The sequence below is a fragment of the Marinobacter iranensis genome (assembly GCF_029207565.1).
GTDB lineage: Bacteria > Pseudomonadota > Gammaproteobacteria > Pseudomonadales > Oleiphilaceae > Marinobacter > Marinobacter iranensis.
This window is the reverse complement of record NZ_JANCMW010000001.1, coordinates 167,232-224,902: the sequence shown is the minus strand read 5'-3', so window position 1 is coordinate 224,902 and position 57,671 is coordinate 167,232. Positions and strand designations below refer to the sequence as shown.

48 protein-coding genes (1 of these 48 only partly in view) are annotated in these 57,671 nt (G+C 58.7%); 24 read left to right on the top strand and 24 right to left on the bottom strand.

The annotated features are described in order from the left end of the window. Positions 1 to 366, top strand: partial view of a methyl-accepting chemotaxis protein gene (locus tag NLU14_RS01125; protein ID WP_275704316.1) — the final stretch only. 1,272 nt of this gene lie to the left of the window's left edge; the window shows 366 of its 1,638 coding nt (coding positions 1,273-1,638); its start codon lies beyond the left edge, outside the window; the stop codon is at positions 364 to 366. A gap of 60 nt (positions 367 to 426) precedes the next feature. On the opposite strand, the gene NLU14_RS01120 is transcribed toward NLU14_RS01125, so the two are convergent. Then, the gene (locus tag NLU14_RS01120) at positions 427 to 1,008 is read right to left on the bottom strand and encodes a YceI family protein (protein WP_275704315.1); all 582 of its coding nucleotides are present in this window, start codon (positions 1,006 to 1,008) and stop codon (positions 427 to 429) included. Positions 1,009 to 1,061: 53 nt separating this feature from the next. Continuing rightward, positions 1,062 to 1,622 carry a cytochrome b gene (locus tag NLU14_RS01115; protein ID WP_275704314.1) on the bottom strand — a complete coding sequence of 187 codons (561 nt, stop codon included), beginning with the start codon at positions 1,620 to 1,622 and terminating at the stop codon, positions 1,062 to 1,064. 555 nt (positions 1,623 to 2,177) lie between these two features. Here NLU14_RS01115 and NLU14_RS01110 point away from each other — a divergent pair. Next, a complete protein-coding gene (locus NLU14_RS01110) occupies positions 2,178 to 3,473 on the top strand; it encodes an EAL domain-containing protein (protein ID WP_275704313.1) in 1,296 nt (431 codons plus the stop codon). Here NLU14_RS01110 and NLU14_RS01105 read toward each other — a convergent pair. From NLU14_RS01105 to NLU14_RS01070, 8 genes are all read right to left on the bottom strand, one after another. Beyond that, positions 3,460 to 5,235, bottom strand: a complete 1,776-nt coding sequence (locus NLU14_RS01105; RefSeq protein WP_275704312.1) for an SLC13 family permease — start codon at positions 5,233 to 5,235, stop codon at positions 3,460 to 3,462. The genes NLU14_RS01110 and NLU14_RS01105 overlap by 14 nt on opposite strands. A 100-nt stretch (positions 5,236 to 5,335) precedes the next feature. Then, entirely contained in the window at positions 5,336 to 7,231 is a 1,896-nt protein-coding gene (gene parE / locus NLU14_RS01100; RefSeq protein WP_275704311.1) for a DNA topoisomerase IV subunit B, read from the bottom strand. Positions 7,232 to 7,345: 114 nt separating this feature from the next. Further along, the gene (locus tag NLU14_RS01095; protein ID WP_275704310.1) at positions 7,346 to 7,837 is read right to left on the bottom strand and encodes a protease complex subunit PrcB family protein; all 492 of its coding nucleotides are present in this window, start codon (positions 7,835 to 7,837) and stop codon (positions 7,346 to 7,348) included. Then, a complete protein-coding gene (locus NLU14_RS01090) occupies positions 7,834 to 10,485 on the bottom strand; it encodes a S8 family serine peptidase (protein ID WP_275704309.1) in 2,652 nt (883 codons plus the stop codon). Before NLU14_RS01090 ends, NLU14_RS01095 begins: the two co-directional genes overlap by 4 nt. A gap of 172 nt (positions 10,486 to 10,657) precedes the next feature. Beyond that, positions 10,658 to 12,709 (bottom strand): TRAP transporter large permease subunit, encoded by a 2,052-nt coding sequence (locus NLU14_RS01085; RefSeq protein WP_275704308.1) that lies wholly within the window; start codon positions 12,707 to 12,709, stop codon positions 10,658 to 10,660. A gap of 16 nt (positions 12,710 to 12,725) precedes the next feature. Beyond that, a complete protein-coding gene (locus tag NLU14_RS01080) occupies positions 12,726 to 13,736 on the bottom strand; it encodes a putative solute-binding protein (protein WP_275704307.1) in 1,011 nt (336 codons plus the stop codon). A 58-nt stretch (positions 13,737 to 13,794) separates the two neighbouring features. After that, positions 13,795 to 14,856: a hypothetical protein gene (locus NLU14_RS01075; RefSeq protein WP_275704306.1), complete on the bottom strand. Its 1,062-nt coding sequence runs from the start codon at positions 14,854 to 14,856 to the stop codon at positions 13,795 to 13,797. Between the two features lie 252 nt (positions 14,857 to 15,108). Further along, positions 15,109 to 15,732, bottom strand: coding sequence for a TetR/AcrR family transcriptional regulator (locus NLU14_RS01070; protein ID WP_275704305.1), 624 nt, complete (start codon positions 15,730 to 15,732; stop codon positions 15,109 to 15,111). 171 nt (positions 15,733 to 15,903) lie between these two features. Between NLU14_RS01070 and NLU14_RS01065 the strand changes: the two genes are divergently transcribed. From NLU14_RS01065 to NLU14_RS01030, 8 genes are all read left to right on the top strand, one after another. Further along, positions 15,904 to 17,709, top strand: a complete 1,806-nt coding sequence (locus tag NLU14_RS01065) for an acyclic terpene utilization AtuA family protein (protein WP_275704304.1) — start codon at positions 15,904 to 15,906, stop codon at positions 17,707 to 17,709. 153 nt (positions 17,710 to 17,862) lie between these two features. Next, complete coding sequence (locus NLU14_RS01060) at positions 17,863 to 18,729, top strand: SDR family oxidoreductase (protein ID WP_275704303.1); 867 nt, start codon at positions 17,863 to 17,865, stop codon at positions 18,727 to 18,729. A 10-nt stretch (positions 18,730 to 18,739) separates the two neighbouring features. Continuing rightward, positions 18,740 to 20,356 carry an acyl-CoA carboxylase subunit beta gene (locus NLU14_RS01055; RefSeq protein WP_275704302.1) on the top strand — a complete coding sequence of 539 codons (1,617 nt, stop codon included), beginning with the start codon at positions 18,740 to 18,742 and terminating at the stop codon, positions 20,354 to 20,356. A 539-nt stretch (positions 20,357 to 20,895) separates the two neighbouring features. Next, positions 20,896 to 22,056, top strand: a complete 1,161-nt coding sequence (atuD, locus tag NLU14_RS01050) for a citronellyl-CoA dehydrogenase (protein ID WP_275704301.1) — start codon at positions 20,896 to 20,898, stop codon at positions 22,054 to 22,056. A 173-nt stretch (positions 22,057 to 22,229) separates the two neighbouring features. Further along, positions 22,230 to 23,048 (top strand): enoyl-CoA hydratase/isomerase family protein, encoded by an 819-nt coding sequence (locus NLU14_RS01045; protein WP_275704300.1) that lies wholly within the window; start codon positions 22,230 to 22,232, stop codon positions 23,046 to 23,048. A gap of 322 nt (positions 23,049 to 23,370) precedes the next feature. Beyond that, entirely contained in the window at positions 23,371 to 25,365 is a 1,995-nt protein-coding gene (locus NLU14_RS01040) for an acetyl/propionyl/methylcrotonyl-CoA carboxylase subunit alpha (RefSeq protein ID WP_275704299.1), read from the top strand. After that, positions 25,362 to 26,189, top strand: a complete 828-nt coding sequence (locus NLU14_RS01035; protein ID WP_275704298.1) for an SDR family oxidoreductase — start codon at positions 25,362 to 25,364, stop codon at positions 26,187 to 26,189. Before NLU14_RS01040 ends, NLU14_RS01035 begins: the two co-directional genes overlap by 4 nt. A gap of 74 nt (positions 26,190 to 26,263) precedes the next feature. Then, positions 26,264 to 28,093 (top strand): long-chain-acyl-CoA synthetase, encoded by a 1,830-nt coding sequence (locus NLU14_RS01030; RefSeq protein ID WP_275704297.1) that lies wholly within the window; start codon positions 26,264 to 26,266, stop codon positions 28,091 to 28,093. A 496-nt stretch (positions 28,094 to 28,589) separates the two neighbouring features. Here the strand turns inward: NLU14_RS01030 and NLU14_RS01025 are convergent, their stop codons facing one another. Next, entirely contained in the window at positions 28,590 to 29,570 is a 981-nt protein-coding gene (locus NLU14_RS01025) for an NADPH:quinone oxidoreductase family protein (RefSeq protein WP_275704296.1), read from the bottom strand. 316 nt (positions 29,571 to 29,886) lie between these two features. Here NLU14_RS01025 and NLU14_RS01020 point away from each other — a divergent pair, with 316 nt between their 5' ends. The 5 genes from NLU14_RS01020 to NLU14_RS01000 all read left to right on the top strand — a co-directional run bounded on the left by NLU14_RS01020 (position 29,887) and on the right by NLU14_RS01000 (position 34,586). Further along, complete coding sequence (locus tag NLU14_RS01020) at positions 29,887 to 30,504, top strand: trimeric intracellular cation channel family protein (RefSeq protein WP_275704295.1); 618 nt, start codon at positions 29,887 to 29,889, stop codon at positions 30,502 to 30,504. Between the two features lie 130 nt (positions 30,505 to 30,634). Further along, entirely contained in the window at positions 30,635 to 31,933 is a 1,299-nt protein-coding gene (locus NLU14_RS01015; RefSeq protein ID WP_275704294.1) for an NCS2 family permease, read from the top strand. Positions 31,934 to 31,960: 27 nt separating this feature from the next. Further along, positions 31,961 to 32,503: an adenine phosphoribosyltransferase gene (locus NLU14_RS01010; RefSeq protein ID WP_275704293.1), complete on the top strand. Its 543-nt coding sequence runs from the start codon at positions 31,961 to 31,963 to the stop codon at positions 32,501 to 32,503. A 41-nt stretch (positions 32,504 to 32,544) separates the two neighbouring features. Then, positions 32,545 to 33,207: a fumarylacetoacetate hydrolase family protein gene (locus NLU14_RS01005; protein WP_275704292.1), complete on the top strand. Its 663-nt coding sequence runs from the start codon at positions 32,545 to 32,547 to the stop codon at positions 33,205 to 33,207. Positions 33,208 to 33,269: 62 nt separating this feature from the next. After that, the gene (locus NLU14_RS01000) at positions 33,270 to 34,586 is read left to right on the top strand and encodes an ABC1 kinase family protein (RefSeq protein WP_275704291.1); all 1,317 of its coding nucleotides are present in this window, start codon (positions 33,270 to 33,272) and stop codon (positions 34,584 to 34,586) included. Between the two features lie 34 nt (positions 34,587 to 34,620). On the opposite strand, the gene mscL is transcribed toward NLU14_RS01000, so the two are convergent. From mscL to NLU14_RS00980, 4 genes are all read right to left on the bottom strand, one after another. Beyond that, positions 34,621 to 35,028, bottom strand: a complete 408-nt coding sequence (mscL, locus tag NLU14_RS00995; protein WP_275704290.1) for a large-conductance mechanosensitive channel protein MscL — start codon at positions 35,026 to 35,028, stop codon at positions 34,621 to 34,623. 141 nt (positions 35,029 to 35,169) lie between these two features. Beyond that, complete coding sequence (locus NLU14_RS00990; protein ID WP_275704289.1) at positions 35,170 to 35,850, bottom strand: SIR2 family NAD-dependent protein deacylase; 681 nt, start codon at positions 35,848 to 35,850, stop codon at positions 35,170 to 35,172. 41 nt (positions 35,851 to 35,891) lie between these two features. After that, entirely contained in the window at positions 35,892 to 36,398 is a 507-nt protein-coding gene (locus NLU14_RS00985; protein WP_275704288.1) for a DUF2244 domain-containing protein, read from the bottom strand. 41 nt (positions 36,399 to 36,439) lie between these two features. Next, positions 36,440 to 37,843: an FAD-binding oxidoreductase gene (locus NLU14_RS00980; protein ID WP_275704287.1), complete on the bottom strand. Its 1,404-nt coding sequence runs from the start codon at positions 37,841 to 37,843 to the stop codon at positions 36,440 to 36,442. A gap of 180 nt (positions 37,844 to 38,023) precedes the next feature. Here NLU14_RS00980 and serA point away from each other — a divergent pair, with 180 nt between their 5' ends. After that, a complete protein-coding gene (serA, locus tag NLU14_RS00975) occupies positions 38,024 to 39,253 on the top strand; it encodes a phosphoglycerate dehydrogenase (protein ID WP_275704286.1) in 1,230 nt (409 codons plus the stop codon). Between the two features lie 56 nt (positions 39,254 to 39,309). On the opposite strand, the gene NLU14_RS00970 is transcribed toward serA, so the two are convergent. Both NLU14_RS00970 and NLU14_RS00965 read right to left on the bottom strand, forming a co-directional pair. Continuing rightward, the gene (locus tag NLU14_RS00970; RefSeq protein ID WP_275704285.1) at positions 39,310 to 39,966 is read right to left on the bottom strand and encodes a YiaD family glycine zipper/OmpA-like lipoprotein; all 657 of its coding nucleotides are present in this window, start codon (positions 39,964 to 39,966) and stop codon (positions 39,310 to 39,312) included. Positions 39,967 to 40,029: 63 nt separating this feature from the next. Next, complete coding sequence (locus NLU14_RS00965; protein WP_275704284.1) at positions 40,030 to 41,049, bottom strand: alpha/beta hydrolase; 1,020 nt, start codon at positions 41,047 to 41,049, stop codon at positions 40,030 to 40,032. 97 nt (positions 41,050 to 41,146) lie between these two features. On the opposite strand from NLU14_RS00965, the gene NLU14_RS00960 reads away from it, so the two are divergent. Further along, entirely contained in the window at positions 41,147 to 42,082 is a 936-nt protein-coding gene (locus tag NLU14_RS00960; protein ID WP_275704283.1) for an alpha/beta hydrolase, read from the top strand. Here NLU14_RS00960 and NLU14_RS00955 read toward each other — a convergent pair. From NLU14_RS00955 to NLU14_RS00940, 4 genes are read right to left on the bottom strand one after another with little or no spacing between them, the layout of a single operon-like run. Continuing rightward, entirely contained in the window at positions 42,064 to 42,360 is a 297-nt protein-coding gene (locus NLU14_RS00955) for a GIY-YIG nuclease family protein (RefSeq protein WP_275704282.1), read from the bottom strand. The genes NLU14_RS00960 and NLU14_RS00955 overlap by 19 nt on opposite strands. Then, entirely contained in the window at positions 42,357 to 43,262 is a 906-nt protein-coding gene (locus NLU14_RS00950) for a DMT family transporter (protein ID WP_275704281.1), read from the bottom strand. Before NLU14_RS00950 ends, NLU14_RS00955 begins: the two co-directional genes overlap by 4 nt. Beyond that, positions 43,255 to 44,640, bottom strand: coding sequence for a sigma-54-dependent transcriptional regulator (locus NLU14_RS00945; protein WP_275704280.1), 1,386 nt, complete (start codon positions 44,638 to 44,640; stop codon positions 43,255 to 43,257). Before NLU14_RS00945 ends, NLU14_RS00950 begins: the two co-directional genes overlap by 8 nt. Further along, a complete protein-coding gene (locus tag NLU14_RS00940; protein WP_275704279.1) occupies positions 44,630 to 46,132 on the bottom strand; it encodes an ATP-binding protein in 1,503 nt (500 codons plus the stop codon). Before NLU14_RS00940 ends, NLU14_RS00945 begins: the two co-directional genes overlap by 11 nt. A gap of 241 nt (positions 46,133 to 46,373) precedes the next feature. Between NLU14_RS00940 and NLU14_RS00935 the strand changes: the two genes are divergently transcribed. Together NLU14_RS00935 and NLU14_RS00930 are read left to right on the top strand one after the other, a co-directional pair. Continuing rightward, entirely contained in the window at positions 46,374 to 46,772 is a 399-nt protein-coding gene (locus NLU14_RS00935) for a DUF4168 domain-containing protein (RefSeq protein WP_275704278.1), read from the top strand. Between the two features lie 144 nt (positions 46,773 to 46,916). Continuing rightward, the gene (locus NLU14_RS00930; RefSeq protein WP_275704277.1) at positions 46,917 to 48,008 is read left to right on the top strand and encodes a TRAP transporter substrate-binding protein; all 1,092 of its coding nucleotides are present in this window, start codon (positions 46,917 to 46,919) and stop codon (positions 48,006 to 48,008) included. Between the two features lie 2 nt (positions 48,009 to 48,010). Here the strand turns inward: NLU14_RS00930 and NLU14_RS00925 are convergent, their stop codons facing one another. After that, the gene (locus tag NLU14_RS00925) at positions 48,011 to 48,853 is read right to left on the bottom strand and encodes a 23S rRNA (adenine(2030)-N(6))-methyltransferase RlmJ (RefSeq protein WP_275704276.1); all 843 of its coding nucleotides are present in this window, start codon (positions 48,851 to 48,853) and stop codon (positions 48,011 to 48,013) included. Positions 48,854 to 49,069: 216 nt separating this feature from the next. Here NLU14_RS00925 and NLU14_RS00920 point away from each other — a divergent pair, with 216 nt between their 5' ends. From NLU14_RS00920 to NLU14_RS00900, 5 genes are all read left to right on the top strand, one after another. Next, entirely contained in the window at positions 49,070 to 50,398 is a 1,329-nt protein-coding gene (locus NLU14_RS00920; RefSeq protein WP_275704275.1) for an imelysin family protein, read from the top strand. Between the two features lie 23 nt (positions 50,399 to 50,421). Then, positions 50,422 to 51,840 (top strand): di-heme oxidoreductase family protein, encoded by a 1,419-nt coding sequence (locus NLU14_RS00915; RefSeq protein WP_275704274.1) that lies wholly within the window; start codon positions 50,422 to 50,424, stop codon positions 51,838 to 51,840. A 9-nt stretch (positions 51,841 to 51,849) separates the two neighbouring features. Next, the gene (locus NLU14_RS00910; protein WP_275704273.1) at positions 51,850 to 52,893 is read left to right on the top strand and encodes an imelysin family protein; all 1,044 of its coding nucleotides are present in this window, start codon (positions 51,850 to 51,852) and stop codon (positions 52,891 to 52,893) included. Then, on the top strand, positions 52,893 to 54,017 hold the full coding sequence (locus tag NLU14_RS00905) for a DUF1513 domain-containing protein (protein WP_275704272.1): 1,125 nt from the start codon (positions 52,893 to 52,895) through the stop codon (positions 54,015 to 54,017). The genes NLU14_RS00910 and NLU14_RS00905 overlap by 1 nt, the downstream gene beginning before the upstream one ends. An 84-nt stretch (positions 54,018 to 54,101) precedes the next feature. After that, positions 54,102 to 55,415 (top strand): MFS transporter, encoded by a 1,314-nt coding sequence (locus NLU14_RS00900; protein ID WP_275704271.1) that lies wholly within the window; start codon positions 54,102 to 54,104, stop codon positions 55,413 to 55,415. Here the strand turns inward: NLU14_RS00900 and NLU14_RS00895 are convergent. Continuing rightward, positions 55,412 to 55,783 (bottom strand): DUF4870 family protein, encoded by a 372-nt coding sequence (locus NLU14_RS00895; protein ID WP_275704270.1) that lies wholly within the window; start codon positions 55,781 to 55,783, stop codon positions 55,412 to 55,414. The two genes, NLU14_RS00900 and NLU14_RS00895, sit on opposite strands and share 4 nt — an antisense overlap. Before the next feature lie 65 nt (positions 55,784 to 55,848). Further along, on the bottom strand, positions 55,849 to 57,489 hold the full coding sequence (locus NLU14_RS00890) for a methyl-accepting chemotaxis protein (RefSeq protein WP_275704269.1): 1,641 nt from the start codon (positions 57,487 to 57,489) through the stop codon (positions 55,849 to 55,851). Positions 57,490 to 57,671: the final 182 nt, after the last annotated feature.

Here is a 57,671-nt window from a genome sequence, read left to right as displayed (position 1 = left end):
CAGCAATCCACTGAAGACATACAGACCATGATCACCGCCCTGCAAACCGGTGTTGCCGATATCGTGGCGGTGATGGAAACCGGCAGCAAGGAAGCCGTGGAAACCGAGAAACTGGCAACGGAAGCCGAAGCCGAACTTCAGGGCATTCTCGAATCCATGGCGGATATCAGCGACATGAACACCAGCGTGGCCTCGGCTACCGAAGAGCAGACCCAGGTAGTCGACGAGATCAATCGCAGCGTTACTGAAATCAACGACCTGGCGGCCGAGGGAATGAAACGTTCAGGCAGTATCGACCGGATCAGCAAATCACTGGATGACTACGCGAGGGAACTGGAACAGCAGACAGGCCGGTTCAGGGTGTGAATCAGGGGAAGGAAGTGCACCCCATCCCCGCCATGTGAAGGGGGATGGGGAAAAGCCGTTTTACTGGCGAATACCTTCAACGGAGATGATCATCTCAACCGTCTCGGAGGCCTTGCCAAGGTCCATGGGAATATCGAAGTCGGTCAACTTGAACTCGGTTTCCGCCTCGAAACCCATGCGGTAGCCGCCCCAGGGGTCCTCACCATGGCCCAGCATTTCGACATCCAGGGTGATCTCTTTGGTCACGCCGCGTAGGGTCAGGTCACCGATGATGTCGGCCTCGCCTTCATCATCCACAACCACCCTCTTGCTCTTGAATGTAGCCTCGGGGTACTCGCTGACGTACAGGAAGTCCTCTTCACGCAGGTGCTTATCGCGCTCGGCATTGTTCGAGTCAACGCTGGACGTATCCACGGTCACTTCGACGGAACTGTTTGCGGGATTTTCCGCGTCGTAGACGAACTGGCCATCGAAGTCATTGAACCGACCATAAAGCCAGCTGTAACCCAGGTGGGAAATCTTGAAGGTAATAAACTGGTGGGCACCCTTGGTGTCGAACGCGTAGGTTCCACTATGCTCGGAGGCCTGGACTCCGCCAACCATCGTGAGCGTCACAGCAGATGCAAGCAGCAGTTTTTTCATGTTCGTCTCCTTGTTGAAACAGCCCGAAGGCATGATTGTATAAGTTAACCGGATTATTGTTGCCGACGGTCCGTACCCAACATACGCCGCAGGGTGTCATCCCGGTCAATCAGGTGATGTTTTATGGCGGCCAGGCCGTGCAAACCGGCAAGTACGACCAGTGCCCAGGTTGACCAATAGTGAACAAGCCCGGCTGTATCCTCCATTCCCTTTATCTGGCCGGTCACCGATGGCACCTCGAACCAGTTGAATACACTGATCGATGAACCATCCGCGGTAGAGATGAGGTAGCCGCTTACCATGGCCACGAAAATCAGTGCGTAAAGCAGGAAGTGGGCGCCATGGGCTGCCAGCACTTCCACCCGACTATGACTCGGCAAGGGACGTGGAACAGGGTTTACCAGCCACCATAACAACCTGAACAGCATGACCAGCAACAACAGGATACCAACACTTCGATGAATGTCCGGGCCTGTGCGATACCAGTCGTCGTAATAAGACAGGCCCACCATCCAGTACCCGAGACCGAACAGGCCGAACACCGCAACGGCCACCAGCCAGTGAATGCCGATGGAAACCGCCCCAAACCTGCCGTCCGAATTGCGTACCTGCATAGCGATCGACGTTGCGCTCCCTGAAACCCGTTAAAACCTTGTGTGCAGTGTAGGAAGAGCCTCGCCTAAAACCAATCAAAATGTTTTGTTCACATAGGTCAGAATTTCTGACCAAGGGACTGATAGGTACTATCCCTTATACCTTTGGTCTGATACGGGTTCTACGGATTGCAGGAAACGATGGGCACGATAGACTTTTCACATACATTAATTGCCCGGTTCGGGTCACTCAGTGAACGAGAGGAACAGACATGGAAATTGAATTCGACGAATCCGTTGCGGTACCCAGCAACAACTGATCACTAGCGGCTCCCGGCGGGGCCTCCGGATGCTATTCCTGCCGCATACAATATGCACCGCTTGACGCCGCTACCTGTTTTTACATGAAATAGTGGTAATAACCTGCTGTTTTTGGCACTCTTCTGTCTGTCTTGACAATCCTGTTCATTCTAACTGAACGGCCATTAACCAATCAGTAGAGTGCGACCGGGATCAACAGATCGGGTAGCCTGGGGCTTTCCCGGTGTTTTCGTTTATCCGGACCAGAAAAGGCCTATGTCGCGAACCCTCCCAGAGCAGATGACCGCACCGGAAGTTGATGTGCTGTCGCCTATGTTAACCAGGGAGGGAGAATCATGGACGGCCGACTATCAGGGCCTGACGCTGCGAACAGCATTGCAGCCCATATTCAGCATCTCCCACAAACGCATTGTCGGCTACGAAGCATTGATTCGTGCCTTTGATACCGATAACGCTGCGGTATTGCCCCTGCATCTCTTTGATCTGCCCTGCTCGGATGCCGAGAACCTGTTGCTCGACCGCCTTTGTCGATACCTGCACATCCGTAACTATTCAGGGTTCCATGACCAGTTGAACTGGTTGTTCCTGAACGTATCTCCCCGTGTGGTGTCGGCTGGCAACCGCGCCGATTCCTTCTTTGGCGAGTTGCTGAAGAAAACCGGTCTGCCACCCCATCGCATCGTGATGGAGATTGTTGAGCAGCCAACGGACGATGCTGAACGATTGCGTGAAACCGTTGCCTACTACCAGAAACTGGGTTGTCTCACCGCCATTGATGATTTTGGCGCTGGCCATTCCAACTTCGAGCGGATCTGGAACCTGTCCCCGGACATCGTAAAGCTCGACCGCAAACTGCTGACCCGGGCGACCGACGACCACAAGGCCCGGCAGATACTCAACGGCATTGTCTCGCTGCTGCATCAGTCCGGCTGCCTGGTACTCCTGGAAGGCGTGGAGACCCACGACCAGGCGATGATCGCCATTGATGCGGGGGTGGATTTCGTTCAGGGATTTTATTTCCGCAGGCCCAGCACCGCGCTGACGGACATCCCCCACGAAGTAACGGACCTGGAAGGGCTGCTGAAAGACTACAAGAGCAAAAACCGGGTCACGAGGGATCCCACCCAGCAACTGGTCTCTTTCTTCGAGGATTTTTTTCGCAATGCCGTGGACAGGCTCGCCCAGGGCATGGAAATGAACGAGGCCTGTGATGCCCTGCTAAGCCACCCTGCCGTATCGCGGTGTTACCTGGTCGATGCCAACGGTGTCCAGATCGACGACACCATCGTGTCCGATGCCATGGCACGCAGCCTGGATCCAAGGTTTCGTCCGCTGGAAAGCACCACCAGTGCCGACTGGTACCGCCAGCAATACCTGCGCCAGGCCATCGCCCAGCCAGGACATTTGCAGATAACCGCACCCTACCTGTGTATTACCGGCGCCTATATGTGCGTAACCCTGTCACTGGGTTATTACCACAAGGGGGAGCTGCGGGTTCTCTGCTGCGACATACTCGCCAACCCCACCGAAACAGCACTCAGGAAAGGCTGATCCCGTACACCTGGGAAATCACGCCAACGGTCACCAGCCCGATAAACAGATTCATCGGCAGGCCCACCTTCACAAAATCCATAAACCGGTAACCGCCCGGGCCGAACACCATCATGTTGGTCTGGTAGCCCAGTGGCGTGGCAAAGCTGGCGGATGCGGCCATCATGACCGCAATCACATAGGGCTCGGAAGCAATACCGAGGGACGCTGTCATAGACAGCACGATGGGGAGCACCAGCACCGCCGCCGCATTGTTGGTGATCACCTCGGTCAGTACAGAGACTGCGAAATACACCAGCAGAATCGTAAGCAGCGGGTGCCCACTGCTTACGCCCAGAATGCCCTCCGCGACAAAACCGGCGGCACCGGTTTCCTGCAGGGCCGCCCCCAGGGCAAACGAAGCGGCGATAGTGAGCATTACCGGCACATCCACGGATTTCTGGGCCTGGCCGACGGAACAGCAACCGCTGAGAATCATCAGCGCGGCACCCATCAGCGCTGCATTCAGCATACTCAGCACCCCAAAGGCGGCGGCAGCCACCAGTACCAGCAGGATGCCCCAGGACAGGTAAGCCCGGTCGTGGCGGGGTGTTTCGGTTTCCAGGTCGTTGATCAGCAGGAAATCCTTGGCGTACCGCTGACGACTGACAAATGCCGGACGCGCCTCCAGTAACAGCACATCGCCGGTTTTGAGGCGAATATTGCCAAGGTTGCCCGACACCCGCTCGCCGCCCCGTGCGACGGCCAGCACCACGGCACCGTAACGGTCCCGGAAGCGGGCATCGCGAATCGTCAGGCCAAGCACTTCGGATTGCGGAGACAGGGCAGCTTCCACCAACCGCCGCTCTGCCCGGTCCTTACTCAGGCTGGGCTCGTCGTCGTGAACCGAAGGCACAATGCCATTGATCCGCAGTAGATCGGAAATGGCCTGGGTATCGCCGGCAAACACCAACCGGTCGCCTCCCCGCAGCCTCTCTTCCGACGGCACCGCCGTCACCACGCTGCCATCCCGTTCGATTTCGACCAGATAGAGCCGCTCCAACTCCCGCAGGCCGGCCTCTCCAACACTCTTGCCGACCAACGGGCCGTCAAAGGCAACCGCCACCTCCAGGGTAAATTCCCGCATGGAGCCGAATTTCTGCTGGTCCTTGCGGTCCGGCAATGCCCTCGGCAGCACAAGGAGCATGACAGCCACGCCGATCACTGCAACCGGCAACCCGACGGCGGTAATCGAAAATATCGAGAAACCGCCCTCCCCGGTCAACTGCTGGTATTGCCCGTTGACCACCAGGTTGGTGCTGGTGCCGATCAGGGTCAGGGTGCCGCCGAGAATGGCGGAGTAACTCAACGGGATCATCAGCTTCGATGGCGATATGCCGATCTTGCGGGACCAGGCGTGAACCGCCGGGATCATGGTGGCAACCACCGGGGTGTTATTAAGGAAGCCGCTGAGCAATGCGACCGGAAACGCAATGCGGGCCTGGGCCGAACGCACGGTGCGTGGCGACCGGAGCAGATGGTGGACAACCAGATCAACGCCGCCGGAATGGTGAATGCCGGAGGCGACCACGAACATGGCGACAACCGTGATCAGGCCACTGTTGCTAAACCCGGACAGGGCCTGATCGGCAGTGATAATGCCACTGGCACTGAGAACGATGAGCACACCCAGCATGACAAGGTGCGGACCAAAGCGCCCGACGCTCATCAACAGCAATGCCACTCCCGCGAGGCTTAGAGCAAACCAGCCCTGCCAGTCCATTTGGTGTCCCTTGAACAAAAGGGGCAGGATAACGAGTTTGCTGAAGACTTAGAAAGAATAAAGGATACTGTTTAAAGCACTAAAAGCAATATGCCGCCAATCACACTTCGATATCGGCCATGTTCCCGTAGGTTTCCAGCCATATCCGACGATCAGACGCCCGCTTCTTGCCCAGCAGCATATCCATGCGGCTGTCGGTGTCGTCGCCGTCCGCGATGGTGAGCATAACCAGCCGACGGGTGTCCGGCGCCATGGTGGTTTCGCGGAGCTGCAGCGGGTTCATCTCACCCAGGCCCTTGAAGCGGGTGACGGAAACCTTGCCTCTGCGGTTCTCGGCGGCCAGGCGGTCGAGGATGCCCTGCTTTTCGTGTTCGTCCAGGGCATAGAAGGTTTCCTTGCCCAGGTCCACCCGGTACAGGGGCGGCATGGCAACAAACACATGGCCGGCAGCCACCAGCGGGCGGAAGTGTTTGACGAACAGTGCGCACAGCAAGGTGGCGATGTGCAGGCCGTCGGAGTCTGCATCGGCAAGAATGCAGATCTTGTTGTAGCGCAGGCCGTCCATCTTGTCGGAACTGGGGTCTACCCCAATGGCAACCGCAATGTCGTGGACTTCCTGTGAGGCAAGGATCTCACTGGAGTCCACTTCCCAGGTATTGAGTATCTTGCCCCGCAGCGGCATCACCGCCTGGAATTCCCGGTCGCGGGCCTGCTTGGCGGAGCCGCCGGCGGAGTCACCTTCCACCAGGAAGAGCTCGGAGCGGTTGCTGTCGCTGCCGGAGCAGTCCGCCAGCTTGCCGGGCAGTGCCGGGCCGGAGGTGACCCTCTTGCGGGCAACTTTCTTGCTGGCTCGAAGACGGCGCTGGGCGTTGTTGATAAACAGTTCCGCCAGCACTTCGGCGATGTCGGTGTGTTGGTTGAGCCAAAGGCTGAACGCATCCTTGACCACACCGGAGATGAACGCGGCGGCTTCGCGGGATGACAGCCGCTCCTTGGTCTGCCCGGAAAACTGGGGTTCCTGCATCTTGAACGACAGCACATAAGCGCAGCGTTCCCATATGTCTTCGGGAGACAGTTTCACCCCACGGGGCAGCAGGCTGCGGAATTCGCAGAACTCCCGCATCGCCTCCAGCAGGCCCGTGCGCAGGCCATTAACGTGAGTGCCGCCCTGGGCGGTGGGGATCAGGTTAACGTAGCTTTCCATCACCGCTTCGCCGCCTTCGGGCAACCACTGGATGGCCCAGTCCACGGCTTCCTTGTTACCGGAGAAGCTGCCGGTGAACGGCTCCAGCGGTACCGCCTCGATGTCGGCCAGTTCGGTACGCAGATAGTCGCGCAGACCGCCCTCGTAGCACCACTCGTCCTTGTCGCCTGTCTGCTCCTGCAGGAAGGTAATATTCAGGCCCGGGCAAAGTACCGCCTTGGCGCGGAGGTTATGGCGCAAACGACTGACGGAAAATTTCGGGCTGTCGAAATAGCTCGAATCCGGTGTGAACTTCAACCGGGTGCCAGTGTTCCGTTTGCCAACGGTGTCGACAACAGCAAGGTCGGTTTCCTTATAGCCGTTGGCGAAGGTCATCCGGTGCAGTTGCCCATCGCGTTTGATCAACACCTCAAGGTGGGTCGACAGGGCATTGACGACCGAAACCCCTACCCCGTGCAAACCACCGGAAAAGTTGTAGTTGCCCTGGGTGAACTTGCCACCGGCATGGAGGCGGGTGAGGATCAGCTCCACACCCGGGACACCATGCTCCTTATGCATATCCACGGGCATACCGCGGCCGTCGTCTTCCACGCTGAGAGAACCGTCGCTGTGGAGGATGACATCAATACGGCGGGCATGGCCTGCAAGGGCTTCGTCAACGCTGTTATCAATGACTTCCTGAGCCAGATGGTTGGGGCGACTGGTGTCGGTGTACATGCCCGGACGCTTGCGAACCGGGTCCAGGCCACTGAGGACTTCTATGGCATCGGCGTTGTACTGTTTCTGGCTCATGGGAAGGAAGCAACTCCACGGGTTTGTTATGAAACTGGCCCATAGCTTAGGGATTCGCGGGGAAAGATCAACGGTTGTTTTGTGCCGGTGTCGACCAGCGCGATTCCGCCGTGGTTATCTCTGACGGGTATAGGTCCCGATGCCATCACCAGACACCCGCATTTCCTCCCAGTCATTGGGGCTGATGGCGATAACCGCACAGGGTGTCGTCAGTGCCTGGGTCACCATGGCGTCTGCAGCTGGCTGCCGTGCCCTGACCACCAGCTCCAGGACATCATCCACAATGTTTGCGGACTGTAGCGTCAGGCCGTAGCCACCGGTGGGTTTTTGCCCCAGGCCAACCAGCACCAGGTGCTCCTGCTCAAAATCGATAGCCCTGAGTTTGTTCAGCGCCAGATTTCCGGAAGGCAGGCTCGCAAGCTTATCCAGATCCCGGGCGTTGCTGACATACACCAGCCCCGGTGCCGTCAGGCCACAATGGTCAGACTCGGTGACCTGTCGTGCCAGGGGAGCACCATCGGCGGTTGCCGAGCGATTGACAGCGCAGCCTGCTGCCAGTGTCAGGGCAAGCGCAAGGATCGTTAAAAGTGTAAAACGAACGGTCAACGGTTGTTCTCCAGGTTGCGAACCGGATCGCCGCCCATCTCCTGTTTCCGTTCCGATTTGGATTCCGGTTTCAGGCGATACCCCTCAAAACCCACCCTTGGAAGGCCCAGGGAGGTGATCGTGGGTCGGCGGAAGCTGGTGCTCAACCTTACCCCGCCAAGCGGCTCCTCGCCAATAACGATTTTTTCAGGCAGGCCGTTCACCGGGTATTCGGCGCAGGCCTCTCCGTTCTCGCAAATCAGGCCGTTGTTGTCCATATCCGTGCCGGCAACCAGGAAATATTCCCCGGGTTCCAGCTCGTCGAAGGCAAAGCGGTACCGGCCCTGCGTGGCCGAAGCCACCACTTGCTCGAGAGTCTCACGCTCGTCATCCGCGCTCACCAGCAGTACGTAATGCCGGCCGGCGTCACGTTCATCCGGCGAACTGCCCAGGCGGAGGGAAACCGGAACGGTGAGAGTGGCCACGGCGCCACCCTCCGGCCGGTAGGAAATCACCAGTTCCGTGGTGTAGCGCCTGTTGTCTTCCAGCCCGGAAGTATTCGCGGTTACCGTCAACGGCAGCGATGGATCACTACTGAACTCCCCGACCTCCAGCCACGGTGCACCAGGATCGACATCGGTAATGGTGACGCTCTCCCCTTCTGGATAGATGGAAAACACAAGCTCCTCGCTGAGCACCGCCGAATTGAATTGTAGCGCTGTTGGTGAAGAGCCAAGGGTGATTGGGAAATTGCCATCCAGCACGGCGTCCATGGCTGCCAGTGCGTTGATCAGACCCGCTCCGTATTCAAACGCGGGGCCCACCTCGTCGGTCAGGTCGCCGTTTATCAGGAAACTTCGGAAGCTGGCCGGTGTCAATGCCGGTACCTGGGCTTTCATCAGGGCGTAAACGCCTGCCACATGCGGGGCTGCCATGGAGGTGCCCTGAAGGCCGGCGTACCCGGGTTCGAACGTACCTGTGTCATCTCGGCCCCAGGTACTGATGATGAGGTCTGCGGTCCCGTCCTGGTTGGCATCCCGGCTGGCATCGCCGCCGGGTGCAACCACATCCACCGATTGTCCAATGTTAGAGTACGAGGCGCGCGCACTCCCTCCGTCCACGGCGCCGACGCCGATAACATTGGAGTAAGCAGCCGGGTAGGTTGGCTCATCGGTGCCCTGATTGCCAGCGGCGGCCACGATCAGTTTGCCGTTGTTCCATACGGCATCGATGGCCTGCTTCAGTGCGGTACTCGGGCCCAGGCCACCAAGGCTGAGGTTGATCACATCGATCTCGTCACGGGCTGCTGCCCAGTTCAGGGCATCAATCAGGTCCGCGGAAGACCCCACTCCGTCACGCCCCAGCACCCGTACTGGGTAAATGGTGGCATTGGGAGCAAGCCCGACAATTCCAAGGCTGTTGTCAGCAGCAGCCGCAATCCCCGCAACGTGCGTGCCATGAAAATTGCTGCTTTGCGCCTTGCCGTCGCCAGGATCCGCCGGATTGTCATCGCGCAGGCCAGTGTCTTCCTTATCGATATCAAGATCGCCAGCAACAAAGTCCATGACTTCTCCGGAAATCACCTGAATATTGGCAACCAGGTCCGGGTGCCAATTACCACTGGTTGTCGGTGGCGACCGAAACACACCGGTGTCCATCACCGCGATACCGATACCCTCACCCACCTCCGGGGCAACTTGCCATGCCAGCGGTGTTTGTATAAGAGGCAGGTTCCACTGGCGACTGTAGAGCGGATCATTGTCCGGAGACACCTGTTGGGACGCATACAGGTAATTGGGTTCGGCAGACTCCACGCCTGGCTGCTGGCGGAGCTCCCGAACCCAGTCCAGGGTGTCCTGTCGGGCATCCTGCATTTGATTGGCGGACATGGCGGCGACACTCCGTGTTGCGTGACGGCGCATCAGCCAGGTTCCTCTGCCGAGGTCTCGCTGGTCCAGCGCCGCAATGGAAGCGGCCATTGGCTGGTTGCCCGCAGTAGCCTCAAGGCTGACAACCGCCTCGTCAATCATGAACGGCGGAGCTGTGTAGCTGGTATTCATCACGCTGGCTGACGTCTCGCCCGCAAGGGAAAGCACGTAGCGAAACGGGATGCCGCCGCTGGCACTGACTTCAATCAGGTAGAAACCCGGTTCGAAGGTGTCGTCGAGCACCTCCACCAGGGGCCGCAGATCCTCCGAGGCGGTCTGCGACGCCACCGCTACAAAGCTACCTCCCTGTTGCTTCAGTATCCGGAGCGAGCGTTCTGGCGGAAGCGCCGTCGAGGGGAAGAACAGCTCCGGCGCGCTGAACACCTGGAAGGCAATACGGTCACCGGGAGACAGGTCTACGGCATACACGTCGACGGCGTCCATATAGTACCGGAACAGGTTCGGGGGGAGGGTATCGTAGACACCGTCATCGGCACTGAGGTAGCCGCCCACCGTTGCGGTCGGCGGCAAGGTCTGGGCCGAAGCCACTGTGTCGTTGTTCATGGCGAGATCAACGCGACGGTCGTCGGCGGTATCGGAATCCACCCGCGTACCGCTCTCGATGTCGATCCCGCCACTGAGATCGGGTTCCACTTCACCACTCCCGGAACTGCCACCGCCACACCCCGATAGCAGCACACAGGAAATCAAACCAGCGGTGACAGGTACAATCCGGCTCATAACAGACTCACCAATACGACATCGTGGACAGACAAGAACAACGCCTTATGCTTTTCAACATGATATCCAATCAACGCGGATAACACAGGATACGTTCCAAACTTTCTATCAGATGCAAAAAGCCGCCTGAAGGATACCCCACAGGCGGTTTCATTCTGGTGTCCCTGTTCTTTTAAAGGGCGTAAAACAGCAGCGGCACAAAGGCAGCGGTCAGCAACGTTGGCCCCATCACTACCAGGGGCAGCAACAGCCTCTCGTATCGATGCCAGAAGGACCCGGTGCGCTCGGCAGCCAACACTTCGGTCTCGCCCACAACCTGCCGCGTCAGCAGATGGTTCAGTGCCACCGGCGGGCTCAGGTAGCCCAATTCAAAGGCCACCAGGCACACAATCCAGAAGTGCAGAGGATCGATCCCCAGCTGGATTGCCGGCTGGGCAATCGTCGCTGACACCAGGATAACCGCGCCAAACGGATCCATAACCATGCCAATGACGGTAAGCATCACTACGATTACCAGCATCGCGACCCAGGGGCTGGTCAGGTTTTCCGGGAATAGCGCGTGGACCACGTCGGAGCGCTCCAGAATACCGCCGAGGCAGATCGAGAAACCGATCAGGGCCAGCAGTGCGCCAATATGCACAGCGGAATCACTCGCAGCCGATGTTGTTCTCATGCAGAACGCGCGGAACCTCGACAGCCCCTGTTCATCATGATCCTTGCCTGCGTCCAGATAGACCAAGGCCAGCATCACCAGTGGCAGGATCATCGGTGCGCTGTATTCGTTGAATCCGAGACCGAGTATGACCCATATGGCGAGGATGACTGCAGCCGTAACGGCGGCGTAAGGCACCAGGGGCCGGAGCTGCGCCAGCGACTTCCTGAAGGCACCCGGGGCCGGGCGGGGCTTCCAGTTGCCCTGGGTTTTGCAGACGACCACGGAAAACAGGGTCGCCGACATAATGAACACCCAGAAGCCCCAGCCGTACATTTCCGAGGTGGTCACTTCCTTGTTCAACGCTGCCACCACCACGATCAGCAGGCAGGGGTTCAGGACCACACCCAGGCTGCCGGACATGGCAGTGGTCGCCAGCGATAGCTGTCGCCCCGCGCCGCTCTTGCGCATCTCGTCGTAGACAACTCCGCCCACGGCCAGGATGAAAATCCCCGACGCACCGGTAAACGCGGTGGGGAACGCCGTGGCGAATATCATCACCGAGGCCAGCATGGGTGCGGGCAGATGATAAGGCTTGATGACATTCAACAACAGGTCCGGAATGCGGGTCTGCTTCAACGCCATACCCACCAATACGTAGAGGCCGATATTGATAAACATCGACGACAGGTTCGTCATCATGCCGAAATAGATGGCGAGGCCGGATGAGTAGCCATCCACGAAGAAGAAGTAACTCATGGCGATCAGGCCCATCGCGCAATACAACGGCAGCACGAGGCCGGAAGACGCAGCCAGAGAGCCCGACCTCATTCGCGCTGGTACCGACGCAAAACGCATCAAGTTGATCACCATGAACAGACCGAAGACAGCCGCCCAGGCATATTGCAGCAAAGAGGTATCGTCTGAACCGGGCGAAGAGGATAGCCTGCCCGCATAGGAGAACAGGGAATACACCATCAGCCCGTTGACCACCAACTGCATGCCCTGGCTCAGCCGCCATTCAGCCCGGTTCCGGGGCAATCGCAGGGCAATGTGATCGGCATCAAAGGCGGAAATCGCGGCAGCCATGGCGAACATGGCAATGAACAGGAACTTGGTGAGCTCAATGTTGTCCAGCAGGAAATCCGCGAACCCCTGCTCCACGGCCTTGTACATGGCCAGTGCCTCTGTGGCGTGCTTCTGGTTCTCCTGGTAGAGGAAATGCTTTTCCTGACACAACGCCAGGTTCTTCTCCAGGGATTTCCGGATTGACTCCGGATCGGGCGGGGAGCTGAACAGGTCGTCCGGATCCGGTTCGTATGCCTCAACCCGCTTTTCCACCTCGGCGTCGATATCCATAACCAGCCTGCAGGTTGGCTCCGTGGCATCAGGGTCCAGCAGGTAGTAGTTTGGCCAGGTCTGTTCACCCACCCACAACATGCGCGAGTGGAGTGAGTTCCCCATACCCAGAAGAAGCGTGAAGATAAGGAGCAGCAGGAGAATAACCCCGTGCAGCCGGTGCACGGGGTACAGCGTTTTCGGGCCTGCCGCTGATAATGCTCGCCAGTTCATGGAGGGTCAGCCTTTATTATTCGCGATCAGGCGCTGTGCACTCGGAGGCTCCGGGATTGCTGGAGCAGCGGATTTTGCTGAGCAGGCTCATCATCTTCGGGTGGTAAACCTTATTGGCGCCATCGGTTCCATCCCGCAGTTGCAGGCGGTTTTCCCGAAACATCTCCTGATAGCCTTCGATGTCGCTGTCGGGAATGCGAATCCATTTCTCTTCCGGAATGGCGGACTCCTGCCGCTGAATCAGGTCCATGGCCTGGCCATACATGCCCCAGGCAACCTCACGGGACTTCTGGGCCGTGTCATCGTCCAGCACGTTGTCGCGGGCAATGATCTGAATGGTCAGTTGCGCCAGTGGATAATCGACAATGCCACCGTCATCACCGATGCCCTTGTAGAGCTCCAATGCCTCATAGGCGAACGCCGGCGCGTAGGCGGTGTCGACCGAGCCATTATTGAACTTGCCAGCGAAGTTGGTGATGTCGGAGGGCACAACCGTCGCTTTCACATGGTTCACCATGTGTATGGCGTCCTTTTGATAGTCCAGCGTGGCCATGCGCTTGCCGGCAAGCTCGCCGGCGGTATCAATGCTCCGATCATTGACGAACAGGTAACCGGCGCCCGCCGGAACAATACCGAGTACCTCATAATCACCCTGCTTCATCAACGGAGCCGCCTTGGGCTGGGCCAGGGTGGCAAGCGTCGTTTTCAGGTCGTCATAGGTGGGAATCGCGCCAACAGCACTGATACTGCCGGTAAAACGATTGAATGGACGTGTGCGGATATCCGTCGCCGCGACTGCATCGCACTGTCCGGAGTTGAAATCACCAACGGCGACACCCTCATCGGTGTAGGGGCGCAATTCAAAATCGACCCCATGGGCTTTCATTTCCAGGGCGTAGTCTTCGACCATGTTGTACATGTCACCGTTGGCGCCAATCACATCGAAGACGCACATGGTTACGGACTGTGCGGCCGCCATCGGGGCAATCGCAGCAAAAGACAGGGCAGCAAGGGATTTGCGGATCATGAATGACCTCCGGGTCTTTCTTGTGTTTGTAGGTTGTTACAGCGAGTCGAACGCCCGCTTACAGCAGGCCGTCCAGATCCATGGTTTCAGGCTCTTCCATACGTTCCGGGCTCAGCCTGCCAAAATAGGTGCTGGGGGTGCGGTAGCCGTAATTGGCAGTCCAGTACTTGTCCGAGGAAAACTGGATAACGCCGCGGGCCACTTCGTCCACCAGCCGGAATTCACTCCAGACCTCGATGGTGCTGTCCGCCTCTGCAAATCGGGCGATGACGTCCTTCAGTACTTCCGGACGGCCAAAGGTCTCGGCAGCCACGGCCTCGAGTGCCATGGAGGCACGTATACCGGCCTTAACACCCAGGCGGGAACTGTCTTCAAGCACTACCCAGGGGTCCGGTGACAAGCTGGGACGAGTATCGGGCAACAGCAGCCAGACCATGGCGCGGATGGCATTCGGCAAACCGCCCCATTTTTCATTATCCAGGCATTCGGCGGCACGCTCCGCCCGTGGAGCAATGTTGCGGGGAACCCCCGCCATGGCGCCGGAATTGGCATCGTTCACAATCGCCTGCATGCCGGTCAGCAAGCCCAGCAGGAAGGTCAGTTCCTCCTGGTCATCGAACAGGAACGGACATTCGAATTCCTTCGCGGCAGGATCAAAGTCATAGGCTGCCATGGCGCGTTGATAGGCGATATAACGCCGCTTGGCGGTTCGGGCATTCAGTCGCTTTGACTTCTCCCGCGCGTCTTTCGCGGCGGGTACGTCGCCGCTGAAGTCGGCGCGCAGGTACTCCAGTTCCGCCTCCCAGGCCTTGTATTCAGAGCAGTTTGCGGCCAGCAGCATCAGCAGGGAGCCGGTGCTCTCCGGCGCATCGGTTACGCGGGAAAACGAGTACAACAGCGGGTCAACGCCCTCACCCAAAGCACAGGCCATTTTTGGATCGGACATCTGCATGACGTAAGGAGTCGCCTCTCCCTCGGAGTAATTAGAGAGCACCACACCCGTTGTGGTGTAGATGGGATTCGCCGAGCAACCAGCCAGAAGCGTCACCACGAGAAGAAGCAGGTAGCGGCTGCGAACGTTGAGGGCATGCCCAAAGGAGTTCACCAGTGAGGAGTTCATAGTTCGTCCTGTTTACATTGTTTTTATAGGTCGGGATGCTCGCAATCGCATTCCCGTTCATCATTGACGACGTAAGAATGCGTTGAATCTTGTCAGACAAAAATGGCTGGAATGCCGATCCCGTCATGCCGATCGGGCCAATGGCCCGAAGAGACGGGATGAAATGTTATTTTTATTGACTTAAAACAAAGTGTTATAAAATTAATTACAATTGAGACATTCGTACCATGAAGGCAATCTTCCACCAGGCAGTCACGCCCCGGAGTTGGTCATACCCATCATTGCAACCACTTGCTCCGTCAGATCATCCAGTGTGAGACCACCATCCGGCCGGTACCAGGTAACCGTCCAACTCAGGGCCCCGGTCAGCATGCGGCGAACCACAAACGGGTCTGCGGCCAAAACCCCCTCCCCACGCAGGGCTTCCAGGACATCCAACCACAATTGCTCGTAGATGTCCCTGAGTTCAAGCACGTAGGCCTGGGAGTCTTCCGACAGGCTGCGCCACTCGAATACCAACACAGCCATGGCCTCCCCGGTTTGCCCATTAATGGACTCAAGCTCTGCACGGATAAGCGCCTGCAGTTTGTCACGGTGCGAACCAGCCGCGTCCACCGCGGCCTGCATGAGCGCCGTATTGAGGCGAATCGTCTCTACCATCACGGCCTTGAGGATTTCTTCCTTGGTACGGAAGTGGTGAAACAGGCTACCAGACTGGATACCCACCGCCGCAGCCAGGTCCCGCACGGTGGTGCGCTCATACCCCTTTTCACGAAACAGCCTGGCAGCCTCGCGTAGCAGCCGGCCACGGGCACCCGCGGGATCGGAAACCAGGTTGTCGGCAACCAGTGAGCACAGGATAGAGTCTTGATTCACAATGTTTTCCAGCCAGGGAACAGAAGAGCACCTATTCTATCCTGAATCTGCCTGTTTACAAACCAAGCGCTTGCTTGGTATTGTCAATATCATCGCTGACAGACTCCGCAGACAGCAGCCCGACGAGGGCCATTGAAAGCGCTTTGCGGCTCCCGTTAACAAGGTGAAGACATGCCAGATTCCAATCTTTCCAGGCCAGAAACCATCCGTATCGGCTGCTCCGCCGCCTTCTGGGGCGATACCGAAACAGCTGCAGCCCAACTGGTTCAAAAGGGCAATATTGATTACCTGGTGGCGGACTACCTGGCGGAGATCACCATGTCGATCATGGCCGGGCAAAAGATGAAGGACCCGAGCCAGGGCTATGCCCGGGACTTCGTGCAGACGGTAATGGGCCCATTGCTGGCAGAAATTAAACAGAAGGGCATCCGGGTATTGGCCAATGCCGGTGGCGTAAACCCGGTGGCCTGCCGCGACGCCCTGCAGGCACTGTGCGAAAAGGCCGGCGTGGATATGAAGATCGCCCTGGTGCTGGGTGACGACCTGTTACCGAAAAAGAAGCAACTGGCGGATGCCGGCATCACCGAAATGACCACCGACCAGTCAATGCCGCCGATGATGGTGAGCCTGAACGCCTATCTGGGCGCGCCGGGGCTGGTGGCGGCACTGGAACAGGGTGCGGATATTGTCATTACCGGCCGGGTTGCCGACAGCGCCCTGGTGCTGGCGCCATTGGTCCATGAATTTGGCTGGAGCTGGAGCGATTACGACAGGCTGGCGCAGGGTAGCCTGGCCGGGCACCTGCTGGAATGTGGGGCGCAGTCCACCGGTGGAAACTTTACCGACTGGGAAGAGGTGGCAGACGGTTATGCGGATATGGGCTTCCCCATTGCGGAAGTCTCGCAAACCGGCGATTTCATCATCACCAAACCGGAAGGTACCGGCGGCAAGGTATCCCGGGGCACAGTGGCTGAACAACTGGTCTATGAGATCGGTGACCCGAGGGCCTATCTGCTTCCGGATGTGACCTGTGATTTTACCAGGGTCACCCTTGATGAAGTGGCCACTGATCAGGTGCGAGTCAGCGGAGCGCGTGGCCTGCCCCCGACCGACAGCTACAAGGTATCGGGCACCTGGCCAGATGGATTCAAGTGCACGGTGACGTTCCTGCTAGCGGGTACGAACGCAAAGGCCAAGGCACAGAAAGTCGCCGAGGCGATCCTGGCAAAAACCTCCCGTATGTTCAGTGAGCGTGGACTTCCTGATTACACGGGAACCAGCATCGAACTGCTGGGCACCGAAGCCACTTACGGTGCCCAAGGTCGCATGGACGAGTGCCGTGAGGTGGTGGTGAAGATCAGTACGGCCCACCTAAAGAAAGAGGCGCTGGTGCTGTTTTCCCGTGAAATCGCCCAGGCGGCGACGGGGATGGCGCCGGGGATTACCGGTATTGTGGGGGGGCGGCCGACGGTTTGGCCGAAGATTCGGTTGTATTCGTGCCTGGTTCCGAAAACGGAGATTTCAGTTGCCGTGGATCTTGATGGCAATAGGCAGATGGTGGATGTGGCCACGGATGGAGGTTTTGAGCCGGGACTGCTTGAGGAGCAGGTTTCCAGCGCTGCGGCACCGGCCACGGATACGACGGTGCCTTTGCTCCGGCTGGCGTGGGCGCGCAGTGGTGACAAGGGGGATCACTCGAATATCGGGGTGATTGCCCGCAAGGCGGAGTTTGTGCCGTTTATTGAGGCGGCGTTGACGGAGCTGGTGGTGGCGGAGTGGATGGGCCATACGCTGGATCCGGAACATGGTCGGGTCAGGCGCTGGGCGTTTCCGGGGTTCAATGCGTTCAATTTTCTGCTGGAGCACAGTCTTGGTGGGGGTGGCGTTGCCAGCCTGCGGATTGATCCCCAAGGGAAGGCGTTTGCCCAGCAATTGCTTGAGTTTCCTGTGCCGGTTAGAGCTGAACTGCTTGATTAATCTTACTTTGGTGCAAGCACTCCGGTGGGAAGGCTTGTCCGGGACACGCTGTGAATACGTCCATGTACGCTCGACAAAAACATCCATGTTTTTGACGGTCCCGGACAAGCCTTCCCACCGGAGCGCCCGAACATTTGAAAAGGTCCTCTTGTTATGAGCTATCAGTCTGTTTTTCACCCGGATCTCTTTCGGGGTCAGGTTTTTATCGTTACCGGGGGTGGTTCCGGGATTGGGCGTTGTACCGCTCATGAGCTCGCCGCGCTTGGCGCTCGGATTGCGCTCGTTGGGCGGAAAGCCGAGAAAGTTGAGTCGGTAAAAGCGGAGATTCTGGAAGACGGAGGTATCGCTTCGGCCCATGTGTGTGACATCCGCGAGGAAGAGTCGGTTAAGGCGACCGTTAAGGCCATCATCGACGAGCATGGGGGGCTGAACGGGGTGGTGAATAACGCCGGGGGGCAGTTTGCTTCGCCGCTGGCGAGTATTAACCAGAAAGGTTGGGAGACGGTGGTTCGTACCAATCTCACAGGCGGCTTCCTGATTGCGCGAGAGGCCTATACCCAGGCGCTGTCGAAAACCGGCGGGGCGATTGTGAATATTGTTGCGGACATGTGGGGCGGTATGCCCGGCATGGGGCATTCCGGGGCAGCACGAGCGGGAATGGTGAATTTTACCCAGACGGCCGCTGTTGAGTGGGGTTGCTCGGGGGTGCGGGTGAACGCGGTGGCGCCTGGCTGGATTGCGTCCAGTGGGATGGATAACTATCCCGAGCATATGAAGCAGTGGATTCGCAGCCTGGGGGATAACGTGCCGATCAAGCGGATGGGGACGGAGTCCGAGGTCAGTGCGGCGATCTGTTTTCTGTTGAGCCCGGGGGCGGCGTTTATCAGTGGGGATTGTCTGCGGATTGACGGGGCGGCATCCCAGGGTGGACGGGTGTGGCCTTTCCCGAAGGCGAAGAATAACGAGCCCTTTAACGGTTTCCATCGGGCGGTCACGCCTAACGTTCTGAGTGACGACTGAGGAGCAGGTAATGCAGGTACTGGAGTCCACCGTTAATCCCCAGTCGGACGACTTTCGCGCCAATGCGGAGGTGATGGAGGCCCACATTGCCACTTTCCGGGATGTGGAGCAGAAGGTGCTGGACCTGGCAGAGGCAGCGCGGGAGAAGTTCACCAAGCGCGGCAAGCTGTTGCCCCGGGACCGTATCAACCGTTTGCTGGATCGCGGCACGCCGTTCCTGGAGCTGTGTTCCCTGGCCGGTTACAAGATGCACGATGACAAGGATGGCAGTATGTCCGGTGGTGGCATCATTGCCGGTATTGGCACGGTCAGCGGTGTTCGCTGTCTGGTGGTGGCGAGCAACAGTGCCATTAAAGGTGGCACCATCACCCCAGCCGGGCTGGACAAGACCCTGCGGCTTCAGCAGATCGCCATGGAGAATAAGCTGCCAGTAGTGTCCCTGTCCGAGAGTGGCGGCGCCAACCTGAACTACGCCACGGATATCTTCGTGCTTGGCGCCCGTGGCTTTGCCAATCAGGCGCGGATGTCCGCCGCCGGTATTCCTCAGGTTACGGTGGTTCACGGCAACGCCACCGCCGGCGGTGCCTACCAGCCAGGGCTGTCGGATTACGTAATTGTCGTGCGTGAGCAGGCCAAGATGTTCCTGGCCGGCCCTCCCCTGCTGAAAGCCGCCACCGGTGAAGTCGCCACCGATGAGGAACTCGGCGGCGCGCAGATGCACGCGGAAGTGACCGGCACGGCGGAATACCTGGCGGAAGACGACGCCGACGGCATCCGCCATGCCCGCAATGTACTTGAGGCCCTGCCCTGGAACGAACGGCTGCCGCCGACCCGGGAGCCGGAATGGGAAGAGCCGTTGTACCCGGAGGAAGAATTACTGGGAGTCATCCCCAGCGATGCCAAGAAACCCTACGACGTCCGCGAAATCCTGGCCCGCATTGCCGACGGCTCCAAGTTCATGGATTTCAAGAACGGCTACGACGACCAGACCGTATGCGGCACCATCCGCATCGAGGGCCATTCGGTGGGCATCATTGGCAACAACGGCCCCATCACCCCGGCTGGCGCCACCAAGGCGGCCCAGTTTATCCAGCTCTGCGACCAGGCTGGCACACCCTTGCTGTTCCTCCACAACACCACCGGTTTCATGGTGGGCACCCACTCAGAGCAGAACGGCATCATCAAACACGGGTCAAAGATGATCCAGGCGGTGGCGAACTGCCGGGTGCCGAAGGTCGCAATTGTCATCGGCGGTTCCTATGGTGCAGGTAACTACGCCATGTGCGGTCGCGGCCTGGACCCGAGATTCATCTTCGCCTGGCCCAACAGCCGCACGGCGGTCATGGGCCCGGCACAGGCGGGCAAGGTGATGCGCATTGTTGCCGAGGACAAGCAGCGCCGGGGTGGTATGGAGCCGGACCCGAAGACGCTGGATTTCCTGGAACAGGCGACGGCCAAGAAGCTGGAAGATGGCTCTACGGCGCTCTTTGGGACAGCCCGGTTGTGGGATGACGGCCTGATTGATCCCCGCGACACCCGGCGGGTTCTGGCTCTGGTGCTCTCGGTCTGTCGGGAGGCTGGGGGTCGGCAGTTGCGGCCTAATTCTTTTGGTGTGGCCCGCCTTTGATGCGGTCTTAGCCTGGTGGAGCCCGCCTGTAGGGGAACTGAGGAATGGTGGTTGGAACCGGGGCGGAGGGCTTCCCAAAAAACGCCCGTGAATACGTCCCTGTAGAGCTCGGTCGCGCCATCCCTGGCGCTCCACGTTTTTGGGAAGCCCTCCGCCCCGGTTCCGGTCGACCACCAGTTGTCGCTCTGGGGGAGTCTGTTTTCCCGGCGATGGATGGGGAAAACGTTGGATGTGTTTGTCGGATTACGCTTCGCTAATCCGACCTACGTTTCCGGACCTGCGACTCATGTAGGTCGGATTAGCGAAGCGTAATCCGACAAAACAAGAAACAGGAAGCACCAAACTTACAGTCAAAAGCGGCTGTGTGGGCGGGCCTTCAGAAACCGTGCGGAGCCATGGATGGCGGAGCCCGAGCGTCACATGGATGTGCCGAAGGAGCGTGTTTCTGAAGGCCCGTCCACACAGCCGCCATCCAAGCTTAAGAACGTGCACCAAGACAACAAGGGCACGGACTAACAATCAGTCAGGAGAACAAAAACGTGAAATTCACCCCCGAACATGAAGCCCTCAGAAAAACCGTCCGCGATTTCGTGGAGAAGGAAATCAATCCCCACTGCGACGAATGGGAAGAAGCTGGCGAGTTTCCGATCCATGATATCTTCAAGAAACTCGGCAACCTCGGCCTGCTGGGCATCCAGAAGCCGGAAGAGTATGGCGGCATGGGGCTGGATTACAGCTATAACCTGGTGGCCGCCGAAGAACTCGGCACCGCCCATTGTGGCGGTGTACCGCTGGCAATAGGCGTGCAGACCGATATGTGCACCCCGGCCATTTCGCGCTTTGGCTCCGACGAACTCAAGCGCACCTTCCTGGCGCCGGCCATTGCCGGCGACATGGTGGGTTGTATCGGCGTAAGCGAAGTCGGCGCCGGTTCCGACGTAGCGGGGATGAAAACCACCGCGAAGCAGGACGGCGATGACTACGTCATCAACGGCTCCAAGATGTGGATCACCAACAGCCCCAAGGCGGACTTTATCTGCCTGCTGGCCAACACCTCCGACGACAAGCCCCACAAGAACAAGTCGCTAATCGTGGTGCCCATGAACACTCCGGGCATTTCCTTCAGCCCGCACCTGAACAAACTCGGCATGCGTTCTTCGGAAACGGCACAGATTTTCTTTGATGATGTGCGTGTTCCCCAGCGTTACCGCATCGGCGCCGAGGGCACCGGGTTCATGATGCAGATGCTGCAGTTCCAGGAGGAGCGAATGTGGGGCGCTGCCAATGTGATCAAGGCGTTGGAGCACTGCATCAACAAGACCATTGAATACTGCCGTGAACGCAAGACCTTCGGCCAGCCGTTGATCAATAACCAGGTGATTCATTTCCGCCTGGCGGAGCTGCAAACCGAAGTGGAGGCCCTGCGTGCCCTGACCTATCAGGCCTGTGAGCTGCATGTGGAAGGCAAGGATGTGACCAGGCTGGCGTCCATGGCCAAGTTGAAGGCCGGTCGGCTCGGGCGTGAGGTGACGGATAGCTGTCTGCAGTATTGGGGTGGCAATGGTTACATGTGGGAGAACCCGGTGTCCCGTGCGTTCCGGGATGTGCGGCTGGTGTCCATCGGTGGGGGCGCCGACGAAATCATGTTGGGGATTATCTGCAAGATGATGGGCACGTTGCCTGGTAAGCAGCGGGACTGAGTTTTACGCTTTGGCATTGGGAGAAAGGACCGGCACATGGGTGGGAAGGCTTTTTCGGGACACGCGGTGAATACGTCCCTGTACGCTCGACAAAAACATCCATGTTTTTGACGGTCCCGGAAAAGCCTTCCCACCCACGCACCGGTCCCCGGACAATTTTCTTGGAGTCGAACATGGATCAATTACCGCATTGCGAAACGCTTATCCTGGAGAAACAGGGGCCGGCCCTTTTCGTCACCATCAACCGGCCGGACGTTCGAAACGCCATGAGTCTACAGATGGTAGCGGAGCTTTCGACGGTGTTCAGCCAGGTTGAGGACGACACCAGCATTCGCGCCGTGGTGATTCGCGGTGCCGGTGGACACTTCTGTGCCGGCGGGGACATCAAGGACATGGCCGGTGCGCGGGGGCAGAAGCCTGCCGAGGGTGAAGAGGACCCTTTCTACCGGCTGAACCGTGCGTTCGGGCAGATGATTCAGCAGGTGAATGAGTCGTCGAAGGTGGTCATTGCAGTCACCGAAGGCGCCGTAATGGGCGGTGGTTTCGGGCTGGCCTGTGTGTCCGACGTGGCGATTGCCGGGCCGTCGGCTAAGTTCGGGATGCCGGAGACCACCCTGGGGGTGATCCCTGCGCAGATTGCGCCGTTTGTGGTGGAGCGGATCGGGCTGACGCAGGCGCGGCGGTTGGCGTTGCTGGGTTTGCGGGTGGATGCGGAAGAGGCCTGCCGGCTGGGGATTGTTCATCAGGTTGCTGAGTCTGAAGTCGAGATTGATGAGCTGTTGGGCCAGGCGGTGGAGCGGGTTCGGCAGTGTGCGCCGAATGCGACGGCGGAAACCAAGGCGCTGTTGCACCGCGTCGGCCATGAGTCCATGAGCGGCCTTCTGGACAGTGCGGCGGAGAAGTTTGCCGAGGCGATTCGCAGTGACGAGGGTTCTGAGGGAACTCTTGCGTTTATGCAGAAGCGGCCAGCCTCCTGGGTCTCGTCAGACTGATGGTGGAGGGGCGGGGTTGATCCGGCTTTCCGGGACACGCGGTGAATACGTCCCTGTACGCTCGACAAAAACATCCATGTTTTTGACGGTCCCGGAAAGCCGGATCAACCCCACCCCCAAGCACTGTGCAAAACGCTCATAAACAAACAGGCATGCAGTTACAAAAGTTGGAAGGAGCTTTGGTGGGAAGGAGGCCCTGGTTCAGGACCGTAAAAAACATGGATGTTTTTTACGAGCCTACAGGGATGTATTCACGGCGTGTCCTGAACCAGGGCCTCCTTCCCACCAAAGCGACCAGCCACCCAAGCAAGAGACCACCAAAATGCTAAAAAAACTCTTAATCGCCAACCGGGGTGAGATCGCAGTCAGAATAATCAAGACGGCAAAGTCACTGGGCTATCGCACCGTGGCAGTGTACTCGGAAGCAGACGCCAAAGCCCTGCATGTGGAGATGGCCGATGAGGCGGTGTGTATTGGCCCGGCTCAGGTGTCGGCTTCTTATTTGAAGGCTGAGGCCATTATCGAGGCGGCGGTCAGAACCGGGGCGGATTGTGTGCATCCGGGGTATGGGTTCCTGTCGGAAAATTCCAGGTTTGCCAGGGCCTGCAAAGAGGCCGGACTGGTGTTTGTGGGGCCACCGGAGGCGGCTATTGAGCTGATGGGTAGTAAGCGGCGGTCGAAGATTGCCATGCAGGAAGCCGGGGTGCCGGTGGTGCCCGGGTTTGAGGGTGACAATGCCAGCGACGAAGAGCTGATCGACGCTGCGAAGAATATTGGCTACCCGCTGATGATCAAGGCCTCCGCAGGCGGCGGTGGCCGGGGCATGCGGCTGGTGGAGAAGGCAGAGGAACTGGCCGACAACATCCGGCGGGCCCGTTCAGAGGCCAAACAGGCCTTTGGGGATGGCGAGCTGATTCTGGAGAAGGCGGTGATCGAGCCCCGCCATATCGAAATCCAGGTATTTGCGGACCAACACGGTAACGCCGTTTACTTGGGTGAGCGGGATTGTTCGGTTCAGCGGCGGCACCAGAAAGTGGTTGAAGAAGCGCCCTCGCCTTTCGTCACCCCGGAATTGCGGGAAGCCATGGGCGAAGCAGCTGTCAAAGCAGCGCTAGCCTGTGGCTACGAAGGCGCAGGTACTGTCGAGTTCCTGGTGAACAAGGACCGCAACTTCTACTTCCTGGAAATGAACACCCGCCTGCAGGTGGAACACCCGGTGACCGAAATGATCACCGGGCAGGATCTGGTGGCCTGGCAATTGTCCGTGGCCGAAGGCCTGCCATTGCCGCTGCCACAGGACCAGATCCAGTTGAACGGCCATGCCATTGAAGTACGCCTGTACGCGGAAGACCCGGCCAACGGGTTCACGCCGCAAACCGGGCCATTGCATCAGTTCCGGCCTGCTGAAGGCGAAGGATTGCGGTTCGACACCGGCGTTCGCTCCGGCGATGCGGTCACACCCCATTACGACCCCATGCTGGCCAAGGTGGTGGCCTGGGGGGCCAACCGCAATGAAGCCCGCCGCCGGCTGCTCAGGGCGCTGGAGGACACCACCGTGTTCGGCGTGACCACCAACCGTTATTTCCTCAGCCGCATCATCGCTGATGAGACATTCGGTGCCGGTGAAGCCACCACGGCGTTCCTGCAGCAGGCGTTCCGAGAGGATCCCTCCCTGGCTCCAAAAGAGATCAGTATCCGCGAACTGGCACTGGCCGCCTGCGTGTTCAGCCATGGCAATTCGGGCCGTCCTTCCAGTCAATCCGACATGAATAATGCCTGGAGCAACGCCCCCGCGACGGTCACTCCCGTCAAGCTTGAAACCGGCGACAAAACCCTGGAACTGCTGGTGCGCCGCGCCGGCAGTCACTTTACGGTGACCCGGGGTCAAGACCACTACGAGCTCGACCTTGAAAGCATGGGCGATGGCCTGTTATGCATTATCGACAAGGGCGTTCGTCAACAATGCCAATATCACCGCCGGGGCGATCACCTATATTTGCAGGCGTCCGGGCAGGCAGTGGCATTGCGTGATGTTACCCACCAGCCGGCCACTGGGGCTGCTGCCAGTGGCAGCGGCCGCATCAAGGCCACCATGGACGGCGCAATCATTGATGTTCTGGTGCAGGAAGGCCAGACGGTGAAACAGGGAGACACCCTGGTGATCCTGGAGGCCATGAAAATGGAACATCCGGTGAAAGCGGACCGCGATGGTATGGTGGGTGAGGTCCTGGCCGCGAAAGGCGACCAGGTCAAACGCAGCCAGTTACTGGTGGACATCACTGCTGCCGATGCCACCTCAGAGGAGGCCGGACAATGAGCACAATGCAGAACAGAACCGTTTTTATTACCGGCGGCAGCCGGGGTATTGGCCGGGCTATTGCCCTGGCCTGCGCCAGAGAGGGCGCCAACGTGGTGATTGCGGCCAAGTCCGACCAGCCACACCCGAAGCTACCGGGCACCATTCACAGTGTGGCGGAAGAAATACGGCAAGCGGGCGGCCAGGCCCTGCCACTGGTGCTGGATGTACGGGACGAAAAGCTGGTGCGTCAGCGGGTGGACGAAGCCGCCGATCATTTTGGCGGTATCGATGCGCTGGTCAACAATGCCGGCGCCATCAAGCTGTCTGGCGTAGAGAACCTCAAGGTCAGCCGTTACGACCTGATGCACCAGGTTAACGCCCGCGCGGTGTTTGTCTGCAGCCAGGCCGCATTGCCTTGGCTGAAGGAGTCGGACCGGGCCCATATCCTGAGCCTGTCACCGCCCCTGAATCTGGATACCCGGTGGTTTGCCCAATACGGGCCTTACACCACCACAAAATACGCCATGACCATGCTGAGTATGGGCATGGCCGAGGAGTTCCGGCGCTATGGCATCGCGGTAAACACGCTCTGGCCCAAAACACTGATCGCCACCGCTGCCATCGAGTTTGAAGTAGGCGGCCAGCAGATGCTGGCCCAGGGCCGCAAGCCCGACATTATGGCAGACGCCGCCCTGAGCATCCTCAGCCGCCCTGCCGACAGCATGACCGGCCAGTCGGTGATAGATGAGGATGTGCTGAGAGCCGACGGCGTTACCGATTTCGAACACTACCGGTACCAGCCCGGCGACAAACCGCTGATGCCGGACCTGTTTCTGGATTAGCCCCGGAGTCAGCCGTTGTCCCCGGGGTACAAACGAACAACAACGTTCAACACTGACCCTGATGGATGACCAATATGACCCAGGAAAACGTATCCGCTCGTGACATTGTTCGCAGCCTGCCCGGCATACTCCGGCGCTTCCCCAGTATTGCCAAGGGCTATTACTACTACTCGGTCAAGAACGGGAACAAGGACCTGACCCTTGGCACCCTGGTGGAGCGTAACGCCGAAAAGTACGGCCATCGCCCGGCCATCCTGTTCGAAGACCGCAGCATTACCTGGCACGAATTCAACGGCTGGGCTAACCGCATTGCCCGCTTCCTGAAGGCGGAAGGGCTGGTCAGGGGCGATGCGATTGCCGTGTTCCTGGAAAACCGCCCGGAACTGCTGGCGGTGGTGGCCGGTGCCGCGAAGATTGGTGTGGCTTGTGCGATGCTGAACACATCCCAGAAAGGCAAAGTGCTCGAGCACAGCGTCAATCTGATCGGTCCGAAGATGGTTGTTGTGGGCGAGGAACTGGTAGAAAGCTTCGATGGCGTGAAGGCCGATATCCAGACCAGCCACCCCAACCCGTTCCTGTTTCTTGCCGATACCAACACCATGAACATCTTCGGCGATGCGCCGGAGGGTTACGTAAACATGGCCACAAAGGTCAGTGCCCACCGGAACACCGCACCTCAGCCAGCCGATCAGCCCACCATGGGCGATACCGCCATTTACCTGTTCACCTCCGGCACCACCGGCCTGCCCAAGGCCGCGCCTGGCAGCCACCGCAAGTTCATGAAAGCCTATGGCGGCTTCGGCATGATGTCGCTGGACATGAGGCCGGACGACGTCCTCTACTGCACCCTGCCCCTCTACCACGGCACTGCCTTGCTGGTGTGCTGGGGCTCGGTCCTGGCCGGCGGCTCCGCCATTGCCCTGCGCCGCAAGTTCTCCGCCAGCGCCTTCTGGGACGACGTGCGGTATTTCCGGGCCACCACCTTCGGGTACGTGGGCGAACTCTGCCGCTACCTGCTCAACCAGCCACCCAGTAAGCAGGACCGCAATCACAACCTCACCAAGATGATCGGCAATGGCCTGCGCCCGTCCATCTGGAAGGAATTCAAGGAGCGCTTCGGCATCGAAACCGTGGCGGAGCTCTATGCCTCCAGCGAGGGCAATATTGGCTTCAGCAACTTCTTCAACCTGGACAACACCGTGGGCTTTTCCACCGCCCCCTACAAACTGGTGAAATTCCACGACGGCACTCGCGACCCGGTCCGGGATGAGAACGGTTTCATGCAGGAAGTTGAGAAAGGCGAACCGGGCCTGCTGATCGGCGAGATCACCAAAAAGTGGTCCTTTGAAGGCTATACCCAGAAAGACGCCACGGAAAAATCCATCCTGCGAGCTGCCTTCAAGAAAGGCGACCAATGGTTCAACACCGGCGATGTTTTAAAGGAAATCGGCTGCGGCCACCTGCAGTTCGTGGATCGCATGGGCGACACCTTTCGTTGGAAGGGGGAGAACGTGTCCACCACGGAGGTGGAGAACATCATCGACGGCTCCAACATGGTCGAGGAAGCAATCGTCTACGGCGTGGAAATTCCCGGCACCAATGGCAAGGCCGGCATGGTAACGCTGGTTCCCCGCTCCAATGGCCATGAGTTCGATGTAAACCGGCTGTTCCGCTACCTGAACGACAACCTGCCGCCCTACGCGGTTCCGGTGTTTGTGCGGGTGACGAGTGCCATTGAAAAAACCGGGACTTTCAAATACCGCAAGGTGGATATCCAGAAAGCCGGCTATTCCATCGACAAGCCCGGGGAGCAGGTTTATGCGTGGTTGCCTGGGACGGAGGGGTATAGCCTTTTGACGCCTGAGCTGGTTGCGGAGATTGATTCGGGCGACGTTCGGTTTTGAGTTTTCCTGGATTTAAGGCAGCGCCTATGTCTCTCGGCCCTAGCCTGCACGGCTTGGTGGCGGCACCGGTGGGAACACCCTCCCAAAAAACGCTTCAAGCACATCCATGTGCGCTTGGGCTCCGCCATCCATGGCTCCGCACATTTTTGGGAGGGTGTTCCCACCGGTGCCCGCAAAGCATCGGAGATATATCGAAAGGTTTCGGTGGCGACGAACGTAGGTCGGATTAGGCCGCAGGCCGTAATCCGACAAATGGAGGTAACGCCACAAAAAGAGTCGGATTACGCTTCGCTAATCCGACCTACGGTTTCGTCATTCGCTGGTATATTTCCGAGGCCTGCCGGCAGGGGCTGAGGGACCCTCCACAAAATGTCTCCGGCCAGGGACGGCCGGAGTCAAGCGCACATGGCTGTGCTCGTAGCGTTTTTGTGGAGGGTCCCTCAGCCCCGGCCATACCCCAAACTAAACAGGCTAGGACCAAAACCCGAAGGTCACCTCAAGACCCAACCTTAAGCACAACCTTCCCGGTAGCCGTCCGCCCAGTCAGTGCTCCGAGGGCTTTCTCATAGTCCTCGAAGTCGTAAACCTCGCTGATTCTCGGGTTGATCTTGCCCTCGGAGAACAGCTTCAGCAGCTCCATCATGTTCTGGGCGCTGTTCTGCGGCTCGCGCTGGGTGAAGCTGCCCCAGAAAACGCCAACTACAGAGCAGCCTTTCAGCAGGGTCAGGTTTGCCGGGATCTTGGGGATATCGCCGGCTGCAAAGCCGATGATCAGGTGGCGGCCGTTCCAGGCCATGGCGCGCAGGGCCTGTTCGGTGAATTCGCCGCCGACCGGGTCGTAGATCACATCCACGCCCTTGCTATTGGTCAGGCGCTTGACCGCGTCTTTCAACGGCTCTTCGGTGTAGTTGATCAACTCATCCGCGCCGGCTTCTTTCGCCACCGCCAGTTTCTCGGCCGTGCTGGCCGCCGCAATCACGTGGGCGCCCATGGCCTTGCCCAGTTCCACCGTGGCCAGACCAACACCACCACTCGCCCCCAGTACCAGCAGGGTTTCACCGGGCTGGATGTTGGCACGTTGCTTCAGGGCGTAGTAGGAAGTGCCATAGACCATCGAGAAAGCAGCCGCTTTCTCGTCGGACATGGACTCGGGGATGGGCAGGATGTTCTGTTCCGGAACCACAACTTCCTCGGCGAAGGCGCCGTAACCCGTGAGGCCGGCAACGCGGTCGCCCGGTTTGAAGCGGGTTACCTTTTCCCCTACTTCAACCACCTCGCCTGACATCTCTCCACCGGGGGAGAAAGGCATGGTGGGTTTGAGCTGGTATTTGCCCTCAATGATCAAAGTATCCGGGAAGTTCAGGCCAGCAGCCTTGACCCGGACCTTGACACCATGGCCTTTCGCCATGGGGCTGGCGACGTCTTCGATAACCAGTTTGTCGGCAGGGCCGTATTCCTTGCAGAGAATCGCTCTCATGTTATGACTCCGTTAATAGACGGTCGATAAAGAATGATTGCAGTTGATGGTTATCAACCTAAACAGAGTCGTGTCATGAAGCAAATAAAGAAATCTTATCTTGCCGGATAAGCCAGGCTTATTCTTCCCGAGCTACTTTGCCAGAGCATGGTGCTGGCATAGGCCAGGCGCATCATTTTCTGGACATAGCAGACGCCCACAAAATGCCGCTCTTATGCACACCTGCCCAGGATGAATATGTAGGGCTTTTCGGCTATCCTGCGCGCATTGAAACCGGGCCGGTGCCCCGCTCGGTGTTTCCCCTTCAGGGTCTGACATGTTCGATATTATCTATCTGCTTGAAATGATCGGCGTGGTTGCCTTTGCAATCTCCGGCATGATCGTGGCCAGGTCCAAGAATATGGACCCGGTGGGCATTTTTGCGATCGGTTTTGTCACCGCCCTGGGGGGCGGCACCCTGCGGGATCTGATGATGGACAATCACCCGCTGTACTGGATCCAGCACGAGGAGCAACCGATTCTGATCCTGGCCATGGCGGTTATTTTCAGCTATTGGCATCGCGCCGAGCGCATCCGCGAATCCCGGATTGTGTTTCCGGACGCCATCGGCCTGGGGGTATTCTCTATCCTTGGTGCCCAACTGGCCCTGGACCTGGGACACTCCTGGTTTGTTGCGTCGCTACTGGGCGTGATGACTGGCACCTTTGGCGGCGCACTGCGCGATACCCTGTGTAACGAAGTGCCGTTCATTTTCCGCAAGGATCAGGTTTACGCGTCCATCTCGTTTGCCGGTTGCTGGCTGTACTTCGTCTGCCAGTGGCTGCTGGAGAGCGAAACCCTGGCCCTGACCATCGGCTTGCTGTTCATCGCCATTACTCGTTTACTGGCCGTGCGTTTTGATATCCGCCTTCAGCGGGACAGGCGATATGGTTAACCGGCCAACCAATGTTGAATCGTCCCTTGGCGTTCTCGCCTCCAGCCGGTAACATTGCCGTTTTTTCACGCAATTCCTGAAACCGGTTCATTCAATCCCTATTCAGCTCCCTGTGAGGCAGGCTCCCGTCATGCTCGAACGACTATTCCAGCTCCAGGCCCACGGCACCACTGTTCGTAAAGAGGTGCTTGCAGGCTTCACCACCTTCCTGACCATGGCTTATATCATCGTGGTTAACCCCAGTATCCTATCCGCCACCGGTATGGACTTCGGTGCGGTATTTGTTGCCACCTGCCTGGCTGCCACCATTGGCACCCTGATCATGGGGTTCTGGGCCAACTACCCGATCGCCCTGGCACCGGGCATGGGCCTGAACGCGTTCTTCTCGTTCACCGTGGTCGGCAGCATGGGTTACAGCTGGCAAGTGGCGCTGGGGGCGGTTTTCATCTCCGGTTTCATCTTTTTCCTGCTGAGCATCTTCAGAATCCGGGAATGGATCATCAACAGCATCCCCATGTCCCTGCGCTTCGGCATTTCTGCCGGCATCGGCTTCTTTCTCGCACTGATCGCCCTGAAAAATGCCGGTATCGTGATTGATAACCCCGCTACTCTTGTGGGCCTTGGTGACGTAAAAGCGGCCGAGAGCCTGCTGTTCTTTGGCGGCTTCGTGCTGATCTGTGCGCTGTCCTTCCGGCAAATCACCGGTGCGGTGATGATCGGCATCATCGCGGTAACTCTGGTGGCCATGGCGCTTGGAATGGTGGAATACGAGGGCTTCTTCTCAGCACCACCCAGCCTGGCACCCACCTTCATGCAACTGGACCTGGCCGGAGCGCTGAACGTGGGCATGATCAGCGTGATTTTCGCCTTCCTGTTCGTGGACCTGTTTGACACCTCCGGCACCCTGATCGGCGCTGCCCAGCGCGGCGGCCTGCTGGACAAGGACGGCAAACTGCCCCGTCTGGGCCGTGCATTGATGTCCGATTCCGTAGCCACCATGTCCGGTGCTGCCCTGGGGACCTCCACAACCACCAGTTACATCGAGTCCACCGCCGGCATCACCGCCGGTGGCCGTACCGGCCTGACCGCTGTTGTGGTGGCAGCCCTGTTCATGGCCTGCCTGCTGCTGTCGCCCATTGCCAGCATTATACCGGCCTACGCCACGGCCCCCGCCCTGCTGTATGTTGCGGTGCTGATGGCCAGCGGGCTGAAACTGATAGACTGGGACGATGTCACAGAAGCCGCTCCGGCGGTCGTGACTGCGCTGATGATGCCGCTGACCTTTTCCATCGCCAATGGCATTGCCCTGGGCTTCATTACCTATGCCATCCTGAAGGCATTGAGCGGCCGCTGGTCGGATCTCAACGTCAGCGTGGTGATCATTGCCATCGTATTCATCCTGAAATTCATCTTCCTGGACGTGGCGTAAGCTGCGTTCCCAGAGCCCGGACCCGCTATGGACTACTTTGCAGAAAGCATCAAGAAAGCCATCCGCACGGTGCCTGACTGGCCCAAGCCAGGGGTCGCCTTCCGCGACATCACTACTGTGCTGCAGGACCGTACCGCGTTCCGCAAACTGATTGATGCCTTTGTTCATCGTTACCACGGCCATGATATCGACGCTGTGGCAGCAGTGGACGCCCGTGGCTTTATCATCGGCTCGGCCCTCGCCTACGAGCTCAATGCCTCACTGGTACTGATCCGCAAGAAAGGCAAGCTGCCGTTCGACACGCTGGTGGAAGACTACGAACTGGAATACGGCACCGCCTCGGTGGAACTGCACAAGGATGCCTTCAAACCCGGCGACAAAGTGGTGTTGGTGGATGACCTGATCGCCACCGGCGGCACCATGCTGGCGGCATCGCGGCTGATACGTCGCATCGGAGCCGAGATTGTCGAGGTGGCGGCGATGATAGACCTTCCCGACCTGGGCGGTTCACGTAAGCTGCAGGAAGAAGGATTGAAGGTTTATACTGTTTGCTCATTCGAGGGCGACTAGGGAGCGGGCGCTCCCTTTCATCACACAATACGGGAGCGGCCATGCCTGATTATCAGCACCACTGGAAAGACGGGACACCGGTTCACCTGCCGCTGGGCAAGATTGTCTGCATCGGTCGCAACTACGCGGAACACGCCAGGGAGTTGAACAACCCGGTTCCGGATGAACCCCTGTTGTTCATTAAACCGGCAACGTCGGCGGTGCATATTACCCGCCCGCTGGATTTTCCCCGCAACCAGGGTGCGGTTCATTTCGAGACCGAGCTGGCCGTGCTGATCGGCCGCCCACTGACCAAGGCGTCGGCCAGTGAAGCCGAGGCTGCCATTCTCGGCTATGGGCTGGCGCTGGACCTGACCCTGCGGGACGTTCAAACCCGGCTTAAAGACAAAGGCCAACCCTGGGAGCGCGCAAAAGCCTTTGATGGTGCCTGCCCGCTGTCGCCTTTTGTGACCGCTGATCGCCTTCCCCGCGACCACATGACATTTACCCTGGACATCAACCGCGAGCGCCAGCAAACCGGCGATACCCGGGAGATGCTGAATCCGATCGTGCCCCTGATCGCCCACATGAGCACTCAGTTCACCCTGATGCCCGGTGACGTAGTCCTCACCGGCACGCCCAAAGGCGTTGGGCCGCTGGAGTCCGGCCAGATATTGTCTCTGGAACTCGAAGATGCCTTGTTTGTGGAGACCACCGTGCTCTAGGCTGGGCACAGGACATTGCGATCAACCTCAGGTCCATAGGCTTTCCAGGACGTATAACAGGCATGGCAAAGAAACCGGTTACCACCCGTAGCGGACGATTCCTGAGACTGGCAGGCATGACGGCCTCCGTGGCCAGCCAGTATGCCGGGCAACGCGCGCGCCGGATATTCCGCAGCGATGAAGACAACGAAGGCGCCCGCTCCGAGAGCTACACCCGCATGGCGGACCAGATTGTCGACACCCTGGGTGAGCTCAAAGGCGCGGTCATGAAGGTCGGGCAGATAGCGTCCCAGACCCAGGACTTCCTGCCCAGGGAATTTTCCGACGCCCTGGAGCGGCTGCAGAAAGAAGCCCCACCCATGCCCTTCGAGGTGATTGTCGGCCAGGTGGAAAGCGAACTGGGCAAGCCTGTGTCGGAACTGTTCGAGTACCTGCAGGAAAAGCCCTACGCCGCCGCATCCATCGGACAGGTTCACAGGGCGCGCTTGCACAACGGCACCGATGTGATCGTCAAGGTCCAGTACCCGGGGGTGGACGAATCCTGCGACAGCGACCTGAAGCAATTGCGGATGGCACTGAAACTGGGTGGCCTGCTGCGGATGCCGAAGGAACACGTGGACCAGCTATTTGGCGAAATCCGGGTGCGGCTCAAAGAAGAACTGGACTACGAGAACGAGGCCCGCAACCTGGAAGAGTTCCAGGCATTCCATGCCAAGGACAGCTGGATCGTTATCCCGAAAGTATTTCAAAGCCACTCGTCCCGGCGTGTACTGACCATGGAGCTGGTGGAAGGTGACCACATCAGCCAGGTAACACCGCAAAAATACAGCCAGGACACCATCAACCTGATCGGCCACCGCATCTTCACCATGATGGCCGATCAACTGTTCCGCTACCAGTGCATCCACGGCGACCCTCACGCCGGCAACTTTGCCTACCGCCCCGACGGTACGGTCATTCTCTATGATTTCGGCTGTGTGAAAAAGCTGAAACCGGAGATTGTAGAAGCCTATCGCAACGCCCTCGTCTCCGCCCTGGAGGAAGACTACGCTGCCCTGGACCGACACCTGATTGCCCTCGGTGCCAGGGTGGAAAACCAGCCAGCGGTGGACGAGGCCTACTATGCCATGTGGCGGGATATCCTCATTCAGCCCTTCAGCAGTACCACCCCCTATGATTTCGCTGACTCGGAGCTACACAAGGACGTTGCCGCGAAAACCACTACGGTGTTCAAATATCTGGACTACTTCAAACCGCCGGTTGAGAGCATTTTTATTGATCGTATGATTGCCGGGCATTACTGGATGATGAAGCGTTTGGGGGTACAGGCTGCATTCGGGGAGGAATTGGAGAAATACCTTCGGAATACGCCGGGCTGAGTTGTCACCCGGGCCCGGCGGAGCGACCGGAAAACTACTCGGACTTCTGCTTCAGCAAGTCCCGAATTTCCATCAGCAACTGTTCCTGGGCCGACGGTGCCGGCGGCGCGGCCGGCGTTTCCGCTTCCTTTTTACGCATACTGTTCAGTGTCCTGACCGCGACGAAAACAGCAAACGCCACGATCACAAAATCGAAAACGGTCTGAATAAAGACCCCGTATCGAAGCACTACAGCCTCTGCGCCCTCCTCGGCTGCCTTAAGGGCAATAACGAGATTGGAAAAGTCGACACCACCGATGAGTAATCCGATAGGTGGCATCATGACATCAGCAACAAACGACGAAACAATCTTGCCGAAAGCGACACCGATGATAATGCCCACCGCCATATCCATGACGTTACCCTTGACTGCAAATTCCCTGAACTCTTTTACGATGCTCATCGCAAACAACTCCTTGAATGCCAGACCTCGTTGGCCCTACAAACAGCTAAGGGCACGCTCCCACGAGCGTGATTGAATTGTAGCGGAGTTTCGGGCATTTACAGCCAGGTATCAGCAGCAACAGTCACCTGAGCGCTCATCTCACAATCCAAGGCCGGTAACCCACTCGGCCACCCCTTCACTGGCACCCTTGCGAATCACCCTGGCCCGGGAAAGGTTGGCCGGCTCGCCGGGATCAATCACCGTCACCGGCACATCAAAATCCACCAGGTTGACCAGCCCCGCGGCAGGATAGACCTGCAGGGAGGTACCCACAATCAGCAGGTGATCCGCCGTGGGCACAACCTCCGATGCCGATTCAATCATCGGCACTTCCTCGCCAAACCACACGATATGAGGCCGCAACTGGGCACCGCGCTCGCAGGTATCGCCCGGCTGGATGTCCCGGAACCCGATGTCGTAGACCAGTTCAGGATGCCTGGAACTGCGGGCCTTGGTGAGTTCGCCGTGCAGGTGGATGACATTGCTGGAACCGCCCCGTTCGTGCAGGTTGTCCACGTTCTGGGTGATGATGGTGACCCGGTAGTGTCGCTCCAGCTCCGCCAACAGGCGATGGGCGTCGTTGGGCTGTGCCGATTCCAGTTGGCGACGGCGCTCGTTGTAGAAGCGGAGCACCAGTTCCTGATTCCGCTCAAAAGCTTCCGGGGTGGCAACGTCATAAACGCTGTGCTGCTCCCACAGCCCGCCGTTATCGCGAAAGGTGGAGAGGCCGCTCTCAGCGCTCATGCCAGCTCCGGTGAGAACTACGATGTGATCTTTCATAGGGCAACGCTTTGGATCAGTGTATGGGTGTTGCGGGCAGGTCAGAACCAGAGCTTCTCCGGCCTGCGCCGTTTTTCCACTCTGAGCCCGTGTTTTTCAAGGATAGCAACCAGTTCCCCGGTGTCATCAATATTGAGAAACGGCGCCAGGGCAATTTCTTCGCCCCGGAACTGCAAGTGAAGTTTTGGAGGTGACCAGGGGTGGCGGGGCATGTCCTGCCACACGCGGGTATGTCGGCGGGGCAGCTCCCACTCCTTTTCCTTGCGGGTAAGGCCTTTTTCCAGGCGGATCAGCTCCGGGGAGAAAGTGAGCACTTCCCGTTTCTGGCACTTCCGGGAAGTGTAGTAAAACGCCGCCGCCAGGGCTGCCAGTTCCAGCCCCGCAAATGGCAACACCGGCCATGCCCCGGCCAGGAGCATTCCGGTGGAAATCGCCAGTGAGAGAAAGCAGGCTGCCAGCCAGATGCGAATATTCCCCTTCCAACTCATGGAGCGGTTGGGTGTCAGGAGAAAACAGTCGCCTTCACGCTGGGAAAGCTGCTCTACCATTTAGGTCGCTCCCGGGAGCCACCCGCATCACCTGAAAGCCCTCAGTCGAAGATCTTGCCGGGATTCATCACCCGGTTGGGATCGAAAACCTGCTTGATGCCCCTCAGATAGGCAATTTCAGCGGCGCTGCGGGTGTACTCCAGATACGGCTTCTTGGTCATGCCAACGCCATGTTCGGCAGACACACTGCCCTGGTAACGTTCGACAATCTCGAAGACCCATTTGTTCACCTGCTGGCATTTCTCGAAGAAATCCTCCTTGGCCATGTCTTCCGGCTTGAGGATATTCAGGTGCAGGTTGCCGTCACCGATATGCCCGAACCAGATGATTTCGAAGTCCGGGTAGTGCTCGGTGACCACCGCATCGATTTCCTGCAGGAACCCTGGCACCTTGGAAACCACCACGGATATATCGTTCTTATACGGCGTGCGCGGCGCAATGGACTCGGAAATGCGTTCCCGCAGTTGCCAAAGGTTCTGGGCCTGGGTTTCGCTCTGGCTGATCACGCCGTCCAGTACCCAGCCATTCTCGACGCACTGTTCGAACAGCACCATGGCATCATCCATCACCTGGTCGGACACGGCCTCGAACTCCAGCAACGCATAGTACGGCGCCTCGGTTTCGAACGGCGCCTGCACCTGACCGTGGGCCAATACGTGCCCCATGGCCTGATGGGAGAAGAACTCGTAGGCGGTCAGGTCGATCTGCTTCTGAAAGGTTTGCAGCACATCCATGGTGTTGGTGAGGTCGTTCAGGCCCAGCACCAGCACGGTGAGATTATCCGGCTTGCGGGACAGCTTCATGGTAGCCTCGGTGATGAAGCCCAGGGTGCCTTCCGCGCCGATAAACAGGTGGCGCAGGTCGTACCCGGTGTTGTTCTTCGCCAGGTTCTTGTTCAGGTCGAGGATATCGCCCTTGCCGGTCACCACTTTCAACCCGGCTACCCAGTCACGGCTCATACCATAGCGGATCACCTTGATGCCGCCGGCGTTGGTGGACAGGTTGCCGCCAAGCTGGCTGGAGCCGGCCGAGGCGAAATCCACCGGGTAATACAGGCCGTTGTCCTCGGCAAAGTTCTGCAACTGCTCGGTTACCACGCCCGCCTGGCACCGCACGGTTCGGTCGCTGGCGCTGAATTCCAGGATTCGGTTCATGTTGTCAAACGCCACCACAACCTCGCCATTGGCGGCCACGGCACCGGCACTCAGGCCCGTGCGTCCGCCGGAGGGCACCAGCGCCACCTGGTTGTCGTTGGCAAACCTCACCAGCGCCTGCACCTGCTCGGTGGTTTTGGGCAGGACGATGGCCACCGGCTTTGGCGGATAGATCTTCGTCCAGTCCTTGCCATAATTTTCCAGGTCCGCCGCGTCGGTGAGTACTTTCCCGGGGCTCTGGCCCGCTTCCATCAGGGCTCGGAGGGAGGCAACGATCTGTTCAGAATTCATGGATTATCCGGTCTCGCAAAGGGTTAGTCAGGGCGCCGGTGGGCGAAGTTGATTCAGGTAACCTGACGCGCTGTGAAAATCTGCGTTTATGGTATCATACCGCCCCTGTTCTGTGAGCCCGCCCGCCAACAGCGGTGCTCACGGGTCATTTCATGTGACGAAAGGTTCGGAAGCAAGCCCATGTCAAATACGTCTCTTGAAAAGAGCAAAATCCGCATCCTGCTGCTGGAAGGCGTGCACCAGTCTGCCATTGATACCCTGAATGCCGCAGGTTACACAAACATCGAGTACCTGACTCACTCGCTGGCCGAAGAAGCGCTGATCGAGAAAATCGCCGACGCTCATTTCGTGGGTATCCGCTCACGCACCCAGCTGACCGAGAAGGTATTTGACGCTGCCGAGAAACTGGTAGCGGTGGGCTGTTTCTGCATTGGCACCAACCAGGTGAACCTCCAGGCAGCAACCCGTCGCGGCATCGCTGTTTTCAACGCCCCCTTCTCCAATACGCGCAGCGTCGCTGAACTGGTTCTGGCACAAGCGATTCTTCTGCTCCGGGGCGTACCCGAGAAAAACGCCAAGGCCCATCGTGGCGAGTGGCTGAAGTCTGCCAAGGACAGCTATGAAATCCGTGGCAAGAAACTGGGCATCATCGGTTACGGCAACATCGGCACCCAGTTCAGTGTCCTGGCGGAAGGCCTGGGCATGGACGTTTACTTCTATGACGTGGTATCGAAGCTGTCCATTGGCAACGCCACCCAGGTGGGCACCCTGCAGGAACTGCTGAACACCTGTGACGTGGTCAGCCTGCACGTGCCGGAAACACCGGCCACCAAATACATGTTCAAGGCCGAGCAGTTCGCCCAGATGAAGCCCGGCAGCATCCTGATGAACGCCTCACGGGGCACCGTCGTGGATATTGACGCCCTGGCAGACGCCCTGGGCAGCGGCAAACTGCTGGGCGCCGCGATTGACGTGTTCCCGGTTGAGCCCAAGTCCAACGACGAGGAGTTCATCTCTCCGCTGCGTGAGTTCGATAATGTAATCCTGACCCCACACGTGGGTGGTTCCACCATTGAAGCCCAGGAAAACATTGGCCGCGAAGTGGCGGAAAAGCTGGCCATGTACAGCGACAACGGCACCTCTGTCTCGTCCGTAAACTTCCCGGAAGTGGCCCTGCCGTCGCACCCGAACCAGCATCGCCTGCTGCACATCCACGAAAACGTGCCAGGCGTGATGTCGGAAATCAACCAGGTATTCTCGGAGAACGGCATCAATATCTGCGGGCAGTACCTGCAAACCAAGGAAGACATTGGTTACGTGGTTGTCGATGTCGACAAGGAATACGGCGAGCTGGCATTGGAGAAACTGCTGAAAGTGAAAGGCACCATCCGCTGCCGCGTACTGTTCTGATTTCGATCAATTCAGTAACGCCGAAAGCCGGGGCCAGCAGGCCCCGGCTTTTTTTATTACTGCATCGGAACCAGCGTCAGTTCAACGCGGCGGTTCTGTTCGCGGCCCGAGGCGGTGTCGTTGGATGCAATCGGGTAACGCGGGCCATAGCCAACCGCCCGGGTACGCTTGGGTTCAATACCCTGGTTCAGCAGGAAATCCCGAACTGAACTGGCACGTCGCTCACTCAGCAACTGATTGTAGTCCCGGGAGCCGGTGCTGTCGGTGTGACCTTCAATCTGGATGATGGTCTTGTCGTACTCTTTCAGTACCAGCGCCACTGACTCCAACGTGTTGCTGAACGACGGTTTGATGGTGGTCTGGTTCACGTCAAACGTGATGTTGCCCGGCATGACCAGTTCAATCTCGTCGCCGTTACGCACCACACGAACACCGGAACCTTCAAGCTTGCGGCGCAGTTCGGCTTCCTGCTTGTCCATGTAGTAGCCAATGCCGCCGCCAATGGCCGCACCGGAGGCCGCGCCGATCAGCGCACCCTTGCCCCTGTCACTGCTGCTGGACGTTGCCGCACCAATAGCCGCACCACCAATCGCACCAATAATGCTGCCTTTGGTTGCGCTTGAGGTTTTCTCTTCCCCGGTATAGGGGTCGTATGTCATACAGCCGCCCAAACCAACAGTAGCGACAGCAAAAGCAACAATCGTTTTCTTCACGGCATTCTCCAAAGTCTTTCCACGGTATGACTTTTCGCGGCACGTTGCCGCATTGGCTTTCCCCTAACCGGCCTCTGACAGAGACCCGCCATGGTCGTTTTCAAACGTATCCACGATGGTATTGAATACAGTTGCCTGTAAATCCTGAGCCTCGTTTACTAGATGATGACGCCCATCCGGTATCCGGAGTTCCTCCACCGAGGCAAATTTATTGCGGATTATCCGCAGATTGTGCTGCCAGTCCACGGTCAGGTCCTTTTCCCCCTGCACCACTGTGATCGGAAAATCCACCGGTCGCGCCGCCTCAATGTGCGGCACCCATTGCCTCAGTGCCGATACCCAGTCGACGTGAACGGCCCTGGCCTGGAGCGGATCATAGTCCCTGAGGAACTTCAGGAAACGCGAGTTCCCGCTGTTGGCACCGAACACCCTCCGCCACCGGGAAATAAACGGCTTCGCCAGGCTGTGCAGAACCTTGGCCCCTAACCAGCCAGCGGGCCTTATCAGCGGCGCCAGCAAGACCACCCTGCGAAAATCCGAGGTTTTCCGCGTGTGGTGGTTGGTCAGCAGGTAGTCAATCAGAATGGCTCCTCCGGTACTCTGCCCAACCGCATACCAGGGGGCTCGTACCTTCTCCCTCACATTGGCCATGACATCCGCCAGCACGGCCTGGTATTCCAGAAAACTCCCGATCGCGGCCGGCGTTCCACTGGACAGCCCGTGCCCGGGCTGATCATAGGCCAGCACGTCAAATCCGGCGCCAAGACACCGGTCAATCAACTGGCTATAAAGGCCAACGTGATCAAAGTAGCCATGCAGGATGAACACGGTGCCCCTGGCTTTTTGTTGGCCTGGAAGCTGGAAATAGTGAACCATCACCTGATGCCGGTCGGCCATCACATAGCCCTGATGATAACTTACCTCCGGGTGTTCCACCCAGAGATCAAGGCCATAGAAACGGCAATAGGCAACCATATCTTCACTGAGTTGCTCCTCGTTTTCAGGAGCAAACGGCGCCAGCCGTTCCAGCAGTGACGCCCTGTTCCAGTTCGGAATTTCTATGGTATCTGTTTTCCAGTACACGTAGAGTTACACGCCTGTCATGAATGGGTATTAAAATAGCAGTGTGCCTGCCTGAACCTGGTGAATAGGTTAGCACACCACAACCCCGGAGTTGCCGATGATACAAACAGCCCTGGAAGCCGGACTGCGCCAGACCATGAACAGACTGGTTCGACCCTTGTTGCACCCTGCGATTCCCGTTGCGCTGCAACGCAGGTTGATCAGCAAGGCGTATCTGACGTCGATCCCGCCACGTGGTACCCGGTTCGAAGACATCCAGGCTGAGGGGCTCGCCATCACCAGGGCATGCCATGGTGACAGCTCCAATGGAGTTGTGCTGTATTTTCATGGCGGTGGTTACATTATCGGCTCGCCAAAGACCCATCGTGGGATTACCGGCCACCTGGCGAAATTCAGCGGCGCCATGGTAATCACACCCGACTACCGTCTGGCGCCGGAGCATCCCTACCCCGCAGCACTGGACGATGCCGAAACCGTCTACCGTGCGCTGCTGGATGAAGGGCACCCGCCTGCGACTATTTCACTGGCGGGCGACTCGGCTGGTGGCGGGCTGGCAGTGGCACTGGCGATACGCCTGCGTGACAAAGGCCTGCCCCTGCCCTCTTCGCTGATGGTGCTCTCACCCTGGACCGACCTTTCCAACCAGGACCTCTACTCCCCCGAGTGCGAACCGGTGCTGCAAAAGCCCTGGATTGACAAGGCAGCGCGCCTTTATTGCGGCAGCGAGCCGGTATCCAACCCTCTGATTTCACCAGTGCAAGGAGACCTTTCCGGCCTGCCACCCCTACTGATACAGGTTGGCAGCCAGGAAATTCTCCTTAACGATGCCCAACGCCTGGCGGACGTCGCCAGCCGCGACAGCGTTGACACCCGGCTGGAAATCTACAACAGCCTCTGGCACGTTTTCCAGGTTCACGCGGGGCAACTCGACAGGGCCACCGATGCCCTGAAAACCGCAGGGGCCTTTGTCCGCCGGCACCTGGCCACATCAACCAATGCCGAGAGTCTTGCCGCTCAGCCGGTCGTTTCGTGATCACCGTTGGTACCCGGAAGTGACACCTCCCCACGAATCAGTGCTTCCTTCTGTTTGCGGGGCCATTGTTTGAGTTGCCATTCCAGCTTGGAGGCGGTCGCCCTGTCGCTTGTTCCGGCGGAAAAAGCCAGCTCAAGCGGCCCCTTCCCCCGCAGGCTACGGGCGCCTTTGGGCGCACCAGCCTGATGCTCCGCAATCCGCCGCGCCACATCGGTTGTGATGCCTGTGTACAGAGCCCCTTTGGCGGTTCGTACCATGTAGATAAACCACCGGCTCATGCTGACGATGCCCTGACCATTTTTTCCCGGGTTTTACGTTGCTGAATCCATAGGCCCGCCACAATGAGCACCAGGCCCACATAGGTAGACGGCAGGATGATTTCGCCAAGAATGAAGTAAATGAACACGAGCGACAGAAACGGTGAGATAAAGATGAGGTTGCTGACCCTGGCGGTATTCTCCGCTTTCTTCATGGCATAGGACCAGAGAACAAAGGCAACGCCCATCTCGAACACCCCCACATAGGTGGCAGCGGCCAGCCCCACGGACGGGTTGAAATCGAAACCGTCCGTGAAGCCGCAAATGACCACAATGACCGGAAGGCCACAGAGGAAGTTCAGGAACAGCCCCACCACCGGATCCCGTGTGTCCCGCGTGGCGATAATCCAGTAGGACGCCCAGACCAGGGTGCTCCCGATTGCGAAGCCTACGCCCAGCGGGTCCGAGAACGTCAGCGACAGCACGTCACCCCGTGTTGCGATGACCACCACACCGCTGTAGCAGACCAACCCGGCAATGATATCCGCTCGCCGCAGCCGTTGCCTCAGGAAGGGTACTGACAGGTAGGCCAACACCAGCGCCCAGGTGTAGTTCAGGGGTTGTGCTTCCTGGGCAGGCAGTCGGTCGAAAGCACCAAACAGCAGGAAGTAATACAGGCAAGGGTTGATCAGCCCCATTCCGAAGGACTGCAGATACTGGCGGCGGGTCAGTTCGAACACCAGGTGCCAACGGCGTTGGGCGACGAGAATCAGTGCCATCACCACCACCGAGGCGGAGCAAGCCACCACCAGCATCTGAACGGGGGTAAGCTCCCGCAATGACAGCTTGAACGCTGTCGCCACCGTGGACCACAGCAGCACCGTTCCCAGCCCGTAAAGCATCGCCTGCTTCTGGTTAGTCATTGGCGTTGTCCTTGTCAGCGTCCAGCCAACGATACAGGGTGCGGCGATTGACCCCGAGTATTTGGGCTGCACGCCGCTTGTTGCCCTCCACAGCATCAATAACCTGCCCGACATAATCCTGCTGCACCTGGTCCAGCGTGGGCCAGTCCGCCAGGTTGCCAGCGGGCAATGCCGGCCTTGCCTCGGCAGACTCTGTCTGGCGCTTGCGAATGCGGGCCGGCAGGTGTTCCGGAAGCACCACATCGCCATCACAGAAGGTCACCGCCCGCTCAATGGCGCTGGCAAGCTCCCTGACATTGCCGGGAAACGGGTAGTCAGACAGGATGCGCGAGGCCACTTCACTCAGTTGCAGAAATCCCCGGTTGTGGCGCCGGGTCGACTCTCGCAGAAAGTGCATGGCAAGAAGGTCCACGTCGTCGCCCCTCTCCCTCAGTGGCGGCACTAGCAGGGTCAAGGTTTCCAGGCGATAGTAAAGATCTTCCCGGAAACTGCAGTGTTCCACCGCCTTGACGAGATCCTGATGCGTTGCGGCGATGATTCTCACATCCACTGACTCTTCCTGGTCGGCCCCAACCGGTTTGATGGTGCCCTCCTGCAGGACCCGCAATAACTTTGCCTGGAGCGCAAGCGGCATCTCGCCGATCTCATCCAACAGCAGCGTGCCCCCGTCGGCTTCGGCAAACAATCCACGACGGGCGGACTTTGCGCCGGTAAACGCACCGGCTTCATGGCCGAAAAACTCACTCTCCATTAATTCCTGGGGAATGCCCGCGCAGTTTACCGGTATAAATGGTCCCTGACTGCGGTCGCTCTCCTGGTGGATAGCCTTTGCAACCAACTCCTTGCCGGTACCGCTTTCCCCACTCACCAGAACCGCCGCCTGACTGCGCGCCACCTGTCGGATCTCACCCCTGAGCTGTTCCATCGCGCGGCTTTCACCCACCAGACCCAGTGATACATTCCCATCGCCCTGAGACTTGTAGCGTGCCAGCTCACTGGTAACTGCCGCATGGGCCAATAACCGCTTGATTTTCAGACGCAGGTGATCGGTTGAAAGCGGCTTGGTGAGGAAATCATCAGCACCGGCTTTCAGCGCCTCCACCGCCTGATCAACCGTGCCGAAGGCTGTAATGATGATAAAGGGGACGGACAGCCCCTCGGCCTGGAGCTGCCGGAGTATGGTAAGGCCGTCGCCATCCGGTAGCCGCAAATCCGATACGATCAGGTCCGGGTGCCACTCCTTCACTCCACGACACCCTTGTTCAACAGTGGCCGCACAGCGGACCTCGTATCCATCCACTTCGAGCTCCTCCGACAGGAGCATGCGCAGACTGGCATCGTCCTCCACCAGCAGAATGAGTGCCGGCCTAGCGTTCATGACAGGCCTCCGTTGAATCTTCATTGTTGGTATAAACCGGCCAGAACGTTGACATCCTGCAGCCCCCATCCGGATTGGAGCCAATATCAACCCGGCCACCATGCTCCTTGAGAACACTGCCAACCACGGCAAGCCCGAGCCCGGTTCCCTCGCCTGCTGCCCGGGTACTGAAGAAGGGCTCAAAAACCCGCTCCCTTAACGACGCGTCGATACCCGGGCCATCGTCGTCCACCCGCAATTCCCAGCACCCTTCGTGACCCACGACAGACACCGTCACCCGAGATTTCGCCGCCTGGCAGGCATTGCGAATAATGTTCAGACAGGCCATTTCCAGGCGGGTTGGCTCGGCCAGTATCCCGGCATGATCAACTGGAATATCGGTAAGGATTTCAACTCCCAGGCACCTCGGTTCTTCGCCAATACGGCCCGTTAGATCCCTCACTGTGGCCACCAGATCTGTCTGTCTCCGGGAGTCCGGCACATGGCGAAAACAGTCCAGCAGTTGCTGGATAATCAGCGTCATCCGCTCGACCTGATGTTCGATATCCTTCAGGTGTCGCCGATCATTCTCAGCCAGATCACCCCGACCAAGAATATTGGCACGGCCCTGGATAACATTCAGCGGCGCCCCCAACTCATGGGCAACACCCCCGGCAACCCGACCGATCATGGCAACCTTCTCCTGGTACTTCAGCTGCTCCGATAACGCCTGCTCCCGCTCGACACTTTCACGGATTTCCCGCTCGGCGATCGCCATACGGGCACCCATTTCCTGCAACCCTTCATGGATCTGGCGCAATTCACGGGGCCCGGCAGAGCGGCTATCGACCCGCCAACGCCCCGGCGCCATCCTCTCCATGATTTCCAGCAACCGGCTTACATGTCGACCGACAGCGCCATAGTGGCCCAGTACCACCACCAGAATGACCATCAAAGACACCACCGACCAGATGCTGACCGCCCAGATGCGGCTGGAAGCCACCAACTCGTGAAAGTCACTGCGTTTACGAGTCACCTGCAGCAATCCCTGAATACGGCCGTCAGACGCTATCAGCGGCGTGAACTGTGAGAATACGGATACCCCGTCCACCCGTCGAAAGGCGCCGCCGAGTTCGCGACTGGCAATCGCCCGCTCGGCACTATCACTACGGGTGACATCGCTGTCGGCCACGCCCAGGCTGGCGATGTGCCGCCCGTGCTCATCGAAGACCGAGGCACCAAACACCCGGCCAATGCGGAATATGGACTTTAGCGATTCCCCCATCACAATTTCATCACCATCCGACATGGCCTGTGAGAGCGGGCCACTGACAGCCCGGGCTACCAGCTCCAGATCTTCCCTCAACCTGTCGTTCAGGTTCCGTTCGACCGCGCCAAGCCCAACGTAGATAGCAACCCCGCTGAACACCATCAGTGGTACAACAATGCTCAGCACCAGAGTCAGGCGCAGTGAACGGAACATTTCCCGCGCTCTTGATACGGGTGTCTTCATAACCAACTCCGACAAACTGTCACGCAGGTATGCCACATGTGACATTTAGCCACAAGTCACGTTACACACCGGTAACGCTAATCTTAACTCAACTTATTGATATTTAAATATTTTTATTTGAAACGAAACCTGGCACGGAGCTTGACTGATAGCGAGTAACGTTCGAGGAATCACTTTCCCGACAACGCAAGATTGAATGAAACAAACCAATGCAATTCCCTCAACGCAAAAGGAGAGAGTTATGAACAAGCTTCTCATTTCACTGACCGCATCCCTGGCACTGCTCGCCGCCGGTCCGGCGCTGGCCCAGGAAAGCCAGCAAAGCCCTAAACCAGCCAACACTGGTGGCGGCTACAGCAATCCCGCTGCCGCTGGGACACAGAAAACCAACTTCACCGACGAGGAGCTGAAGCAGTTCGTCGAAGCCCAGGAAGGCATCAATAATATCCGCGATGAATACATGGAGAAAATCGAGGCGGCGGACTCGCAGAAAAAAGCCCAGGAACTGCAGATGGAAGCCAACGACGAAATGGTAACGGTGATTGAGGATGCCGGCATGGATATCCCCACCTACAATTCCATCGCAACCGCCTACAACAGTGAGCCGCAGGTACGCAACCGCGTTGATGCCCTGATGTAAGCAGCCTCCTGCGAACGTCGCATTGTAAGGCCCTGCTCCGGCAGGGCCTTTTTTGGTTTCGGAGTCGGTTGATCAGCAACCATAACCACTGTTGATTGTGGTACCTTATCTGCATGGTTTTGTAGGTATCAACGGAGACAGCACATGCGAAAACTCTGCCACGGGCTTACCCCATTACTCGTAATGGCTATGCTTTTGCTGGCAGGTTGTTCAGACAGCCCCGCACCGGTGTCGGACAGCGGTGACAACGAAAAGCCTTCCTACCCGGTCACCTGGCGTTTCGCACTTGAGGAAATTGAAGGTAGCGTACAACACCGATACGCCCTGGAACTCAAGAACCGCATCGAGAGCATCTCCGACGGCAACATCGTCATTGATATCTTTCCCTATGGGTCTATTGGCACCTCCCTCCAACTGACCGACCTGGCGCAGGAAGGTTCGGTTCATCTGGCCTTTGCCTCACCCGGCCACCTTGCCGATGTTATTCCCGAGGTTGGTGTATTCACGTTGCACTATCTGTTGTCCGATAGCGAAGCCGTGAATCGCGACATTCTTGCCAGCGAAGAGCTGATGCAATTGTTCCGCGAGCCCTACGCAGAGCAGAACCTAAAGCTGCTCGGTTTTGTGCCCGAAGGCTGGATGGTCTGGACTGCAAACAAACCCCTGAAAACCCCAGCGGATTTCGAGGGCCTCACGATTCGTACCATGGCGTCGGACATTGCAGCGGAAGCCTATAAGGCCTATGGAGCAACACCCAGCCCCGCACCTTTCTCGCAGGTGTACAGCGACCTGCAACTACGCCGTATCGACGGGCAGGCCAACCCGGTTTTTGCGATTGAGGAAATGGGGTTTTATGAAGTCCAGAACACCATGACGTTCGCAAAGCCCGCCCAGTTCGTCTCCTCGGTGGTTTCCAACAAAACGTGGTTTGATGCCCTGCCCGAAGACCAGAAGCGCTGGCTGGAGGACGCACTCGACGAGGTTGCGCCCCTGGCTTACGAAGTACAGGCAGAGCTCAATGCCAGCCGCCTTGAAGTCATCAGGGAGAACAGCAGCATTCGTACGGTCGAACTGACAGAAGAGGAGCGTGACCGGTTCCGCAACGCCAGCCTGCCAGTCCGGCAGGCCTACATCGGTATCGCAGGTGAGCGCGGGGAAGCGATACTGGAACAGCTCCGGGAAATGGTCGATGAGGCGGAAGCCGAAACGCCAGCGCCTGGAGCAACTAGCCAGTAACGCTACTCCGGCACCAGCCAGTCCACCGTCGACGTAATACCCAGGCAACCATCATCGGCGACGGCTTCCATCATCGCGGCAAGCCGGCTGTCGAATCCCCAGGGCGGGTTGACCACCAACACTCCGGACCCGGACATACCGCGTTGCGGCGGCTGGTTGAGGGTAATCTCACTGCAAAGCACCTTGCGAAGAGGGCTCGCGGATATCGCTCCCTTCAGTCTCTCATGAGGCCTGCCCGGCAGGATCGGATACCAGATCAGGTAAACCCCGTGCCGGCATTTCCGCCAGGCCCGCGTGAGGGTGTGCCCAACCTCTTCATAGTCGCTTTTGACCTCGTAAGACGGGTCCGTCAGTACCAACAATCTCGGCTGCCTGGGTGGCAGGTGACGAAGTAACCCCTTCAGACCATCCTCCTGAAAAACCCTGACCCGGGAACGCGTGGCGGCCCAATCGGCCAGTGTTTCACCCTCCGCCGGGTGCAGCTCAAACGCCGTCAGGCTGTCCTGCTCCCTCAGGTAGCGGCAAAACCAGCGAGGGGAACCCGGGTAGTGCACCATTCGCCCTCCGGCACCCTCACCCGAAGCCAGCTCATCAAACATGGCCCGCCAGTCATCAGAACGCAGATGCACCCTATATGGCCAGAGTTTCTGGACGCCGGAAGCCGCCTCACCGGTCTTGAGCGCACGATCCCCGGTAAGATCGTAACTGGCACTGCCGGCGTGGGTGTCAAAACAGGCGATGGCCGAGGACTTGGCCTGCATCATCCTGATCGCCAGAACCAGGGCCGCGTGCTTCTGAACGTCGGCAAAATTACCGGCATGAAAAGCGTGAAGGTAACTCAGCATTCCAGACTCCTGAACATCGAAAGCCCATTAGGCTACAGGTCGAACTGACTTGGCAAACCTTTCCGGAAGTCATCAATTGCATTCCAATCCACGATTCTGAGCCAGGTCAAAAAAATAAATGAAAATCATTTCACACAGTCATTGCAACGGATTATCCACCCCCTATAATGCGAATAATAATACGTTTTATTCCATCAACGACGAAAGGACATCGAAATGGCCCCGCACTTGAACGTGTTGCGCTTACCCCTGGCCCTTGCCATCTCCGCGACACTGCTGACAGCCTGCAGCAACAGCGAAGAAACTGCATCCACAGTCCCTGAGGCCAAGGAAGCACCTGCCGCGGAGGCCACCACCAAATCCGACGTTGTGGAACATTACGCGGATCTGGCCCATGCCAAATTTCAGGACGCGCTGACCGCCGCCCGGAGCCTGGACAGCGCCGTGGACACGTTTCTTGAAGGCCCCACTGAAGCCAATCAGGAAAAGGCTCAACAGGCTTGGTTTGCCTCCCGGGTGCCCTACCAGCAAACCGAGGTCTTCCGTTTTGGCAACGCCGTGGTGGACGACTGGGAAGGTCAACTGAATGCCTGGCCACTGGATGAAGGCCTGATCGACTATGTAGAGGAGGACGGCTACCAGCATGAACTGGGCAACCAGGGCGCCACGGCCAACATCATCGCCAGCACGGAAATCAACATCGGCGGTACAACCGTCGATACCTCCAACCTGACACCCGAACTGCTGGCGGAGCTCAATGAGATCGGAGGTTCAGAAGCCAACGTAGCCACCGGCTATCACGCCATTGAATTCCTGCTGTGGGGCCAGGACCTGCACGGCTTCGACAGCGGTGCCGGACAACGTCCCGCGACGGATTACGTTCAGGGAGAAGAATGCTCCAATGGCAACTGTGACCGTCGTGCAGCCTATCTCGATGCAGCGACCGACCTGCTGATCAGCGACCTGGAGTGGATGGTTGCCCAGTGGGCGCCAGGACAGCAAGACAACTACCGCTCCCAATTGCTGGCCGAAGCACCGGATGCCGCCATCCAGAAAATGTTCTTTGGCATGGGGTCCCTGTCGCTGGGCGAATTGGCCGGTGAACGCATGAAAGTGGCGCTGGAAGCAAACTCCTATGAGGATGAACACGACTGTTTCAGTGACAACACCCACAACTCCCATTACTTCAATGGCCAAGGCATTGCCAACGTCTATTCCGGCAGCTACACCCGGATTGACGGTACCGAACTGACGGGGCCGTCGCTGTCCGATCTGGTGGCGGAACTCAACCCGGAGCTTGACGAAACACTGCGCCAGCAACTTGAAAACTCCATGGGTGCGCTGCAGACCATGAAGTCCACCGCAGAGGCCGAGGCCGAGCCGATGAAGCTCGATATGATGATCGCCCCGGGCAACGAGAAAGGCGCGGAGATTGTGAACGGCGCGATTCTGGCTCTGGTTGAGCAAACCGGCTCCATCGAACAGGCTGCTCGCGAACTGGGTATCGACTCGCTCAAGCCAGACGATGCCGGCCACACCTTCTAAACTGACTTAACCTTTGCTGATCTATGCGCCGACGCCCCCTGCTACTGCTGTTCTTGTCTTCCGGAGTGGCCGTAGCAGCGGCCCTCGTCCTGGCGGCTGCCCCGGCCCCATACCCGATCCAGGCAACACCCATGACGGGGGGCGAAGGCACGGTGGAGCAGTTCGACCACAATGCCTATTCCCTGCCCCAAGCCAACCTTTCCATGACCAGGCGCCTGGATTTCAGCGTTGGCAACAGCTTCTTCCGCAATCCCTGGGTCGAGGCTCCCGCCAGCACTGACGCCCGGGACGGTCTGGGCCCGCTTTTCAACACTAACTCGTGCCAGGGCTGCCATATCAAGGACGGCCGTGGGCATCCGCCTGCCGCCGACGACAAACCCATTTCATTGTTTTTGCGCCTGGCCGTTCCGGCAGACCCCGAACAGGACGCGGAGATTTTGCGAACACACGGGTTCAAGCCGGCCCCCGTGTACGGAAGCCAGTTGCAGACCGCCGCCCTGCCCGCCGGCAGGCCAGAAGCCGACCTGGTGATCGAGTGGGACTCGCAGACCGAGACCCTTGCCGACGGCGCCCAGGTGGAATTGCGCAAACCGGTCTACCGGATCGAAAACCCCAACTATGGCCCTCTGCCAGAGGACCTGCTGGTATCTCCACGGGTGGCCCCGCAGATGATCGGCATGGGCCTGTTGGAAGCCATTCCACTCGATGATCTCAGAGCACTTGCCGATCCCGACGACACGGACAACGACGGCATCTCCGGCAAACTCAACCAGGTCTGGGACCTGGAAAGCCAGCAAACGGTGCCTGGCCGATTCGGCTGGAAGGCCGCGGAGCCCAACGTCCACCAGCAAAGCATGGGGGCGTTTGCCGGGGATATGGGGCTGACATCCACCATCAAACCGGCGACTGATTGTACCCCCGAGCAAAGCTGTGACCACTTCACCAGCGGCGGCAACCCGGAGGTCAGCGACAAGGTGGCCAACTTTATCACCTTCTATGCCAAGAGCCTCGCCGTACCGGCCCGGCGCAACCTTGATACAGCACCTGTTCAGCAAGGTGCAGAACTGTTCAATGAAACGGGCTGCGCAGGCTGTCATACGCCCAGGCACCAGACAGGCACGGCGGCGGACCGCCCTGACCTCAGCAACCAGACCATCTGGCCCTACACCGACCTGCTCCTGCACGACATGGGCCCGGCCCTTGCCGACGGCCGGGGTGAGTTCCTGGCCAATGGCAATGAATGGCGGACACCGCCGCTCTGGGGTATCGGACTGGCTCAGGTGGTCAATCCGCAGTCCGGTTTTCTCCATGACGGGCGGGCGCGAACGCTTGAAGAAGCCGTGCTATGGCACGGTGGCGAAGCCGGCCCGGCAGCTGAACGCTACCGCCAGATGCCGGCCGAAGAACGGAGTGCACTACTGGATTTCCTGAATTCTCTCTGAGGACACGCCATGCAACCAATGACGAAAGCCATTGGCGTTGCCACCCTGATACTGGCTCCAATCGCCGGCATGGCTGCCAGCCAGCCTGACGCAAATGGCGACGCGAAAGAACAATGGCACCGGGGCATCCTCGCGGGCTACCAGTCTCTGGCAACCGGAGCCGGCGACTTATCCCATGCCGCTGCAGACTACTGCAGCGCACCGGAACAGAGCTCACGCGACACCCTGGAACGCGCCTGGCTGGATGCGTTCCTGGCCTGGCAACAGGTCCGTTTTGTGGACTTCGGCCCGGTCGAGAACGACAACCTTGCCTGGCAATTCCAGTTCTGGCCGGACCCGAAAAACCTCGTTGCACGAAAAGCTGGTTACCTGCTCACTGGCGAAGATCCGATATCGGCTGACGTTATTGCCCAATCCGGCGTTGCCGTACAGGGATTCCCGATGCTGGAATACCTCCTGTACGACGAGCAACTGAACACCGGGAACAATGCCCTGCCCGCCCCCGGAACCTGCAGTCTGCTAACAGCGGTGGCGGGGCATATCGAGTCGAACAGCAAGCAACTCAGCGAACAGTGGCAGTCGTTCAGGAAGCATTACCTGGCAACTGAACAGTACCGGGACGCCACCATTCGCGCTGGCATGACAGCCCTGGAAATCCTGGAAGAACGCAGGCTGGCCCAGCCCATGGGGCTTCGCGGAAACGGCAAACGCTCGATCTACGCCGCCGATGCGTGGCGGAGTGGCAGCAGCCTGAAGACAGCCGAAGCCACCGTTCTTGGCCTGAAGCAGTCTTTCCTGCCTGGCCTGAAGCAACTTCTTGAAAGCAGCAGCCAACCGGAACTGGGCCAACGTATCGGCAGGCAGTTCGACGAGGTTCTGGAGCACTTTCCCGACCTGCATAGCCCCATGGCGGAACTGCTCTCCAGGGACGAGACCTTTTCCCTGCTCCAGGGCTTTTACGTCGACGTCTCCCAACTGACCACGATGGTCAACGACCAGGCAGCGGTGGAGCTGGGCGTGGTCCGTGGCTTCAATTCCAGTGATGGTGACTGATGGAAAACGGCAACAGGCAACCCGGGGACGCATTCCTTAATCGGCGACAACTGCTGAAAGCGGGCCTTGCCGGTGGCCTGGTGGCCACGCTGCACGGTTGCAGCATGCTGCCTCGGAGAACGGGCACAGACCCGGGCCGGTACGTGGGTGCGGTTGGACTGTCCGATGGACGGTTCGCTGTCAGCGCTATCGACCGCAATGGCAAGCCCCTCTGGCAGTCTCCCGTTGATACTCGCTGCCACAGCGGTTGCACTCGCCCCGGCGGTTCCCAGGTGCTCTTCTTTGAACGCCGGCCAGGATGGTCCTTCTACGTCTTCGATTCCGAAATCGGCACCAGAACACATCGTGTCGAGGCCGTCCCCGGAGAGCATTTCTTCGGCCATGGTGTGTTCTCACCGGACGGGCGCTGGCTCTATGCCACCGCCACCCGATACGAACAGGGCGAAGGCATAGTTGCGGTTTACGACGCACACCGGGATTACCAGCGGGTCCATACCTTCGAACTCAACGGTGTCGGCCCCCACGAGCTTACCCTGCATCCAGACGGGGAAACCCTGGTGATCGGGCTGGGCGGCATCCTGACCCACCCGGACTACGATCGCATCAAACTGAACCTGGAGACCATGCGACCTGCACTGATCCTGCTGAACCGCCACAACGGCGCTATAGTGGGTCGATTCAGCCCCGCCCACCACCAACAGAGCTCCCGCCACGTGAGTGTCGGTGCCAACGGCCAGGTTTACGTCGCGTACCAGTATCAGGGGCCGCTGTACGAGTCGCCGGCCCTTATTGCGCGGCTTGAGGGTGGAAAGCTTCGGGAAATCCGCTTTGACGAAGACACCCAAAAAGCCCTGGCCAACTACATTGCCAGTGTCATTGCCCACCCGGAAAATGACCTGGTCGCGGCCGCCTCCCCCGTGGGTGGCACCGCCGTGGTCTTCAACGGCCTCACCGGCGAGTTGCTGGCACGGGCTTCCATTCCGGACTGCGCTGGCGTCCAGGCACTCGCAGGTGGTGACTTTCTTGTCTCATCGGGGCGCGGCAAACTGGTTCGCCTCGGCCGGGACAATCAGCCACAGGACATCGCCACACTGCCTGTCCAATGGGACCACCACCTGGTCTGACTTTCCCGCCACTCCGCTCTCCGGTCTTAAGGAGACCTGTCGTAACTGGTATCCTTGAGTACCCTTTCTCCGGAGGATGGCCCCTTGCCTGCGAAACAGAAGGACACGCTCGATCAGATCTACGGCCTTATTGCCAACGAGGAAGACGTACGGGCCTGTACCGATATCCCAGACGAAGCGTGCCAGGAAGTACCCCGCAACTTTTTCCTGATCCTGGGCAGTAACGTACTGACCAAGCTCGGTGACTTGCTGATCAGCCCGAAAACGGTCCTTGCCTGGCTTCTCAGCGCGATAGGTGCACCCGCCCTGGTGGCCTGGCTGGTACCGATCCGGGAGTCCGGCTCGATGATCCCGCAGATGGTGATCGGGGCCTGGGTCAGGCGCAAGCCTGTGCGCAAGTGGTTCTGGACCCTTGGCAGCTTTGGCCAGGCGGCCAGCGTTGCAGGCATGGCCGCAAGCGTGTGGTTCATGGAAGGTTACGCCGCAGGCGCTGGCGTGGTGGGCGCACTGGTCCTGTTTTCCCTGGCCCGCGGATTCTGTTCGGTGTCCATGAAAGACGTGCAGGGAAAATGCATACCCAAGAAACGCCGGGGCAGACTGTCGGGACTGGCCTCCACCCTTGGCGGCTCCGCCACCGTGGTTCTGACAGCGTTGCTGTTCTGGGACCGGGGAGATCCTGGTGTGCTTTTCTACACCGTGTTGCTGTTGCTGGCCGCCGGCCTCTGGGTCATCGCCGGCCTGCTGTTTGCGTCGATAGACGAATACGAAGGTGAAACCGGCGGCGGTGGCAATGCACTGAGGGACGCGCTTAAAAGCCTTTCCCTGCTGCGGGACGATCCACCGTTCCGGCATTTCGTGATCACCCGTGCCCTGCTGTTGTGCTCGGCACTGGCGTCGCCCTACTTTGTGGTGCTGGCGCAGAAAAATTCCGACATCGGTTGGCTGCTGGGCGTGTTCCTGCTGGCGAGCAGCCTGGCCAGTTCAATCAGTGCGAGTGTATGGGGCTGGATGGCAGACAGCTCCAGCCGGCAGGTAATGATACGCGGGGCCGTTATCGCCAGTGGTACCTGCCTTGCGGTGGGCCTGACCGTCCTGTTTGCCGGCGAAGCAACCACAAGCGTCTGGTTCTATCCGGCCGCGTTTTTCGTGCTGGGCATCGCGCACGCAGGGGTTCGACTGGGGCGGAAGACCTACCTGGTGGATATGGCCGGCGGCAACAAGCGCACCGACTACACCTCCGTCAGCAATACCGTGATCGGTGTCCTGCTGCTGGCAACCGGCGGGCTGACGGCTCTCGTATCAATGATCTCCAACGTGGCCGTCATACTGACCCTGGGGCTGATGGGGCTTGCCGGTGCTATCAGCGCTACCCGGCTCAGGGAGGTCACCAGCGACTAGTGGGCCTGTGGGGGCTTTCCATCATTCAGGGCCAGCGCCCCTTTAACAATGCGATAGATAATCCAGATGGATATCCCCAGCAACACAAACCAGCCGATGATCAGGGGCGTCGTCACGATGCCGATAACGGTCCACAGCAGGCCAATCCAGAAGGTGCGGATCTGCCAGCGGAAATGGGGCTCTATCCAGGTGTTGCGGACGTCATCCAGCTTGACGTAATTGATGATAACGCCAACCAGGCCGGTAAGGCCCCCGACAAAAAACGACAACGCCTGCAGAATGTACACCAGCACAGCCAGGTTTCGGCCAGGCTCTTCACGGCGGGAAATGGGGTCTGCGTTGGCGGGAATGTATTCAGGCTCGGACAACTGATTCTCCTCTTGCTGCACAGTTGAAGTGTACCACAGCACCCGAGCCTGAAAATGGCAGAAACCTAGTGACTGTCCGGTTTGTAACCCAGGCGGAAGCCACCCCAATGCTTGCCGTTCACGTAGATCGGCACCGACAGGTCGTGCATGATTTCCCCGGTATCCCGCCGGTAGGTCTGCAGCAACATACTCTGGGTATGGCTACCACAGCGGGCGCCGGTACGATCGTTGAACAGCCGCTTGCTACGGCTTTTCATCAGGTCCACTTTCGGATCGCCGGTTGGGGCGTGGGCGAAATCGCGGTTATGGGTGGGCACATAGCCATCCGGCGCTATGGCAATCGCATACACCATAGAAGGATGAGCGGACTTTACCGATTCCTGCACCGAGGGGAGCTGCTGGTCTGTAAAACGGTCATAACTGCTTGAGTATTTCTGAGGATCGGTATTCGGTATGGCTTCTCTCTTCTTGTCGAAGAGCGCGTTTTCCGACAGCTGTCCGTCACGGACGGCCTGTTCGAAAAGCTTGCCAATACGGTCCGCCCCCTGCCTGGCCTGGTCATAGAAGGACCGGTGATAACTTTCATCGCTGTTGAGGGCAAATGCGGCATTGGCCTCTTCCGCCAGCTCCATCAGGGTTGAGGCCTGCTGGGCAAGGGAGGCGACGCTGGTATCGCTCTCGGTGATCTGGTCCCGAACGGTTTCAATGGCAGACGACATCTGCTCCAGGCTCTGCTCATTGTTCTGGTCAATCTCGGCGATACGGGCAACTTGCTGCTGAACCCGGTCGGACTGATCACGAATCTGGTCCAGTCGCTCACCCACACTCTCAACGGATGCCAGGCCAGCCTCAACACTCTTCGCCAGATCTTCAATACGCGAGACAATCAGGGACGTGTCAGACCGTATTTCCTGGAGTGTTTCGGCCACTTCTCCGGTTGCCTGGGCTGTTCGCCCCGCCAGTTGCCTGACTTCATCGGCAACAACCGCAAACCCCCGGCCCTGGTCACCCGCGCGAGCCGCTTCGATGGCCGCGTTCAGGGCAAGCAGGTTGGTTTGCTCCGCAATGCCCTGAATGGTGGTGGTCACCCCCTGGATCTTGTTGGATTTTTCGTTCAGTTCCTGGATCAGCCTCAGGTTCTCGCTGGACTGCTCGTGCACGGCGCGCACACTGTCGATGGCCGATGTCAGTGCTTCACGGCCTTCCACGCTTACCTGGCGATTTTGCAGGGCCATGGTGGCGGCGTCGGTCGCCTGCTGGGCGGATTCACGGACACTTTCCGTAATCTGGCCGGCATACTCCGCCATCTGGGCGGTTTCGCTGACCTGACGGTCCAGGCGCACTTTTAACTGATCGGCAGCGAAAGACACCTGGGCCGCTGAAATGGCGCTCTTGTCAGCACTGCCGGACAGCGTCTCCACCAGGGCTCGGCCGGCTTTTGCATCCGCCAGAAGGCTCGCACACTGCTTTCCGAGAGGGCTGTCTTCGGGCAATTCACCTGCGTTCAACTGCTTGAGAGAGCGCTCTACCGGTTCCAGCACGCGCAAAACCAGATAGACAGTGGCCAGCGCCAGACCAACAACGAGCCCCGCCAGGACCGATGTAACATCCAGCCCTATCAACGGCGCCACCAACACGGCCGCAATGGCGACGACAATGGCAACCGACACCCCCACAAACAGAACAGGCCGACTGAGTAACCCCATAGCCACCTCGTTATTATCATTATTAATGAATACATCTTTTATTGACGATCACTCGTGAGAGTAAAGAAATGACCCGTATTAATAACTGCTACTTTAGTTCACCAATAGTTGTTTTTCGGCCGATGGCGACAAAACTGAAACAAAAAAGCCGCAACTCCGGAGACATCCTGATGGAAGAATCC

Bases quoted from the DNA above. Each gene is read 5' to 3' on its own strand.
- NLU14_RS01055 (WP_275704302.1), top strand. From the start codon at position 18,740: ATGCAGGTACTGGAGTCCACCGTTAATCCCCAGTCGGACGACTTTCGC.
- NLU14_RS01080 (WP_275704307.1), bottom strand. From the start codon at position 13,736: ATGATCCGCAAATCCCTTGCTGCCCTGTCTTTTGCTGCGATTGCCCCG.
- NLU14_RS01040 (WP_275704299.1), top strand. From the start codon at position 23,371: ATGCTAAAAAAACTCTTAATCGCCAACCGGGGTGAGATCGCAGTCAGA.
- serA (WP_275704286.1), top strand. From the start codon at position 38,024: ATGTCAAATACGTCTCTTGAAAAGAGCAAAATCCGCATCCTGCTGCTG.
- NLU14_RS01030 (WP_275704297.1), top strand. From the start codon at position 26,264: ATGACCCAGGAAAACGTATCCGCTCGTGACATTGTTCGCAGCCTGCCC.
- NLU14_RS00990 (WP_275704289.1), bottom strand. From the start codon at position 35,850: ATGAAAGATCACATCGTAGTTCTCACCGGAGCTGGCATGAGCGCTGAG.
- NLU14_RS01020 (WP_275704295.1), top strand. From the start codon at position 29,887: ATGTTCGATATTATCTATCTGCTTGAAATGATCGGCGTGGTTGCCTTT.
- NLU14_RS01105 (WP_275704312.1), bottom strand. From the start codon at position 5,235: ATGGACTGGCAGGGCTGGTTTGCTCTAAGCCTCGCGGGAGTGGCATTG.
- NLU14_RS00985 (WP_275704288.1), bottom strand. From the start codon at position 36,398: ATGGTAGAGCAGCTTTCCCAGCGTGAAGGCGACTGTTTTCTCCTGACA.
- NLU14_RS01045 (WP_275704300.1), top strand. From the start codon at position 22,230: ATGGATCAATTACCGCATTGCGAAACGCTTATCCTGGAGAAACAGGGG.
- NLU14_RS00940 (WP_275704279.1), bottom strand. From the start codon at position 46,132: ATGAAGACACCCGTATCAAGAGCGCGGGAAATGTTCCGTTCACTGCGC.
- NLU14_RS01085 (WP_275704308.1), bottom strand. From the start codon at position 12,709: ATGAACTGGCGAGCATTATCAGCGGCAGGCCCGAAAACGCTGTACCCC.
- NLU14_RS01110 (WP_275704313.1), top strand. From the start codon at position 2,178: ATGTCGCGAACCCTCCCAGAGCAGATGACCGCACCGGAAGTTGATGTG.
- NLU14_RS01000 (WP_275704291.1), top strand. From the start codon at position 33,270: ATGGCAAAGAAACCGGTTACCACCCGTAGCGGACGATTCCTGAGACTG.
- NLU14_RS00955 (WP_275704282.1), bottom strand. From the start codon at position 42,360: ATGAGCCGGTGGTTTATCTACATGGTACGAACCGCCAAAGGGGCTCTG.
- NLU14_RS00935 (WP_275704278.1), top strand. From the start codon at position 46,374: ATGAACAAGCTTCTCATTTCACTGACCGCATCCCTGGCACTGCTCGCC.
- NLU14_RS01005 (WP_275704292.1), top strand. From the start codon at position 32,545: ATGCCTGATTATCAGCACCACTGGAAAGACGGGACACCGGTTCACCTG.
- NLU14_RS01060 (WP_275704303.1), top strand. From the start codon at position 17,863: ATGAGCTATCAGTCTGTTTTTCACCCGGATCTCTTTCGGGGTCAGGTT.
- NLU14_RS01115 (WP_275704314.1), bottom strand. From the start codon at position 1,622: ATGCAGGTACGCAATTCGGACGGCAGGTTTGGGGCGGTTTCCATCGGC.
- NLU14_RS01015 (WP_275704294.1), top strand. From the start codon at position 30,635: ATGCTCGAACGACTATTCCAGCTCCAGGCCCACGGCACCACTGTTCGT.
- NLU14_RS00910 (WP_275704273.1), top strand. From the start codon at position 51,850: ATGCAACCAATGACGAAAGCCATTGGCGTTGCCACCCTGATACTGGCT.
- NLU14_RS00890 (WP_275704269.1), bottom strand. From the start codon at position 57,489: ATGGGGTTACTCAGTCGGCCTGTTCTGTTTGTGGGGGTGTCGGTTGCC.
- NLU14_RS00925 (WP_275704276.1), bottom strand. From the start codon at position 48,853: ATGCTGAGTTACCTTCACGCTTTTCATGCCGGTAATTTTGCCGACGTT.
- NLU14_RS00915 (WP_275704274.1), top strand. From the start codon at position 50,422: ATGCGCCGACGCCCCCTGCTACTGCTGTTCTTGTCTTCCGGAGTGGCC.
- NLU14_RS01120 (WP_275704315.1), bottom strand. From the start codon at position 1,008: ATGAAAAAACTGCTGCTTGCATCTGCTGTGACGCTCACGATGGTTGGC.
- NLU14_RS00960 (WP_275704283.1), top strand. From the start codon at position 41,147: ATGATACAAACAGCCCTGGAAGCCGGACTGCGCCAGACCATGAACAGA.
- parE (WP_275704311.1), bottom strand. From the start codon at position 7,231: ATGAGCCAGAAACAGTACAACGCCGATGCCATAGAAGTCCTCAGTGGC.
- NLU14_RS00980 (WP_275704287.1), bottom strand. From the start codon at position 37,843: ATGAATTCTGAACAGATCGTTGCCTCCCTCCGAGCCCTGATGGAAGCG.
- NLU14_RS00905 (WP_275704272.1), top strand. From the start codon at position 52,893: ATGGAAAACGGCAACAGGCAACCCGGGGACGCATTCCTTAATCGGCGA.
- NLU14_RS01010 (WP_275704293.1), top strand. From the start codon at position 31,961: ATGGACTACTTTGCAGAAAGCATCAAGAAAGCCATCCGCACGGTGCCT.
- mscL (WP_275704290.1), bottom strand. From the start codon at position 35,028: ATGAGCATCGTAAAAGAGTTCAGGGAATTTGCAGTCAAGGGTAACGTC.
- NLU14_RS00930 (WP_275704277.1), top strand. From the start codon at position 46,917: ATGCGAAAACTCTGCCACGGGCTTACCCCATTACTCGTAATGGCTATG.
- NLU14_RS01025 (WP_275704296.1), bottom strand. From the start codon at position 29,570: ATGAGAGCGATTCTCTGCAAGGAATACGGCCCTGCCGACAAACTGGTT.
- NLU14_RS01035 (WP_275704298.1), top strand. From the start codon at position 25,362: ATGAGCACAATGCAGAACAGAACCGTTTTTATTACCGGCGGCAGCCGG.
- NLU14_RS00945 (WP_275704280.1), bottom strand. From the start codon at position 44,640: ATGAACGCTAGGCCGGCACTCATTCTGCTGGTGGAGGACGATGCCAGT.
- NLU14_RS01090 (WP_275704309.1), bottom strand. From the start codon at position 10,485: ATGAGCCGGATTGTACCTGTCACCGCTGGTTTGATTTCCTGTGTGCTG.
- NLU14_RS01065 (WP_275704304.1), top strand. From the start codon at position 15,904: ATGCCAGATTCCAATCTTTCCAGGCCAGAAACCATCCGTATCGGCTGC.
- NLU14_RS01075 (WP_275704306.1), bottom strand. From the start codon at position 14,856: ATGAACTCCTCACTGGTGAACTCCTTTGGGCATGCCCTCAACGTTCGC.
- NLU14_RS00920 (WP_275704275.1), top strand. From the start codon at position 49,070: ATGGCCCCGCACTTGAACGTGTTGCGCTTACCCCTGGCCCTTGCCATC.
- NLU14_RS00950 (WP_275704281.1), bottom strand. From the start codon at position 43,262: ATGACTAACCAGAAGCAGGCGATGCTTTACGGGCTGGGAACGGTGCTG.